Annotated in this window: 42 protein-coding genes; 13 read left to right on the plus strand and 29 right to left on the minus strand. The window is 60.3% G+C overall.

Annotated elements, in window-relative coordinates:
- From IAE77_RS23430 to IAE77_RS23445, 4 genes are all read right to left on the minus strand, one after another.
- The coding region (locus IAE77_RS23430) for a DEAD/DEAH box helicase (protein WP_294231978.1) at positions 1–894 on the minus strand (894 nt) is incomplete at its 3' end.
- Complete coding sequence (locus tag IAE77_RS23435; RefSeq protein ID WP_294231980.1) at positions 818–2518, minus strand: hypothetical protein; 1701 nt, start codon at positions 2516–2518, stop codon at positions 818–820. The genes IAE77_RS23430 and IAE77_RS23435, both read right to left, overlap by 77 nt.
- A gap of 37 nt (positions 2519–2555) precedes the next feature.
- On the minus strand, positions 2556–3113 hold the full coding sequence (locus IAE77_RS23440; RefSeq protein ID WP_294231982.1) for a hypothetical protein: 558 nt from the start codon (positions 3111–3113) through the stop codon (positions 2556–2558).
- Between the two features lie 93 nt (positions 3114–3206).
- Entirely contained in the window at positions 3207–4697 is a 1491-nt protein-coding gene (locus IAE77_RS23445; RefSeq protein WP_294231984.1) for an RtcB family protein, read from the minus strand.
- Between the two features lie 69 nt (positions 4698–4766).
- Here IAE77_RS23445 and IAE77_RS23450 point away from each other — a divergent pair, with 69 nt between their 5' ends.
- Both IAE77_RS23450 and IAE77_RS23455 read left to right on the plus strand, forming a co-directional pair.
- The gene (locus IAE77_RS23450; protein WP_294231986.1) at positions 4767–5039 is read left to right on the plus strand and encodes a hypothetical protein; all 273 of its coding nucleotides are present in this window, start codon (positions 4767–4769) and stop codon (positions 5037–5039) included.
- Positions 5040–5049: 10 nt separating this feature from the next.
- Positions 5050–5418: a type II toxin-antitoxin system VapC family toxin gene (locus IAE77_RS23455; RefSeq protein ID WP_294231988.1), complete on the plus strand. Its 369-nt coding sequence runs from the start codon at positions 5050–5052 to the stop codon at positions 5416–5418.
- Between the two features lie 7 nt (positions 5419–5425).
- Here IAE77_RS23455 and IAE77_RS23460 read toward each other — a convergent pair whose 3' ends face one another.
- A complete protein-coding gene (locus IAE77_RS23460; protein WP_294231989.1) occupies positions 5426–6268 on the minus strand; it encodes a slipin family protein in 843 nt (280 codons plus the stop codon).
- A 429-nt stretch (positions 6269–6697) separates the two neighbouring features.
- Here IAE77_RS23460 and IAE77_RS23465 point away from each other — a divergent pair, with 429 nt between their 5' ends.
- The 8 genes from IAE77_RS23465 (at position 6698) to IAE77_RS23500 (ending at position 11672) form a co-directional block, all read left to right on the plus strand.
- Complete coding sequence (locus IAE77_RS23465; protein ID WP_294231990.1) at positions 6698–6934, plus strand: hypothetical protein; 237 nt, start codon at positions 6698–6700, stop codon at positions 6932–6934.
- 4 nt (positions 6935–6938) lie between these two features.
- Positions 6939–7244 (plus strand): type II toxin-antitoxin system RelE/ParE family toxin, encoded by a 306-nt coding sequence (locus IAE77_RS23470; protein ID WP_294231992.1) that lies wholly within the window; start codon positions 6939–6941, stop codon positions 7242–7244.
- A 77-nt stretch (positions 7245–7321) separates the two neighbouring features.
- Positions 7322–8029: a hypothetical protein gene (locus IAE77_RS23475; protein ID WP_294231994.1), complete on the plus strand. Its 708-nt coding sequence runs from the start codon at positions 7322–7324 to the stop codon at positions 8027–8029.
- Positions 8026–8160: a hypothetical protein gene (locus IAE77_RS23480; RefSeq protein WP_294231995.1), complete on the plus strand. Its 135-nt coding sequence runs from the start codon at positions 8026–8028 to the stop codon at positions 8158–8160. Before IAE77_RS23475 ends, IAE77_RS23480 begins: the two co-directional genes overlap by 4 nt.
- A 10-nt stretch (positions 8161–8170) precedes the next feature.
- Positions 8171–9751: an RNA repair transcriptional activator RtcR gene (rtcR, locus tag IAE77_RS23485; protein ID WP_294231998.1), complete on the plus strand. Its 1581-nt coding sequence runs from the start codon at positions 8171–8173 to the stop codon at positions 9749–9751.
- A complete protein-coding gene (locus IAE77_RS23490; RefSeq protein ID WP_294231999.1) occupies positions 9748–10095 on the plus strand; it encodes a cupin domain-containing protein in 348 nt (115 codons plus the stop codon). The genes rtcR and IAE77_RS23490 overlap by 4 nt, the downstream gene beginning before the upstream one ends.
- Before the next feature lie 39 nt (positions 10096–10134).
- The gene (locus IAE77_RS23495) at positions 10135–10458 is read left to right on the plus strand and encodes a DUF2007 domain-containing protein (protein WP_294232001.1); all 324 of its coding nucleotides are present in this window, start codon (positions 10135–10137) and stop codon (positions 10456–10458) included.
- Positions 10459–10466: 8 nt separating this feature from the next.
- Complete coding sequence (locus tag IAE77_RS23500) at positions 10467–11672, plus strand: redoxin domain-containing protein (protein ID WP_294232003.1); 1206 nt, start codon at positions 10467–10469, stop codon at positions 11670–11672.
- A gap of 19 nt (positions 11673–11691) precedes the next feature.
- Here IAE77_RS23500 and IAE77_RS23505 read toward each other — a convergent pair whose 3' ends face one another.
- Complete coding sequence (locus IAE77_RS23505; RefSeq protein WP_294232005.1) at positions 11692–12711, minus strand: M23 family metallopeptidase; 1020 nt, start codon at positions 12709–12711, stop codon at positions 11692–11694.
- Positions 12711–13376, minus strand: coding sequence for a hypothetical protein (locus IAE77_RS23510; protein ID WP_294232007.1), 666 nt, complete (start codon positions 13374–13376; stop codon positions 12711–12713). The genes IAE77_RS23505 and IAE77_RS23510 overlap by 1 nt, the downstream gene beginning before the upstream one ends.
- 125 nt (positions 13377–13501) lie before the next feature.
- Here IAE77_RS23510 and pyrR point away from each other — a divergent pair, with 125 nt between their 5' ends.
- Both pyrR and IAE77_RS23520 read left to right on the plus strand, forming a co-directional pair.
- Positions 13502–14053 carry a bifunctional pyr operon transcriptional regulator/uracil phosphoribosyltransferase PyrR gene (gene pyrR, locus IAE77_RS23515; protein ID WP_294232008.1) on the plus strand — a complete coding sequence of 184 codons (552 nt, stop codon included), beginning with the start codon at positions 13502–13504 and terminating at the stop codon, positions 14051–14053.
- On the plus strand, positions 14050–14979 hold the full coding sequence (locus IAE77_RS23520; protein WP_294232009.1) for an aspartate carbamoyltransferase catalytic subunit: 930 nt from the start codon (positions 14050–14052) through the stop codon (positions 14977–14979). The genes pyrR and IAE77_RS23520 overlap by 4 nt, the downstream gene beginning before the upstream one ends.
- On the opposite strand, the gene IAE77_RS23525 is transcribed toward IAE77_RS23520, so the two are convergent.
- The 15 genes from IAE77_RS23525 to IAE77_RS23595 all read right to left on the minus strand — a co-directional run bounded on the left by IAE77_RS23525 (position 14980) and on the right by IAE77_RS23595 (position 38017).
- On the minus strand, positions 14980–15762 hold the full coding sequence (locus IAE77_RS23525; protein ID WP_294232011.1) for a hypothetical protein: 783 nt from the start codon (positions 15760–15762) through the stop codon (positions 14980–14982).
- A 102-nt stretch (positions 15763–15864) separates the two neighbouring features.
- Complete coding sequence (locus IAE77_RS23530) at positions 15865–17208, minus strand: right-handed parallel beta-helix repeat-containing protein (protein ID WP_294232013.1); 1344 nt, start codon at positions 17206–17208, stop codon at positions 15865–15867.
- A gap of 144 nt (positions 17209–17352) precedes the next feature.
- The gene (locus tag IAE77_RS23535) at positions 17353–18573 is read right to left on the minus strand and encodes a M14-type cytosolic carboxypeptidase (RefSeq protein WP_294232015.1); all 1221 of its coding nucleotides are present in this window, start codon (positions 18571–18573) and stop codon (positions 17353–17355) included.
- Between the two features lie 59 nt (positions 18574–18632).
- Positions 18633–19964 carry a PQQ-binding-like beta-propeller repeat protein gene (locus IAE77_RS23540; protein WP_294232017.1) on the minus strand — a complete coding sequence of 444 codons (1332 nt, stop codon included), beginning with the start codon at positions 19962–19964 and terminating at the stop codon, positions 18633–18635.
- A 56-nt stretch (positions 19965–20020) separates the two neighbouring features.
- Positions 20021–21454: a DUF1501 domain-containing protein gene (locus IAE77_RS23545; RefSeq protein ID WP_294232019.1), complete on the minus strand. Its 1434-nt coding sequence runs from the start codon at positions 21452–21454 to the stop codon at positions 20021–20023.
- Positions 21455–21516: 62 nt separating this feature from the next.
- Positions 21517–22899, minus strand: coding sequence for a sulfatase-like hydrolase/transferase (locus IAE77_RS23550; RefSeq protein ID WP_294232020.1), 1383 nt, complete (start codon positions 22897–22899; stop codon positions 21517–21519).
- Between the two features lie 12 nt (positions 22900–22911).
- Positions 22912–24177 carry a DUF1501 domain-containing protein gene (locus IAE77_RS23555; protein WP_345781011.1) on the minus strand — a complete coding sequence of 422 codons (1266 nt, stop codon included), beginning with the start codon at positions 24175–24177 and terminating at the stop codon, positions 22912–22914.
- Between the two features lie 34 nt (positions 24178–24211).
- Complete coding sequence (locus IAE77_RS23560; RefSeq protein WP_294232024.1) at positions 24212–27916, minus strand: DUF1553 domain-containing protein; 3705 nt, start codon at positions 27914–27916, stop codon at positions 24212–24214.
- 334 nt (positions 27917–28250) lie between these two features.
- The gene (locus IAE77_RS23565) at positions 28251–28988 is read right to left on the minus strand and encodes a hypothetical protein (protein ID WP_294232027.1); all 738 of its coding nucleotides are present in this window, start codon (positions 28986–28988) and stop codon (positions 28251–28253) included.
- 44 nt (positions 28989–29032) lie between these two features.
- Entirely contained in the window at positions 29033–29707 is a 675-nt protein-coding gene (locus tag IAE77_RS23570) for a tetratricopeptide repeat protein (RefSeq protein ID WP_294232030.1), read from the minus strand.
- A complete protein-coding gene (locus IAE77_RS23575) occupies positions 29694–32393 on the minus strand; it encodes a serine/threonine-protein kinase (protein ID WP_294232032.1) in 2700 nt (899 codons plus the stop codon). The genes IAE77_RS23570 and IAE77_RS23575 overlap by 14 nt, the downstream gene beginning before the upstream one ends.
- 28 nt (positions 32394–32421) lie before the next feature.
- On the minus strand, positions 32422–32598 hold the full coding sequence (locus IAE77_RS23580; RefSeq protein ID WP_294232034.1) for a hypothetical protein: 177 nt from the start codon (positions 32596–32598) through the stop codon (positions 32422–32424).
- Positions 32599–32822: 224 nt separating this feature from the next.
- A complete protein-coding gene (locus tag IAE77_RS23585; protein ID WP_294232036.1) occupies positions 32823–33548 on the minus strand; it encodes an aldolase/citrate lyase family protein in 726 nt (241 codons plus the stop codon).
- A gap of 3 nt (positions 33549–33551) precedes the next feature.
- Positions 33552–34952: a DUF1501 domain-containing protein gene (locus IAE77_RS23590; RefSeq protein WP_294232038.1), complete on the minus strand. Its 1401-nt coding sequence runs from the start codon at positions 34950–34952 to the stop codon at positions 33552–33554.
- Positions 34953–34954: 2 nt separating this feature from the next.
- A complete protein-coding gene (locus tag IAE77_RS23595; RefSeq protein WP_294232040.1) occupies positions 34955–38017 on the minus strand; it encodes a PSD1 and planctomycete cytochrome C domain-containing protein in 3063 nt (1020 codons plus the stop codon).
- A 232-nt stretch (positions 38018–38249) separates the two neighbouring features.
- Here IAE77_RS23595 and IAE77_RS23600 point away from each other — a divergent pair, with 232 nt between their 5' ends.
- Positions 38250–39674 (plus strand): neutral/alkaline non-lysosomal ceramidase N-terminal domain-containing protein, encoded by a 1425-nt coding sequence (locus tag IAE77_RS23600; RefSeq protein WP_294232042.1) that lies wholly within the window; start codon positions 38250–38252, stop codon positions 39672–39674.
- A gap of 6 nt (positions 39675–39680) precedes the next feature.
- On the opposite strand, the gene IAE77_RS23605 is transcribed toward IAE77_RS23600, so the two are convergent.
- From IAE77_RS23605 to IAE77_RS23635, 7 genes are all read right to left on the minus strand, one after another.
- Positions 39681–40517 (minus strand): alpha/beta hydrolase, encoded by an 837-nt coding sequence (locus IAE77_RS23605; RefSeq protein WP_294232044.1) that lies wholly within the window; start codon positions 40515–40517, stop codon positions 39681–39683.
- Between the two features lie 15 nt (positions 40518–40532).
- Positions 40533–41069 (minus strand): heavy-metal-associated domain-containing protein, encoded by a 537-nt coding sequence (locus IAE77_RS23610; RefSeq protein WP_294232046.1) that lies wholly within the window; start codon positions 41067–41069, stop codon positions 40533–40535.
- Positions 41066–42208 (minus strand): hypothetical protein, encoded by a 1143-nt coding sequence (locus IAE77_RS23615; protein WP_294232048.1) that lies wholly within the window; start codon positions 42206–42208, stop codon positions 41066–41068. The genes IAE77_RS23610 and IAE77_RS23615 overlap by 4 nt, the downstream gene beginning before the upstream one ends.
- Before the next feature lie 64 nt (positions 42209–42272).
- Positions 42273–43766 (minus strand): DUF1501 domain-containing protein, encoded by a 1494-nt coding sequence (locus tag IAE77_RS23620; RefSeq protein WP_294232050.1) that lies wholly within the window; start codon positions 43764–43766, stop codon positions 42273–42275.
- Positions 43767–43769: 3 nt separating this feature from the next.
- Entirely contained in the window at positions 43770–46328 is a 2559-nt protein-coding gene (locus IAE77_RS23625; RefSeq protein WP_294232052.1) for a DUF1549 and DUF1553 domain-containing protein, read from the minus strand.
- A gap of 40 nt (positions 46329–46368) precedes the next feature.
- Positions 46369–47280, minus strand: a complete 912-nt coding sequence (locus IAE77_RS23630; RefSeq protein WP_294232054.1) for an alpha/beta hydrolase-fold protein — start codon at positions 47278–47280, stop codon at positions 46369–46371.
- Positions 47281–47320: 40 nt separating this feature from the next.
- Positions 47321–48715, minus strand: coding sequence for a hypothetical protein (locus IAE77_RS23635; protein ID WP_294232056.1), 1395 nt, complete (start codon positions 48713–48715; stop codon positions 47321–47323).
- Positions 48716–48895 lie beyond the last annotated feature (180 nt).

Genomic DNA, 48895 nt, shown 5'->3' on the forward strand with positions numbered 1-48895 from the left:
GATGGCCGGCCGTCTCGACCTGCAAATCCCTTCAGCTTTTACCCACCCAGCATAGCGAAGCGCCATAATGTCTGGTAGTTTGTCTCCACCTCCGGGAATCGGCGCTCCATCTGGACGCTCCCGGCCTCGCGCCTGTTCACGGGTGCGGAAATGAAATCCGTCCCAGCTTGGCGGCAGGGAGCCATCGTGATTCTTCTTCCACTTCTCCTCGAACTTGTCATAGTCCTCAGGCGTTTCGCTAGTGAAGTGGAAGACGGAGCGGTTCTTCTGCCCTTTCAGCCAGCCAGCGAGCCTCTGAACCTGGTCATTCACCAAGGCATTCATCGGGTAAAGAATAAGGGCTGAGATGCCGCCCTGATCGCGCGGAGCGGACCAAAGATCGTTCAATAGAGGAATCAGGAAGGATTCTGTCTTGCCAGCGCCCGTGCCAGCCTTCACAAGAATCGCCGGGCGCTCTCCGGGCCGTGCATTGGGAGTGTGCCGTGCAAGACAGATGGCCTCCTCCTGATGAGTGTAGGGATGCCGATCGAGCGGAAACTCGCCGACTTTGGCGAGTTGATTGGCGAGCTCTCGTTCGAGCACCCCTGCTTCAACCAAATCTCGCAGGCTTCTCTTGGCTGGCTCGGATGGGAATGCAGCCTCTACCCAAGGCTCACTGGCGAGGCCACCCTCCTCTGCTGGCTTTTTCCAAATCTGCTCCAAGGCTTCACTCACTTCCGAATCGCAGACAAAATGATCACTCAAACAGAAATTGACGGAACGCTCTTTGAGCGACTTGGCAAGGTGTAGGGTATTGAGCTGGCTCATAGGCAGGATGTTAAACAGTAATTCTGGCGCGGCCCTGCAGGTCCGCCAGCCATTCATGAAGGACAAGCTGGCGAAAAGCCGGTTCATGGCAGAAGCGCCTAAATTCTGCCGAGAACGCCGTCGATACGATGTTTCCACTGAGGTTGAGGGAGGGAATTGCTTTCAGCATGCGGTTTGTATCGACCTTGAAGCGCTTCGCTAGTTGCTCGGCCTTGCCGCTGTCTTGAGTGATCAGTGCGTTCGCGTCTGATGCCTGAACTGCGGCCCCCAAGCCGAGAATCGGACAAATCGTTAGCAATTGATGAGCCAGGGATGCGACGCTTTCACAGCGGCATGCCTTAGCGAGTTTCACGACCTGATCTGAAGTCAGAAGCCTGGGTGAATCGAAGTGACACTCGCGAATTGCCTCAAGCCAATAGCTGTCATCTTTGAGAGAACTGACTGGCAAAGAGCTTTCGCCTCGATCCGCAACTGAGGAGCCGAGCCAAACAGGCAGTGCATCTGCTAAATGCTGCCTGAAGAACGAAGAGAATGGCCCCTGAGCATCTTTGGACAGAATCGGGGCGCGCCACCATTGCAGCCAGGCGGCCAGCTTATTCGAAGAAGGCGCTTGATCATCGCAATCCATCACAGATGTCCACTTGACAGGATGAAGCCAGGACCCCACTCGATGTCCTCGGTATGAAATAGCCAGTCCCAGGAGGTCATTCCAATTTAAATTCGGAATAATGAACGACTGCTGATCACAACTCTGGTCTCTCAAGGAGATGGCAACGACCTTTGGAAGAGAACCCCGGCACCATGCCCAGAGCTGATGCCCTTCATCAAATTCGTAAGGGCCAGCCAATGCAATCAGGCAACCACCTGAGGTAGGCTCCACTGCTTCCATGATTCCTTGATCCGTGCATTCATCTGTCACGGCCAGAAGCTCCCGATCTCCATATTTTAGAGAAACCCTGCCGCCAAGACCCGCGAATGAGCGGGGGTGTGGAAATTTAAAAGCGAGCCTGTCCTTGTACCGTTGCTTGATTGGCTTGGTTTCAACGATCATGCGATGGCTTTCAGACAGCACCCCTTTGGCATTTGGTTCCCAGCCGTTTGGAGTCTTGACCGCAATGGTGATTTCGGCGTTTTCCAGGCGGCGACTCCGGCAGGGTGATTTGCTATCAGGTGCCTCATACTTGCTATCACCTGCCAGGGACCATTCTTTGAAGATACAACCAAGCCATGCGACGGGCTCCAAAGTTGACTCGCGCCACACATTCACGCCCTTTTTTGACAACTTAGCCCCAACCGAAATCCCCTCTACCATGGCTTCCAGCGTCACGGGAATCTCAACAAAGTCAGCGGGATTTTGCCAACGACGCATTTCGGATGATTCTCCAGCTGGCACCCTCACACGAACTTCATTTGCTTTCCATTTATCTGAAGCCACCACGCCGAAAAGAGCCGACTTATCATGAGGGCTGATGCATGTCTTCCATTTCAGTTCGAAACTCTTCGGTGGCTTCGTAGCCCCGATGGGCAGTTCAGCGGGGTCTGCCAGTGTCTCAATCAATGGGCCATTCCATAATTCGCCATCACCTAGCTGCGCTGGGAGCAACACCTCCAGCAACCGTGGCCGCCAGTCAGGGCGAAGCCAAGGATTGCCATTGATCTCCTCAATCACACGCTCTCGGGTCATTTTCCCAACGATTGCAAGCCAGAGCATGTGGAAACTGCCTGACTTCCCGGTTGATGTAAGCAGGTCAGTCAATTCCGCCGGGCGTTTTTTTTGTCGTTCTCCATTCCGATATATGCCCCTTGAGATCATGCTCACAGATTCCTGCATGAGTTCGGAAGAACTTCGGCCAGTCTCGTCTTTCGAGAGCATCTCCACCAGTGCGTAGTCGAAAAGCTTCACATGTGGCCTTCATGAGCAGCCGGAAATGCGTTGTGAACTTCCCTTCATCGTCAAACATCCACCAGGGGATTTCGCTGCCAAATACGGGTGATTCTCGAATGAGCGTCTCTGGTTGAGATAGGTCTGTTCCCCGCAGCAAAATGACCTGTCTGATGAGCAAAGCCAAGCCCGGCAAGACCTGCTCGGGCTTCAATCCCTCTTGGAAACCTTTCCGCCTCAATGAGGCAGTCTCTTTGAAGAGAAGGCATAGACCATCAAGCGCTTCGGGGCTAATGGCTTCAATGATCCTGGTCGCAGCGTCTTCAAAGGAATCCAGTGGCGGATTGATCTCCCCCAAAGATGCTCGTTTGCCAGCGCCCGTTAGACGCTTTAGCTCGGAGCACAGACTGTAGAGATTCACCATTTGATACGTAAGCTGCTATAGTGGAATCCCGAAAGTCGGAAGAGTTTGGTTTCTGAGATTTGCTGCCCCCATTTTTCTGTCAGCCGGGTTCCCTCAATCATCCGCCTCCGCCGCGTCTTTGATGACGAAGCGGGCCTTCAGTTTGCAGACCTGCTGGGCGAGGCCGGCGGCTTCGACGCTGTGGAGGACTTCTTTGAAGTCTTTGTAGGCGTTCGGGGCTTCGTCGATGGGGTATTGGCGGGCGTTGTAGAGGATGTCGTGGGTTTCGAAGTCGGCGTTGACCTCCGCTTGATTCAGAGTGCGGGCGGCGGCTTTGCGGCCCATGCAGCGACCGGCTCCGTGATTGACGCTGTAGCAGCTTTTCACAGCATCGGGCTTCGCGACCATGACGACGGAGCCGTCTCGCGGATTTCCGGGGAGCAGGATGGGGTGGCCGGTTTCGGCGAAGGGCGTGTCTTTGAGCGCGTGGTGGCCGCCGGGGAAGGCACGCGTGGCGCCTTTGCGGTGAACCCACGCGAGCTGGTCATCGACGACTTCCTGACGTGCGATGTTGTGGCTGATGAAATACACGAGCTGGCCGGTCGTCCCTGGCAGCACTTCTTGGAAGGCCTCCAGCACGAGCGCATTGATGAGCAGGTGGTTCACGGTGGCGAAGTTCGCCCCGAGCGCCATGTCATCGAGATACGCGTCCGCCTCGGGTGTTCCGAGCGGGGCATAGACGAGCTGTTTGTCATCGGCCGGGAAAGGCAGGCCCCAGGTGCGGAAGAAGCCTTCCAGCGACTTGAACTGACGCTGCGCGAGGATGTTCCCGAACCCGCGCGATCCGCAGTGGCTGAGGAAGGCGACATGATTGTCCCGCAGGCCGAAGACCTCGGCGGTGCGGCGCATCGCGGGGTCATCGGCGAGCTGCACGACCTCGCACTCACCGAAGTGGTTTCCACCTCCGTAGGAGCCGAGCTGGGTCATCTTGTTTTCAAAGCCGGGGAAGGCGTTGAAGGCGCGCATTTGGTCGAGGCGCTCATGGAGGGTGGAGACGTTTCCGTCATGACCGAGGTGGGTGCTGTCTTCGCAACGCTGCGCCCACTCAGGCGGGATGCCGAGCGCGTCGCACACGCTGCGGCTCGCGCCTTCGGTGCACACCTGCACGCCGAGGTCGGCGGACACGCGGCGGGATTTTTTCGCCTCGCGCTGACCACGACCTGCGCCAGTCGGCGTGCGGGCCACGATGGCGTCGATGAGGCGACGACGGATGGTTTTATCGATGATCTCATCGGCGGGGATGTCCATCTGGAGCAGGGACATGGAGCACTTGATGTCCACGCCGACCGGCCCCGGATAAATGTGCGTCGGCGAGACCATCACGCAGCCGACCGGTGCACCGTAACCGCTATGCGCGTCGGGATTGAGCACGAGATCGGTCACGCCCGGCGCGGAACGCGAATTGAGCGCCTGCTCGATGCAGGATGGGTCAAACCCGGCACGGATCGCCTCCGTGCCGATGACGGTGATGGGTTTTCCGGCGTTGTTGCGGGCTGGTAGGATGGCTTCGGCTTCGCCGGTAATGTGGAAGGGGGAGGAGGACATGGATGGTTGGAGAAATGGAGTGTTGGATTGGCGATTGCGGAGGCGAATGAAGGTTGGTAGAATCACCGCATGACGATCACCGTGAATGAGTTTCAAAGCCTCGGCGCTTCATTGCTGGAGCGGGTGCGTCGTTTTCATGAGGAGGTGGAGATTTTGGATGCTGGTGTGGTGGTGGCTCGCTTGGTTCCCGAAGAGCAAAGTCAGCCTGCGAAACCCTGGCATATTCTGCGTGGGGCCATGGGCATTCACGGTGATCTCACGGAGCCTGTGATGACCGAAGAGGAAGTGGAAGCAGGATTGGCCGCCGAGGCGAAAAACGTGATCGGGAGCCATGCTTCTTGATACGCACATTTTGATCTGGTGGCTGAATCGCACCAGCGATCTGAGTGAATCGGCTCTGCGCTTTCTCGATGCGAAAAATCCGCGTCCGATCATTGCTGATATCAGCTTGTGGGAGGTGGCGACGCTGGTGAAAAAGGGCCGAATCACTTTGAACATTGAATTGCGGGCTTGGTTTGATGTCGTGACGCAGCATGTCGAGGTCATTCCGATCACACCGGGCATCGCGGCACGAGTTGCTGACTTACCAGAGGAATTCCATGGTGATCCTGCGGACAGGCTCATCGTGGCAACCGCTTTGGAAATGGGCGTGCCATTGGTGACACGGGACAAGAAGATTCGGGATTCAGGTTTGGTGCAGATCATGGAGCTGCCGGGTTGAGGTTGTTTCACACCTTCGTCACGGCTTTGAGCCGCTCAGAATCCGTCAGCCCCAGCACCAGCGTGTTTCCCACACCGGTTCCGACTTCCTGGAGGGTCTGCAGGTAGCGGAGTTGCAGAAGCTCAGGGTTGTCGCGCATGAGCTTGGCGGCGTTGGCGAGGGTGCGGAGCGCGGCGGTTTCAGCGCGGGCCTTTTCGAGGCCTGCCTGGGCTTCCTGACGCTGCTGGAGGGCGGACATGAAGCTGCGCTTCAGGTCGGCAGGCAGCATGACATCGCGGATGTCGATGCGGTCCACTTTGAGGCCGAGAGACTGGGCGCGGTCGGCGATGAGATCGAGGAGTTTAGTTCCGTGTCCTGCCTTCTGTTCCAGGAAGAATTCCGCGTTCTCCGCAGCCACGATCTGACGCAGAGCAAGCTGCACTTCGCTGTAGAGCACCGCTGCGGCATCTTGAGTGGCGCGATGCATCGTGAGAGCATCGGCGACACGGAAGGTGGCGAGCGCGGATACCTTCAGCACGACCTGATCGGCGGTGAGGAGTTCCTGTCCTTGCACGAGGAGCATCTGCTCGCGGTTGTCGATGCGCTTCACCTCATGGCCAGCGCTCCACAGGCGATGCTTGCCGGCCGTGAGAGCACGGATGTAGCGGCCATGCTGGAAGAGCAGCGCGGTTTCGTGGTCCTGGATCACAAAGCTGAATCCGGCGGCAGGACGAAAGGTGGAGATGAAGGTGTTCATGATGATTGGATGCTTAAAAATGTCCTTCCCGGATGGCTGGCGGCCCGCTGACGGGAGTTGAATGGCCCGCACGCGGCGGACATCGCCACGCTGCCAGACAGCTCGCAGAGTCATGAGGCCGTTGCGTCCATCTGCCGGAGCAGACTTTCACCCCGGCCATCCGGGAAGGTTTATGTCGATGGGGATTCGCACCCCGAGGTTGCCCTTTACTAGGTGTCTCCTCACCGATGGGCAGCTTCCTTGGGCGTATCGCTTCAGTCAGTGCATGGAGTCGGAGGACAGAAGGATGTATTGCCAGACGCGTGCCAAAACTTGGCACGGAGGGGTCGGATGACGCTGGAAGCCCTGTAAATACAGGGGAAGAAAATTTTTGGAGCGGTTTGGGGGGAAGGCGGCCTGCCGCATCGAACGACGAACAATGCTAGCGTATAGGCTATTGATTTATCCCAGGAGAAGGCTACGAACTCCGCGTTCTGTTCTCCCGTCATGAAACGCGACCAGAAATGATCTGGCAGGCCGATGAGGAGACATTAGAATCACGATATGATCCTCGAAACCATACCCGCTATCCGACAGCTCACGGCGGAGCAGAAAATCCGGCTCTGCTGGGAGCTTGCGGATGATGTCTCAAAAGAGATGGAGGTTCGGCCTGAAGTGCTGCGCGTGCTCGATGAGCGGCTCGACGCCTATGATGCCGATCCTGCGGCGGTAAAGTCGACCAACGAGGTCACGGCGGGCATTCTCGAACTCAAACGCCGCATCGTGGGCGCTGCTGCGTGATCGCATGAAGGAGGTCGTCTGGACTTTGGCCGCGGAGGCGGACGTGCAGGAAATTTATGAGCGGCTGGAACTGCGTGAAGAAGGATCCGGCGATGCCTTTTATGCCGATGTGCTTCATGTGACCCGGTTGTTGGCGCAGTTTCCCGAGTTGGGAACATCCTTGTACCATCGGCGGCTTCGCAGAGTCCTGCTGCACAACCGCCACTACGGCCTTTTCTATGTCTCCGAGGCTCGTGGCGTGGTTTTGCATGCTCTGTTCGATCTTCGACAGGACCCGGCCATGATCGAGAGGAGGCTGCGCGATGTTTAAGCCGCACTTAGAATGCCCCTTGCCACTTCATGCCCGAGAGGGCACTATCCAAACATCATGCCTGCCATCTCCATTCCATGTCCGCCGAGCCTGATTCCCGCACCGATCTCGAAGGTGAACGTGAAGCGCACCGTGGCGGCGCGGCCAAAGCAGGTGACGAAAAGTCGGCCCTCGCTGATGAGCGTGGAAAAACTGGAGGAGATCGCCTCTTCGCAGCCAAAAGTGTCGTCGAGCGAGTTCTGGGCCGACGTGGAGGAGAGCATTGGGCGGCCTTTGAATTTGAGCTGGAAAGAGACCGCGAAATAGCCTGTCTCGAGCATTGGGCGCGTGCTTCAGGTTGCTGGCTGGAATCGGAACTGCCTGAGAGATGGGGCAGCAGCGAAACTTTCGGCGAGCACGACATCGTGCAAAAAGAGGATCGAATCTGGAAGGCAACCAAACCGCAGAACCAGACGGGCAAGCTACGCTTTGGCGTTTATCCGAGCTGCTTGAGGCGAGGAATGGCTGATCCGGTGGATCAGCTCAAACAGCAATCGGGCACGCCCTACCAATACCTCACTCGCCTGGAGTTGCTGAACCGCTGGTGCAGCGGGCCAACTGTTACGGGCGGCATGGCGCTGACCCGTTTGGAAGGCTTCGCACGAGTGGCGGGCCGCTTTTCCATCATCACCTCACAGCCCTTTTTCAACGGGACCGCCATCTGGATGACGCCAGCTTGTCGAACTGGCTTCGTGGACTGGGCTTTCAAAGTGTCACCACAGGCATCTGGTATGATCCAGACATGAATCTGGCCTTGTTCGATGTGAAAGCGGCCAATGTGATCCTTTGCCAAGGCGTCTTCATCCCCGTGGATGTGATTCCCACCGAGCCGCAAGGCCATATGCGGGATGTTTTGAATCAAGCCGTTGCTCATTAACCACTGGCACATGAAACCCATCACCACTTTCGGCTTCCTCGGCTCCACGCTGGACCGCGCTCAGGGCGCGGATCGGTGGTCGAAATGGCGGCCGACGGTGGCGATGTGCCAGCAGGAGGACTTGCTCATTTCGCGGCTGGAACTGCTCGTGGAGCCGAAGTTTGCCGATCTGGCGAAAAGCGTGGTCGCGGACATCGCGAAGGTTTCGCCGGAGACGGAGGTGGTGGTGCATGAGTTCGCGCTGAAGGACCCGTGGGACTTTCAGGAGGTGTATGAGCGGCTTTACGACTTCGTGCGCGGCTATGACTTCCAGCCGGAGAAGGAGGACTACCTCATCCACCTGACCACCGGCACGCATGTGGCGCAGATTTGCTGGTTCCTGCTCAACGAGGCGAACTTCATCCCCGCGCGTTTGCTGCAAACCTCGCCCTCACGCGAGGGCGGACGCGATGCGAAGGCCTGCGGGCGCTACGAGATCATCGACATCGATCTCTCGAAGTATGACCGGCTCTCCACACGCTTCGCGCAGGAGCAGGAGCGCACGCTCGACTTCTTGAAAAGCGGCATCGCCACGAAGAGCAAGGGCTTCAACAAGCTCATCGAGCAGATCGAACTCGTCGCCGTGAACTCCAAAGCGCCTATCCTCATCATGGGACCGACCGGCGCGGGCAAATCCATGCTCGCAGGCCGCATCTACGACCTGCGACGCTCGCGGGTCGGATTGAGCGGTCGATTTGTCGAAGTGAACTGCGCCACGCTGCGCGGTGATCAGGCGATGTCGGCATTGTTTGGCCACAAACGCGGTTCCTTCACCGGGGCGCAGTCGGATCGGCCGGGATTGCTCAAAGAAGCCGACAAAGGCCTCATCTTTCTCGATGAGATCGGCGAACTCGGTCTCGACGAGCAGGCGATGCTGTTGCGGGCACTCGAAGACAAAACCTTCCTGCCGCTCGGCAGCGACAAAGCCGTGCAGAGCGACTTTCAGCTCATCGCCGGCACGAATCGCGATCTGCGGGCGCAAGTCGCCGCGGGCAAATTCCGCGATGATTTGCTCGCCCGCATCAATCTGTGGACCTTCACGCTGCCGAGCCTCGCCGAGCGTCGCGAAGACATCGCCGCGAACCTCGATTTCGAGCTGGAACGCTTCGCGAAGACACATCGCCGCCAGGTGCGCATGAACAAAGAAGCCCGCGAGGCCTTCCTCAAATTCGCCAAAGGCCCGGAAGCGAAATGGAGCGCGAATTTCCGCGACTTGAATGCCGCCGTGACCCGCATGGCCACGCTGGCTCCGAAAGGGCGAATCACGGTGGAGTGCGTGGAGAATGAGATCGGGCGGTTGAGGGAAGGATGGCGGTCAGAGGTGAGAAGTGAGATGTCAGAGGTGGTGTCGGAGGAGCTTGATCCGTTTGACCGTGTGCAGTTGGAGTTTGTGATCAAGACCTGCCGAGAGTCGAAGACGCTGTCGGATGCGGGACGGAGGCTTTTTGCCGTCTCGCGGGCCAAGCGGTCGAAGATCAATGATGCGGACCGGCTGAAGAAGTATCTGAAACGCTTTGATCTGACGTGGGAGAAGCTGCAAAAGGCGGAATGAGCACTCCCCGCTTCGCCGTTGCCCAACTGGATGAGATCACGCCGACGCCTTGCCCTTGCGGGCAGGCACGAAGGGCTTTCAAGGAGCCTTGGAACACGCTGGCGACGGTGCATCTGACGGACATTCATGCGGACTCGAAGGCGCACTGGCATGAGAAGATGACGGAGATCTACATCGTGCTGGAGGGCGAGGGCCATCTGGAGGCGGACGGGCAGATCATTCCGCTGAAGCCGATGACGACGGTGATGATCCGGCCGGGCTGCGTGCATCGCGCCGTGGGCAAACTCAAAATCATCAATGTGCCGATGCCGCCGTTTGATCCGGCGGATGAGTTTGAGGTTTGAGACTGGTCAAAAACGCCGCAGGGTGCTTCAATGGCCGGCATGACGACGGTGTTCACAGACCAGGATTGCACGCGGGTGGGCTATGCCAGGAGCATTCTCGAATCCGCCGGGATCGCCTGCTTCATCCAGAACGAGAACACGCAGACGCTCGGAGTGAGCCTGCTGGGCTACTCCCACACGCCCATTCTCGATCCTGCGCTGTGTGTGGTCGATGAAACTCGCGTCGAGGAGGCACGCACGCTCCTGCAGCAGCATTTCGGCATCGAAGCCGGAAACACCGAGTGGGTCTGTCCCTCCTGCAAAGAATCCAATCCGGCCTCGTTTGAGCTGTGCTGGAACTGTCAGGCTGCGAAACCCCAATGATCACCTTCATGAACAAACTGGCCGCGTTGCTGGCGCTTGTGGCGCCGGCGCTTCTCGTGGCGGAGCCCCCTGCGAAGCCAAAGAAATCCGCCTCCTCACAGCCCGCGGGCTTTCATGAGTTGAAGATCGGCGATCCAGCACCGGATTTCGAGCTGATCGGCATTGATGAGGAGATGCACACGCTGAAGGATTACGCCGAAGCCGGTCTGCTGATGGTCGCCTTCCTCAGCAATCACTGCCCGACGTCACAGGCCGTGGAAGGGCGCATCAAACGGCTGGTGAAGGAGTTCAAAGGCAAAGGATTCAAGCTGGTGGCGATCAATCCGAATGATCCGGCGGCGTTGCGGCCGGATGAGCTGGGATATTCGAAGTACAACGACAGTTTTCCGGAGATGAAGCGCCATGCGAAGGAGCAGGACTTCAATTTTGACTACCTTTACGACGGCGACACGCAGAGGACGGCGCTCGCCTACGGCTGTCTGGCCACGCCGCATGTGTTCCTCTTCGATAAGGAGCGGAAGCTTCGCTACCAGGGCCGCCTCGACGACTCACGCTACGCCGATGAGGCCACGGTGACCGCTGCAGACGCCCGCAATGCGATCGTGGCGCTGCTGGATGGCAAACCGGCGCCGGTGGAAGTCACCCAGCCGCACGGCTGCTCCACCAAGTGGATCGACAAGCGCCAGCAGGTGGCCAGCGACCACGAGAAGTGGGAAAAGGGCGAGGTGGAGGTGGAGCTAATCGATGCGAAGGGCATTGCGGCGCTGCGGAAGAACGACACGAAGAAAGTGCGCCTCTTCAATGTGTGGGCCACGTGGTGCGGGCCCTGCGTGAAGGAGTTCCCCGAGCTGGTGGCCACCTCGCGCAAATTCGGCCTGCGTGATTTTGAACTGATCACCATCAGCATGGATGATCCGAAGGAGATGCCTGCGGTGAAGGCCTTCCTCGAAAAGAACAATGCGATCGTGCCGGACAAGCTGAAGCCGTCACTCCAGGCCGAAGGGCGCAAGGGCAACGCCTACATCTTCAACGAGGCCAGCAGCGAGGCGCTGATGCAGGCGCTGGACACGGAGTGGCCGGGGCCGATCCCGCACACGCTCGTCGTGGCTCCAGGAGGCGAGGTCATTTTCCGCCACACGGGCGAAGTCGATGGCGACGAGCTGCGGGCGAAAATCCTGGATCACATGGGCCGCTTTTACGTGCCGGAGCCGTGACGTCATCCTCGCATGCGAGTCAAAACCAGCCGCACACCAGCTTGACGAAGCGCAGACCTTCAGTGGTCAGTTTTCCGGTGCTGCCGCTGCCGGTCACGCAACCGCGTGTGTGCGTGTAGTGGGGGATGCCGGCATCCTTCACCCAGGTCACCACGGGCTGTGAAACGGGTGTGTTCGACGTCTTCACGGCCAGCGGCAGGCCCCAGCGGCTGAAGGTGACCTCCCAGCTCACCGGTTTGCCGGTCGGCCGGGCACCATCGAGCAGCCAGGGATAATTTTTTACGATCTCCATCTCCGCATCGCCAGGAACGGCGACGCGATAGCCGCTCTCCGTGGCCCGCACGGCTCCGGCAGCGGTGACGGCGGGGTTCTTCTTCTGGGCGAGGTAAAGCGCCTGCAAATCGAGCCCGATCAGGTTGAGCCCGTTGAAGACGCCATGATGATTCGGTGTGGCAAAGCTGGCCGCATGCCAGGCTTCGAACCGGCGGGAGAGAAACAGGTTCAGCTCCACATGCACGTGCGCACGACGCTGGTCGATGCCGCTGCCTGTGTAGCCAAGAACACCCAACATGGTGCCTGCTTTGACTTTCTGGCCCACGGCCACACGTGGCTCCGCCAGGTGGGCGTAGAGCGAGTAAAACGAGCCTTCATTCCAGTCGTGCTTCACCACGATGTAGCGGCCGTAGTTGCTCAAGCCGGGGGAGACGGTGGAGTAGGCCACGATGCCGTCGGCGATCGCACGCACCTCGTCCAGCGGGTTGCCTTTGGCATCCCGTTGCAGCGGCTTGATGTCGAGACCCTCGTGAAATCGGGCATACGCGATGCGGCTGCCGAAACGGCGAGGATCACGAACAAAGCCAAACTGCCCGCCCTCCCATGGCGTGGTTTTCGCCCCTTCGAAATCGCGATCGACAAACTGGAAGAAGCTCGAAGGCTGATCAAACAGGGCGCGGTTGTCCGTGGGCAGCAGAAGCTGCTGCGCATGCGCCGTGGAGGCCAGCAGACAGAACCCAGACAGCGCCAGAAGCAGCGATTTCATCAGGTGCCGGGAGTTTTGAAGCCTTCCAGCGGGATCTCATTCGTCTTCGGCGCCTTCGGCAGGATGCCGCGTTCCCGGTCCTCCTGCGCTTTTTTCTCCGCAGCTTCGAGCTTCTTCGCATCCTCACGGGCACGCAGCTTCATGAGGAAGGTGGAAGGCATCATCTCCATCGCCTTGGACTGCGATTTCATGTATTTGATGTGCGGGTAGAACTTGTCCAGGTCATCCACGGCCTCCTGCGAAACGCCGCGCCAGATGGTGAAACGGCCGTCCGTGATCGGCTGGTCGAGTTCCACCATGTCCACGGGCACGCCGTTCACAAAAGTGATCAATTTGCTCCCCTGATTGAGGCGTGAGGCCGCCTCCAGGGCGTTTTTGCCTTTCATGTCGAGCTGGAGGAGCAATCCAAAGCCCTGGCCGTCGTCGGACGGAAAGGATTCGAAACCGGCGATCGCGCGATGGCTGAACTCAGGGATCTTTTTGAAGGTCATCGTCCGGCCGTCGATCGGCAGGTTCATGATCGCCATGGGATGATCCGGTCCGGAGGTTTCCAGGTGGGTGGAGATCTTCGTCTTGCTGTCTCCCAGCAACTGACGGAACACCGAACAATTCGTCAACAGCCCGCAGGCCGACACCAGTGCCACGACTCGAAAGAGGTTTGTCATGCGCGCATCAAACCAAAGCCGCGTCCGCTTTGCAACCCTGGAGGCGAAATCAGGCCCGGAAACGAGCGCGGCGGCTGATTTGACAAGGCGGCGAATCACCGGACTGTCCGCGCACGATTTTCACCATGCCCGCAGACGAACGCCCCCTCCTCACAAAGGCCCAGATGGCTGACGGGGTGAAGGCGTTGGCCCGAAGGATCCGGGAGGCGAATCCAGACGCGGAAAGCATCGCGCTTGTCGGCATTTTCACGCGTGGCGTGCCGCTGGCAAAACGCATCGCCGCCGAGATGGAAAAAGACGGCGGATTGAAAGTCTTTGTGGGCACGATCGACATCACGCAGTATCGCGACGACCTGAACACCTTCCAGATGGTGCCCAAGCTCGAAGGGTCGGACATCTCCTTCGACATCGACGGCCTCACAGTCGTGCTCTGCGACGAAGTCGTTTACACCGGCCGCAGCGTGCGTGCCGCGCTGGATGAACTGCTGAATTTTGGCCGCCCCAAACGCGTGCAGCTCGCCGCGCTGGTGGACCGCTGCGGCCGCGAACTGCCCGTGCAGCCGGATTTTTCCGCCCTCAAGGTCACGCTGGCCCCTGGTGAACGCGTGGCCGTGCGTTTTGAGGAGGTGGACGGCCACGACTCCTGCACCGTGCAAACCCAGGCTTCCAACCGATGACCCCGCGCAAAGACCTTCTCGACATCGCATCGCTCACGGACGAGGAAATCGCGTTCGTGCTCGACAACGCCGTGCCGTTCAAGGACCTCTTCAAGCGCAGTGTGAAGAAGGTGCCCACGCTTAAGGGCCAGACCATGCTCACGCTCTTCTACGAGCCGTCCACCCGCACGCGCTCCAGCTTTGAAGTCGCGGCCAGCCGCCTCAGCGCCGACGTCACGCATTTCGACATCGAATCCAGCAGCGTGGTGAAAGGAGAGTCCGTTCTGGACACCGTCGAAACGCTGGAGGCCATGCGTGTGGACTACATCGTCGTGCGGCACAAACAGGCCGGCATTCCGAATCTGATCGCCAAAAACACCCGCGCCAGCGTCATCAATGCCGGTGACGGCTGGCACGCCCACCCCACCCAGGCCTTGCTGGATGCCTTCACGCTGCGGGAGATTCACAAGGACCTGCGCGGGTGCCGGGCGCTCATCGTGGGCGATATTCAGCACTCCCGCGTCGCCCGCAGCACCAGCCTGATTTTTCGCCGTCTCGGCATGAACGTGGCCTATCTGGCTCCGGGATCGATGATGCCGCGTGAGGTGCCGAAGGAGATCCCGCAGTTTGGCAACTGGCGCGATGCCTTCGACTGGCGGCCCGATGTCATCTACCTCCTCCGCGTGCAGGGCGAGCGTATCGACGAGCCCTTCGTGCCCAGCTCCGCCGAGTATCACAAAAACTACGGCCTCACCGACCAGCGTGTCGAAATCGTCCGCGAACGCGGTCTGCACATCATGCATCCCGGCCCGGTGAATCGCGGCGTGGAGATCACTGATGCCGGCATGAACTACGAGAAGTGCCTCATCAACCAGCAGGTGGAAAATGGCATCGCCGTCCGCATGAGCGTGCTCTACTGGCTGCGACCAGGCGCCGCTCTTTCGTGATCACGGCTTTTCGATGACAAAGCCGGCCTTTTCGTCAGGCCTCATCACGACCACTTTCGCTTGGTTGCCCTTCGTTTGGCCATCCACGCCCTTCACGGCGGTGTTTTGTGCGATGAGAAAACGTCCACCGCTGATCGGTGCGATGCCGACAGAAGCATTGAACTCCCATTTGCCGGTGAATCGGAGCTTTTCACCGCCCCGCAGCAGCACGGCGGGCTTGCCGTAGCAACCGAACCACCACACGCCATCGGCCTGCGCGACAGTTTGGATGCCCATGAGCGTGTAGCTACTCGCGATGACGTGGCGACGCTGAAATTTGAAGCTCTCGTCATACTCATAGGCGTAGTTTTCGTTCACACCAGGCGGCAAACCGCCCACCACGATGAATTTGCCGTCGTGCCAGGCCATGCCGCCCGCGCCATGCACCAACTCTGGCACACGATGCTTCGCGAGCTCGGCGAGTGTATCGCCATCATAGACATAGACCCATGAATCGGCTTCGCCGGCGGGCCGATTGAACTTGCCGAGATTGGTGGCGACATAAACGCGTCCGGCGTGAAAGCAGAGGTCGCCGTGATGATTCGCCACCGGCACTTTTTGGAGCACTCGGCCCTCGGTGTCGGTTTTGACGAGGAAATCGGTCCAGCACCAGTAAATGGCGTCTTTGTCGTTGGTGCAGATGCCTTGGAGATGACGCGGATAGATGCCTTCGCACGTCGTGGCATGAAAATCGGCCGCGTGGAGGGATTGAAGCGCGAGAAAAGCGAGGGTGAGCAGGCGCATGGAAAGGTGAGGTTGGAGTCTAGGCTTTAGCCGACGGTTTGGGAAGGTTGAGAGGTCAAAGATCGGCTAAAGCCTGGACTCCAACTTCTCGATTCGAGAGCGCTACTTTTCTTCGCCGTGGGCAAGTTTGTTGTTGGCGAAGGTATTGTCCTCGCCGCCTTCGATGCGCAGCGACGGCGCAGGTTGGCGGTCTTTGCGACGGTCGGCGATGAGACAGCCGGTGACGAGGCTGTGGCTCGTTTTTTGCATCAAGAGACCCGCGCCATCGCTGTCGAGGATGGTGCAGGCAGAGATGTTGAACGTGTCTCCATTGACGATCTGCACGGCGGCGGGATGCGAGCGCACGCCGTCGATGTGCAGGCCGGTGAGCGTGATGTCGCGGCAGTCGCGGAAGACGAGGCCGCCTTTCACGGCGGCGGCCTTGCCGCGGTAGTAGGGCGGATTGCGGTCAAAGGTGTTCGGGCCGATGGCGAGATTGCTGCAACCCACCGCGAGCAAGTCGTGCTCGAAGCCGACGCCGAAGGTGTTGCCGGTGATGACGGCTCCGCGCACTTCCTGGAGGTCGATGTTCACCGAGACATCGCTCAAAACATTGTCGCAGATGCTCAGGTGCCCCCAGCGGGCGGTTTCGTCGTTGCCGTAGGGCTTGCCTTTGCCGATGAAGCGCACATTGGCCGAGCCGGGCGAGACGCTGTTGTGCTGAATGGTGCAGCCGGTGATGCTGACCTCCGCGGTGGAGCCGTCGGTGCAGTCAATGAGCACGTTGGCGGTCGGCGGGGACTCGGGAGCCATGTTGCTCTCGATGTCGCAGGTGCCGATGTGGAGATTCCGCACCGCTCCGCCGCGTGTCACGACGCCTCCACCCGCGTTGTAGCTGATGTGGCTGCCGATGATGTTCGACTGGTGGAGATCGACGTGATCGTAAAACACGCCCGCGCCGCTGTTGTGATACAAATGGCAGTCGCTGATGATCACATTGCGGTTTTTCACGCTCAGCCGCACCGCGTGACGAGCCTCATGCACCGAAACGCGTGTGATCGTGAGCTGCATCGTGCCCGTGGCCTCGATACCATCCGCTTCGGCATGTGCGCCGACGATTTCGATGCCATCCACCATCGGCGTGCGCTGGCGGGCAAAGATTTCCGGCTTCAGGCTCGTGGGGTCGGCCGTGCCGCCGTGCGTGCCTTTGAAATGAAACGCCGGTCCGGCGCTCTCCATCACAAATCGCGCCACGCCATCGCCGCTGAGCGAAATGAAGCCCGTTTTGTCGAGATCGACAGCGATCGTCTTTGTCAGCCGGTAAGTGCCGCGCCCAAATCGCAACGCACCTCCGGCATCGAGCAGCGTTTGCACGGCCGCAGTGTCGTCCGCTTTGCCATCGCCGACGGGTTGGGCTGTTAGCGAAAGCGATGTCAGTGAGAGCAGGAGAAAAAGCCGTGAGAACATGAGGCGGTTTCATACGCTGCTGAAGCCCTCGATTGCGCGAAGCAAAAGACCCTTCAATGGCAGAAGTTGGAGTCTAGGCTTTAGCCGATACTTCGGACTCCCCAAACCATCGGCTGAAGCCTGCACTCCAACCTCCGAGAATGACTATTTGGCCGCGAAGTAGGCCTCAAACGTCTTTGCCAGGCCTTCGCCGAAGGTGATCCAGTGTTTGCCCATCGCAGGTTCCCTCAGCTTCTCGATGTAGTTGCAGTTGAACTCGAGGATGACGGCATCAATGCCGAAACGCGAGAACCAGCCCTCGCCGAGGGTGCCGGGATTGTGAAACGAGGGCTTGGTGGAGCCGACGGTGAACCACGTGTGCTCGCGCAGGCTTTTCTCGAACAGTTCCATGCGCGCGAGATACGCGTCGATGTCGGGAATGTCCGGCCGGCTGATGTGCAGCATGCCGTTGCCATCGTTGTGGAGGTCCATGGCGAAGGTGGGCCGACGTCCGGCTTTGATTTCGCCTTCGAGCCAGCGCTCCAGCGCGGCATTTTCCGGCGCGAGCTTCGGATCGGCGGGCTTGTCCCACTTTCGGTTCAAATCCCAGCCACCGAGGTTGAAACGCGTGCCTCCACGCTCGACGCCATCTTTGTTCGCCATCGGCAAAATGCACACGTTGTAGAGCGCGAGGCACTTCTGGGCCTCGGCATCGCCTTTGAGCAAGCGGCGAACGAGTCCTTCGACGACCCAGTTGCCCACCGGTTCCCACGGATGCGCGCGAGCGCGGATGAAAACGTGATTCGGCCCGTCGTCGTTGCCCACGCGGATGATCTCCAGATCACGCCCCTGCACTGTTTTGCCAATGGTCTCGACTTTCACGAGCGGGCTCGCTTGGATCTCGGCGAGGAAACGATTCAAATCGGAGACGCGATACGGCTCCGCGCGTGCGACGAATAGCGATGTGCCGGGCATCTCCAACGTCACACGCACGCGGCCGATCTCGGGCGATTCCGTCGGCACTGCATTCCAATTTTTGCCGTCTTGCGAGATGACCACCTGCTTCACCTCTTTCGCCACGGAGCCCGGCTTGCCATTCCAGACGTTTTCAAGGTTCTTAAAATCCAGGGTGAGTTTGCGGCCTTTTTCCGCCTGAATTCGGAAGTGAAAATGACCTGCCGCACGATTCGGTGAAAGCCGCTCCTGATCGTAGATGAGATTGATCGCCACCGTGCCATCTGCCGCGAATTCATACCAAAGCGGCGAGGCATTCTCGAAGCTGGTGTCGATGAAATCGAGCGGTGGCGCAGGTGGTGTCTCAGCGGCAGCTGCGCCTATCGCGGTCATCAGCAAGGCGGCAGGGACGAGGAAGGCAAAGCGATTCATAAATGAGGGATGAGGGTGCAGGAAGGAGCTCGGGCTTTTCACATTCTCCATCGACAGGATTACTTCTCCGCCGCCAGCGACACGCAGACGATCTCCTGGTCGTTTCGCGCGAAGACGCAGCGGTTCGCATACGCGGGATGGCACCAGACGATGGAGCGGCCGAGGGCTTTGCCGACAGGATCGAGCAGATGGGCGCGGCTGAGTTCGACATATTTCTCGGGGGTGAGCTGCGCGATGATGAGGTCGCCGTTTTCGCCGAAGATGAAGAAGCGATCCTCGTGCTTGGTGACGAAGGTGCCGCCTTCCACCGCACGGCGCGGGTCGTTTTCCTTGCCGGTGACAGGCTTGGATGTCTCCCAAAGCCTCTCGCCAGTGGTGATACGCACGGCGCGGAAGAGACCGTCGCCGTCGATGCCGTAGGCGACGCCGTTTTCGACGAAGGGCGTGCCATTCACCGGCGCGAGGCCCAGCGTGCGAGAGCCCTGCCACACGCGGGTCACCGCGGGCTTTGTGGCATCGAGTTTCAATCCGATGGATTTGTTGCTGTGGCCGCCGGCGAACAAATAATCCTCCCAGCGACGCGGCGACATGATGGACATCGCATACGCGGTGCCGAGCGGCTCGGACCAGTGGAGCTGGCCGTTGTCGGGGTTCAGGCTGTTCAAAGCGGTGCCGTGGAAGATGAGCAACTGCGTGGTGCCACCGGCCTGAATGAGCGTGGGCGGGCTGTAGCCGAGCTGCGCGGCAGTGAGCGACTTCCAGACCTCTTTGCCGTTCGTTTTGTCCAAAGCGATCACTGCACTGCCTTCGCCTCCGGCCATGCAAATGAGCAGGTTTTTGTAAATCAACGGATGCCCGGCGTAGCCCCAGATCGGCACTGAGGCGCTGTAGTCACGCGGCAGGTTCTTCGACCAGATCACGCGTCCGCTCGCGACATCGAGGCAGAGCAGATCACCCATCGCGCCGAGGGTGTAAACCTTGTCGCCATCCACCGTCGGCGTGCAGCGCGGCCCGGCGGGATAGCTGATGTCGTAATTGCACGCATACTCATGCTTCCAAAGCTCCTCGCCGGTGTCAGCATGGAGGCAAAGCACGCGTTCCTTGCCTTCGAGCGTGCTGCGCTTCGTCGGGTGCGGTTTTGCATCGCCAGCCATCAGCACGTAATCGGTGACAAACACACGCCCGTTTGCCACCGCAGGTCCCGCGAAGCCTCCGTGGATCGATTTGCGCCAGCGCGGCTTCAAACCCTCGGCGGGAAATTTTTGGACGATGCCGGTCTCGCTCCAGACATCATCGCGATTCGGCCCCATCCACTGCGGCCAGTCTGCCGCGAGCGAAAGCGAGGACGTGGGGCAGAGAGCGGCTGCAATGGAGAGGAGAGGCTTCATCATGGTTGGGAAGCCAAAACGCGGGAAACAGCGAGAGCTTCCACAAACAGCCATGCATCTCACGCGACCCGCGACGCCAGCTCCGGAATCGGCCGGCCATTGGTCACGATATGCACCGGGCGGCCGTTGAAGTCGTTGATCGTGGTTTTGGCGGAGTCGATGCCGAGATGGTGGTAGATGGTGGCGAGGAAATCATGCGCGCTGCACGGGCGCTCGATGACGTCTTCGCCGCGTTTGTCGGTGGCACCGATGACGCCGCCCGTCTGGATGCCGCCACCGGCCCAGAGATTGGAAAAGGCACGCGGCCAGTGATCGCGGCCTGGCTGCAAGGTGCCCGCAGGGCCGCTCGCATCGCCGGCACCGGTGCTGCGATCAAAGGTGATGCGCGGGGTTCGGCCAAACTCGCCGGTAACGACGACGAGCACGCGTTTGTCGAGCCCTCGCGCGTAGATGTCCTCGATCAGTGCTGACACGGCCTGGTCGTAGTAGCCCATGCGAAAGCGCAGCGCCTCGAAGATGTGATGATCGACGGCGTGATCGTCCCACACCTGCGTGCGACCACACAATGGGCCGTGCAGACTGCTGGTGATGAGCTCCACGCCGGACTCGACAAGACGGCGTGCGAGAAGGAGCTGCTGGCCCCAGCGATTGCGGCCATAGCGGTCGCGGGTTTTGGCGTCTTCCTTGCCGAGGTCGAAGGCATCGCGGGCCTCGGGCGCGGTGAGCAGCGAGGCGGCCTGCGCCTCAAACTCGTCGAGCGCTTCAAGTTCGTGCTGGCGGTCAAACGCACGCTCCATGCGGTCGAGACTTTTGCGCAACGCGATGCGGTCGCTGAGGCGACGCGTCTCCGCTTCGTCGGCGAGACCGATGTTGGGCACTTCAAACTGCGGGCGATTTGGGTCCTCGGTCACGGAAAAGGCCGCAAAGGCATCGCCGAGATAGGCGGGACCGCAGTAGCTGCTGTTGATCGGATTGACACTCGTGTAGTTCGGCAACGCGTTGGTGCGCCGGCCGTCTTGGGAGCGCAGGTAATGCGCCACCGACATCCAGTCCGGCAGACGCGGTGCCGGTTTGTCACGCGTGTCGGGATCGCCGGAGAGCATCTGCATCGTGCCTGCGGGATGTCCGCCTGCGGCTTGATACATCGAGCGCAGCACGGTGAACTTGTCCGCGATCTTCGCCTGCAAAGGCATCAGCTCGGTGAAATGCAGCCCTGGAACCTTCGTGGGGATCGTCTTGAATGGGCCGCGATACTCGCTGCTCGCGTCCGGCTTTGGATCGTAGGTGTCGAGGTGCGACTGACCGCCGGGCAGGAAGACAAAAATGACCGCCGTGCGCTCTGACTTCGACTTGAGCGCATTCGCAGCCCGCAACCGCATCAACCCAGGCCAGCTCAGCGAGGCCATGCCGCTGAGGCCGATCTGCATGAAGCTCCTGCGCGGGGTCAGCGGACCTGTGCAACGAAGGCGTGATGGCTGGTGATTCGAACTCATGACGGGAGCTTTCTACGCTCCCCAGATCCATGATTATGCGGGTTCACAGGCTGCGGCAGGGATCACTTCGCCTTCTTCAACGCCTTGTATTTCACCGGCTCACTGGCGTCGTTTTTCATGTCGATCTGCCATTCTGTGATCGCATCCGCCAGGCGTTGCACGTCCTGCGGACGTTCGGCGGCGAGATTGTGCTTCTCGGAGGGATCGGTATCGAGGTCGTAGAGTTCCCAACCGGCTTTTGCATTCGGGCGCATGAGTTTCAGCGAGCCTTCGCGGATGGCGACGGCCTCGCCGAGGCGGAAGAAGAGACGTTCGTGAGGTGTGTCGGCATGATGGGTGAGAGTGGGCAGGCAATCGCGACCATCGAGGATGCGCTCCTTTAGCGCCGCGGCTCCGGCGGCAGTCACAAACGCGGGCAGGAGGTCGAGGTGGCTCAGCATGGCTTTCGACACGCTGCCGGGAGGGATCTTGCCGGGCCAGCGGAAGAGGGCGGGCACGCGGATGCCGCCTTCATACAAAGACGGAGCGCCATCACGATAGATGCCCGCGCTGGCGACACCGAGACCGTGCGTGGGCCGCAAAATAGGGCCCATGTCGGAGATGAAGGCCACGAGCGTGTTTTCACGCTGACCGGCGGCATCCAGCGCCTGAAGCACACGACCGACATTGTCATCCAGCGCGGTGATGACCGCTAGGTAGCGGCGTTTTTCGTCCGTTTCAGCCGGATTCCAGCCGTAGGCGGCAAAAGCACGATCCGGTGCCTGCCACTGCGGTTTTTCGCCTTTCGGCATGTTGATGCTGCTGACGTAGTGCGGCGAGTTGAATGGCAGATAGACAAAAAAAGGCCGTTTCGCGGCACTTTGACGTGAAATGAACTCCGCCGCGGCTTCGGCGAAGAGGTCGCCGCTGTAGCCCTCCATGCGATGCAGCTCCGTGCCGCGAAACAGATCGTATTCGCCGTGATAGGTGTGGGTGAAGTAGTTGATGTTTCCGCTTCGGCAGCCGAGGAACTCATCAAAGCCGCGCTCCGTGGGCCTGCTGCCGGGTGCGAAGCCGATGTTCCACTTCCCAAAGCAGGCCGTGGCATAGCCCGCGTCCTTCAAAGACTGCGGTATGATGCGCTCACGATGCGGCAGGCCGATGCCGTGCCAGTTCTCCTCGACCACGAGCTGGTGCAGCAACCCGTTTCGCAGTGGATGCCGTCCTGTGAGCACCGCGCCGCGTGAAACCGTGCAGGTGGAGGTCACGACATAAAAATCCGTGCAGCGAACGCCCTCCGCCGCGAGCCGGTCGAGATGCGGCGTCTTCACCTCCGTGTTCCCATAGCAGCCGAGATCGCCGTAGCCGAGGTTGTCGGCATAGATGAAGAGGATGTTCGGCTGCGCCGATAATGACAAGTGCCAAGCGGCGAAGGACGCAAACAGCGTGAGGAGGACGCTTTTCATGATCGGGGCTGGCTACGCAAAGAGCGCCGCTATGGGGGTTCCTTGATCGGTGATCGGCACGGGGCGGTCGCCGTCGTAGAGGTTCTTGCGGTAGTCCACGCCCACGGCGGCGCAGACGGTGGCGAAGAAGTCGGGGACGCTGACGGGATTGGCGGTGATCTTTTTGCCGAGGTCATCGGTTTCGCCCCAGGCACCGCAGTGCTTCAAGCCACCTCCAGCGAGCACGCAGGTGAAGGCGCTGCCCTGATGCCCACGTCCGCCGCCGCTGTCGAACTCCGGCGGCCTGCCGAACTCGGTGGTGACGATGATGAGGGTTTTATCGAGCAGCTTCTTGGCTTCCAGATCGCGGATCAAAGCAGCCATGGCGGTGTCGAGTTCCTGGATCAGCACATGCTGCTGAAGAATGGCCTCTTTGTGAGCATCCCAGCCGGCTCCGTTGATGAAGTTCAGATTGTGCGAGACTTCGATGAAGCGCACACCGCGTTCGACTAAGCGGCGGCTGAGCAGGCAGCGCTGTCCAAACTCACCCCCGTATTCATTGCGCAAGGCTACTGGCTCGGAGTCGAGCTGGAACGCGCGATTGAAGGCCGGCCCGCTGAGTTTCAAACTCTGCGCGATGGCAGCGTCGTAGCTTTGCAATTGGCGGTCGTTGGTCTCGCCAGCGCTTGCTTGGAGGGCGGTGAGATAGCGTTCGCGTCGTGCCTGACGCTTCATCTCGATGCCCGGAGGCAGGGAAAGTCCCGCCGGTCCGCGAGCGGTGTCGGTCAGGTAAAGGTAGCTGGATTGAGCGCCGAGGAATCCGGGGCCACGCGTGACATTCGGATAGCCGATCAGCACATAAGGCGGAGCATCTTCGGCAGCCGCTCCGCGCTCGTGAGCGATGATGGAGCCGATGGAAGGATAGCCAATTGTGCCGCTGATGGGCCGCCCCGTGTGCATGCGATTGGTGGCAGCGGCGTGCTCGTCGATGACGTCATGATTCACGGTGCGCACCGCCGTGACACTATCCATGAGCGGAGCCAGTTTGGACAAATGCTCGCACACCCGCACGCCGGGGACTGCCGTTTCGATGGATGGGTAGAAGGAGCCAGGTTTGTTGGTTTTCGGATCGCCCAAGCGTTTGGGGTCAAACGTATCCCCCTGTGCCATGCCGCCGCCAAGCCAGATGGAGATGACGTGCTCGGCTTTTCCGCGAATCTGTTCCGCGAAAAGAGAGTGAGGCAAGGCTAGGCCACCAGCCAAGGAGGTGCTGGCTTTGAGAAAGTCTCTGCGGTTCATGAAAGCGGTGTAGGTGGATTGGCAGGCATTGTGTTCAAGGCACCCAGACGAAGTCACGATGGGTGATGAGGCTCCAGACGATGTCCTCGTAAATTTCCCGCCATTCAGGTCGCAGTCGCGTGTCGGGCGCGGGACCTTTTTGCACTCGGTTTTCGATCTCTTGCTGGATCGTGTTGGCGTCGGGAATGACGTGGTTGATCCAAGTGACGAGGCGGAGAGGTTTGGGTGCGGTGGGTTCCACGATTTCATTCTGCGGCGTGAGTCGGTTTTCAAAGCCTGAGCGCAGATCCGGCAGGAATGAGTCCCATTCCGAGGGTTGCGGCTTGCGGCTTAGAAAGCGCAAAAACAACTGCTCCAGCAAGGTTTCCGGCGATTTCGCCTCCACGGCCAGATTGGCCAATTTTGACCTCCAGGAGGCTCGGGACAGGGATTGGGTCAGTGTGCCGTTTTCGAGGATGCCGGGCTGGAGGACGTTGGCTTCGCTTTCGCGGACAAAGACGGGTTTTTGGCGGGCGCCGTTCCATCCGAAGGCCTCCAGCACGTTCACGACGGCCTGCGCACGCGGCAGGGCGAGGCTGGGGCGGTCGCGTTCGTTGTTGAGGCTGGCGAACATCCATGCTCGACGCGGAGGACCGAGGTCCTGGCGGTTTTGCAGCGTCTTCGAGCCGTCGTGAACAAACGTCATGGACTCGGAATCAATGACGGCTCCGGCGGCGGCGTGCAGCGAGTCCACGATCTGCTCGGCGGTGAGTCGGCGACGTGCTGGCGCATGGAAAAAGCGCTCTTCAGGACCAGCGGAGGCCAGATTTTCGATGCCTGCCTCACGTTGATAAGCCTGTGAGGTGACAATGAGACGGATGACGTGCCTGACATCGTAGTTTGCAGCCAGCAGTTCGTTGGCGAGCCAATCGAGCAGGTCTGGGTGACTCGCATCGTGACCTTCCCAATCCTGCACCGGCTCCACAAAACCCGCTCCCATGAGCCGCTTCCAAATGCGGTTCACGATGACGCGAGGGAATCGACGATTCTCCGGCGAAGTGATCAGGGCGGCGATGCGCTCGCGAGTATCCTTCGGATCTTCGAGCAGCGCATCGAGACCTGCGTTTTCCGCCGCGCCGGTCACTTCGGCAAAGGGCCAGACGGGCGTCACGGGCTCGTCGGGTTTCAACGTCACCCGGATCAGAGACTCGCGGACCTTCTTTTCAAAGAACGCGGCAGGCACGCGGCTGGTCTTCGGCACCGTCACGGTCTTGCGCTCCAGCATCGCGGCCAGGGAGTAGAGATCGCGCTGCTTGGTGCTGTGATAGGGCGAGTCATGACAGCGGGCGCATTGCAACTCCGCGCCGAGGAACGCGGAGGCGATGATGTGGCCCTTCGTCGCGAAAGGCGCATCGTTTTCTCCTGCCTGCGCAAACCCGGCGCTGCCTCCGTGAGAGGCATCGCCACGCATCATCAGCAGCTCCGTGACCATGCGGTCGAGCGGTTTGTGATCGCGCAGAGAATCGAGCAGAAACCAGCGAAACGGGCCGGTGCTGTTGAGTGAGGCATTGATCAGCGTGGGGTTCTCCGCCAGCGCATCCAGCCATTCGCTCATCGCATGATCCGCGCCGCGTTCGTCGGCCAGGAGGCGATCAATTAGCATCGTGCGTTTGTCGGGAGACGAGTCGGCGAGAAAGGCGGTGGCTTCATCTGCGGCAGGCGGCAGGCCGATGATGTCGAGGTAAACGCGGCGCAGAAAGGCCGCATCGGAGGTGAGGGGCGTTTTGGCGAGTTTGGATGCATCCACGGGTGGTGAAGGCCACGCGGCGCCTTCGCGAATCCACGTTTCCAGCCGCGCGATCTGCTCTTTGGTTAAATGATCGCCCGTGGGCGGCATGACGTTGTCTTCGTTATCGGAGCGAACGCGCTTCAGCAACTCGCTCGCGGCCGGATCATGGGGAACGATGGCGGCCAGCTCCGAATCTCCCGAACGCAGCGCAGCCTCGCGAGTGTTCAATTTCAGCCCGCCCTTGTCCTTCTCACCGTGGCAGCGGAAGCATTGCTCGCGCAGGATCGGCAGCACCTCGCCGTGGAAGGTTTTCGCCGCTGCCGAGGTGGTCGCGCTCGTCGCGACTGCCTTCTCGATCTTCGCATCAATGAAGGCATCGACTGGATGGCCTTGGCGCGGCGGTTGAGGCGCTGAATGGTCCTTCACCCATGCGTTGGCAATGGCATGTCGTTTCTGCCAGAACGAGTCGCGTGACTTTGCGGCTTCACGTCGATTGGCATCATCAAGACGCGCCAGCGAGGTTTCGATGTCAGCGAGCGCAGGCTCAACTTGAGCATCGGTCAAAGGAAGCTCCGGCTTGCCTGCGGCACGCAGGACGGAGAACCAATCCTGTTTTGCCGATTCGATGGCGACACAAACCTCGCCGGTGTCCGTGCGCATGTTTTTCCCTCCGACGATCAACTCCAGCACGACGCGGCTCGTCTTCTGTGGCGAGGCCGTCACCATGCCGAAGACCTCCTGCTGCTTGTAGCCCTTCACCCGCACACCGGGATGCGGTGGCTCGGCCAACGGCGTGAGCGGGTCAAACCCATTCTCGCCGTTGCCAACAGCGGGTTGGGTCTCAGCGATCAATTTGCCATCCACCCACAAGCGAGCGAGTCCACGAGTCCGCAGCAGCAGGCGATGCGATCCTGACGGCAGTTTCACATCGCCCGCCATGCGCAGCAGCACAGGGGCCGCCCATGCCGAGCGAATGCCCCAGTCATCGTATCGCAACGGTATGCGCGGCAGCAAAAAGGCATCGCCCGACCAGCGCAGCATCTCCTTGGGCATCTCCAGCGAGTTCGGCCAGCGATTGGAGGCGCTATGGCCTTCATTCACCTGCACCAGCACCTTGCCCTCTTCGATTTTTCCCATGTCCGGCATCTTCGCGACCTCGGGCTGCACCACCTGCGGACCATCTTTACGCCGACAATGTTTCGCGATCTCCGCATCGCTCAGCGCACGACGATGAATCGCCACGCCATCCAGAAATCCCGTCAGACTATTGCCAGAGCTGCCACCTAGCGACGAACCGATCCACACATCGTCATCATCCACCACCGGCGCCTTCGTGGTGGCTCCGTCCACACTCCAGTCGCCATCGGTGGGCACGCCATCGATCCAGCCGCGCATCGTCTCCGGTTTGCCAAACTCATAAGCCACCGCCACATGATGCCAGCCCGTCTTGATCTGAAAAGACGCCGTCGAGTTCCACAGATGCCAGGTGTTTCCCCCACCGGGCGCTGGAGCGCTGGCAAAGAGGAAACTCAGATGCGCCAAGCCCTCGCTGCCGCCGATGACACGCAGCGACCAGTTCTGATTGTTGCGGGCAAAGTGCGGCGAGTTCGTGCGGCCCTTGCCGATCAAATACACCGGCTGTCCAGGGCCGATCTTGTCCACCTTCACCCACGCCTCCAGCGTGATGGCATCGCCATTCGTGAAATCGAACGGACTCTGCGCTCCCGAGTCCTTGATCTCGTAACGCGAGCCTTTGCCCTGCAACTGAATCGCCGTGTTGTTCGCCTCAAAGTCCGGAAACTCCGGCGGCCTCGGCCCCGCCTGATCGCGCACCACATTGCCAACCGCAATCAGTGGCGCGGACTCCTCCTGGCCAAAATCCAGTTGCAGCACCGGCTTGGAATCATCGGCATGAAGCACGATGCCCGAGGCAAAAAACAGTGTAGATAGGAGGAAGGGATGGACGGACATGAGCTGCATTCGAGCAAAGCGGACCGAAGACATACGTTTGGCGCTCCTGAATCACTCAGCGCCCAGCGGCCTGCATCTTCCATGGGCCGTGATCCTCGATGACCAACTCAAACCCGGCCCGCACACCGCGAGAGTCCGCCTTGTCGCCTCGAAGACCTCATCCAAGACCGCGCTGCGGGTGTTTCATTTGCTGATGAATTGAAACTGCCGTGGTCAATGGCGAGGCCTTTGAGCAGCGTCAAACCCGGCTCATGAGAGTGGCATCAGCCGGGAATCCATCGGCAGGATCAAAGGTGGATCTAACCCATACTGGCTCCGGTGCGCTTCGTCGGCTTCAAGCGATACTGATGGACTGGCCGGCGGTCCAACTTGAGTCAAATGCCTGTTTCAATGCGTCGCAGTTCGTCGCGTCCTCCATTTCGCTAATCATGAACGTTTTCCCTCCAGCGTCCTTGATTGAGGCTCCGATGTGCCAGCAACGGCTATCATCGACGATGATAAAGCGGTCGTGGAAGCTGGAAGTCTTGCGGGCGTCGATGGTGAATCGAGGAAACTGTTTTCGGAACTTCCCACCTTCCAAAGCAAAATCAGGGGGCACCTTCGCAGTCAGGAGTTTCACCGACAAAGTCGGCGATGACGACGTGGCGAGCATCGCGAAGATGGTTCCGTCGAGGTATGGGTCCACGACCGCGACGCACTGCTTCGCCTCTTGGATGACCCGCCTGATGGCGCGGTAAGAATCGTATTCTGTGCCTTGCATGAACAGAAGTTCACGAATCGGACTCGAGCTGGGAACTAGGGTCACCACGTCGATTCGCCAGCCGATTTCAGCCAACTTGGAGCGAACCTGTTCTTCATACTCCGGATGCCGCTGCAGCAGTTCGCGGGTAAGTATCCACGCGGCTCTTAACTGCGCTGAGTCGTCGAGCGAACGGAAGGCAGCATCTAGGCGGGGGCGATAGGCGCGTTTTCGTGTCTTGTTTGAGTGGTCGTCATTTCCCGAGAGTGCCCATTCAACCACAAGCCCGGTGCTGTCGATGAGCGAGACAACTTCCGTGCTGTCGAGATCCATGACGAGCGCAAGCAACGGCGGCCAAGGATGCAACTCAGCAGCGATCATTGCTCCTGCTTCCCTCCGCGCAAGCGAATCGCCTCAGAGAGGCAAGCAAAGCCGTCTTCGCGCTTGCCCAAGGACATGAGGGCAATGCCTTTGTTGTTCCACGCGCCGGAATCGCGAGGATCTAGCTTGATCGCCCGTTCAAAACAGGCCACCGCCTCCGATGCGCACTTCAGAGCCAGCAATGCAGCGCCCTTGTTAACCCAGATCACCGTCTTGCTTGGGTCAAGTGCAAGGCCCTTCTCGTAACAAGCGTTTGCCTCGGTATTATTGCCCTCTTGTTGATACCGGGAACCGAGCCTGAAATACCATTCGGCTTGTGCCAAGCGACAACGTGCCATGTGACCGCCTGCGCTCGTGTCGCCAAGTTTCTCTGACTCTTGAAAGCAAGCCATCGCTTCATGGAACTGCTCCATGGACAGGAACCCAAGTCCCTTCAAAATCCAGAGCGGGCTGGAGGTCGGATGGATTTTCAACGCACTTTCGCAACATTTAACGACATCCTGATGACGACCCAGATTGCCGATGGAGAGGGCCAAGTTGAACCAAATATGAGAGTTGTGTGGATTGATTTTGAGGACAGTTTCGTAGCATGCCACGGCTTCCTCGTGCCTTCCCGAAGCTGCTAAGTTCGCAGCTTTCTCATATAATTCCTGCGCATCATTCATGTTCATTTGGATGTAAAAGTTTTTGGCATTGCTCGACGTATTTGCCAGCGGTCGGGTCGCCCAACCTCTGCGCTTCCTGAAAGCAAACGAGAGCGTCTTGATAACACTCCAAAATCCCAAGCGCGCTACCTTTGTTGAGCCACGTTTTCACGTCCCTCGGTTCGATTTGAAGCGCTCTGTCGTAGCAGGTAACCGCCTCTGACAATCTCCCCAGTGCCTTTAGTGCAACCCCTCGGTTGCACCATGATTTAATGTCGCTTGAATCGAGGCCGACAGCCTTGTCGAAGCACTCCAATGCGTCTGCGTAGCGTCCCGCCGCGTGAAGGGCGTTGCCTTTATTGCACCAAATATCCGGTCTTTGCGAGACCATCTTTAGCGCCTTGTCGTAGCAAAGGAGCGCATCGTCGAGTTTGCCAAGCTGTTTCAGGATTAAGCCTTCATTGTTCAAACGATCCACCGTTTCTTCGTTTGTCTGCGTTATGCGTTGGCTCAAATCGGCGAGGTGCCTTTTGGCGGCCGCGATCTCATCAGCATACGACGGCCCTGCCGTATCAATGAACGCGCGGAGTGTGCTCATCGCCTCACTCAATCGCCCTTCCATCTCTTCGGAAATCGCTTTTCCAAAGAGCGCCGACGCGTCTTTTGGTTCCAAGGCGAGAGCGCGTTCAAAGCAAACGAGCGCCTGCGAGTGCTGGCCGGAGGAAGCTAGCGAGCTACCCTTGCCGCACCACGCAATGACGTTCTTCGCATCAATCGCTAAAGCCTTGTCATAACAGACACCAGCGTCAGCGGCCTTGCCTGCCGCTGCTAGCACGGCACCCTTTACGGCCCATGCGCCAGCGTGACGTGAATCCACCTTGAGCGCCCGGTCGCACGAAATAAGCGCATCTTCGCTTCTGCCCATCGAGGCGAGCGACGTTGCCCTGCTGCTGTGCGTTACAGCATTTGTGGAGTTGATCGTAATCGCCTGATCGAAGCACTGCACAGCATCTTCGTGCCGACCGCTGGTTGAGAGCAGGTTGCCCATGTTGATCCAAGCCATTTCAAACCGCGGATCGATCGCCAACACTTGGTCGAAGCATGTCGAAGCCTCCGCGTCTCTGCCGAGACTTATCAGAGACAAGCCCTTGTTGTAGAGCGAGTCCAGATTTCTCGGCATTAGAGCCAGCGCTCGGTCGTAACAGGCAAGTGCGTCTGGATGTTTCCCCATAGCGGCAAGCACGGAGCCCTTCTTTTGCCACGCTCCCGCATCCCGCGAATCAAGCGACAAGGTTTTGTCGTAGCACCGCAATGCCTCCTCAAGTCGGCCCAGAATCTGAAGCTCTCGGCCCCTGTTCTCGTAGGCCATCGCGAAGCGCGGATCAATCGCGAGCGCCTTGTCGAAGCATTCAAGTGCCTCTGCTCTTCGAGCTAGGGCGCTGAGCGCACTGCCCTTGTTATTCCAGACCTTCGGAGATCTGGGCTCCAGTTCTAATGCTGTGTCGTAGCAGCGAATCGCCTCCGCGTGCCGCCCCAACGCTGCTAGTGAACCTCCTTTGTTGTTCCAGAACGCTACGGACTTCCCGGTGGGCTGAGGTATCTCGAACTTCCGTCCTGTCTTGCGCTCAAGTATCGGCTCTAACGCCGCCCGCAGTTCCTGAAAACTGCCATATCGCTCTAAAGGTCGAGGTCGGAGGCAACGCTCGATTGCTGCCCCCAGCGGTCCATCCAATCGTGGAATGCGGCCGGACATTTGTTGTTCGTAAACGCCGCGCATATAGTCCGCGATGTCGCCGGTCCACGGAACACGAAACGGCGGGATCGGGCTCCCTGCCGCCATCTGCCATAGCACCAAGCCAAAGCTGTAAATGTCGCTTCGGACGCTCGCACCCTCAGACCGACACACCTCAGGCGCAATGTAACCCGGCGTTCCGCATACCACTTTATCTTCGGTTTGTATCACGCTGAGTCCAAAGTGGCCGTCCTCTCCCATCACCGACGAACCGACCCGTCCGGCGGTTTTCCGCCAAGCAGACTCAGTCGCGATGGACAGGCCGAAGTCGCTGACTTTCAGGGTGCCATCCTGTGTGATCATGATGTTGGCCGGTTTGATATCCCGGTGACATTCGACACCCTGCGCTCTTGCGTGCTCCATGCCGAGGCAAAACTGGATTCCCCACTTGAGCACTTGGTTTTCGTCCAGCGGACCAGCAGCCAGATAGTCGCCCAAGGTAGCGCGTCCCAGTGCATCGGCTTCCACACAATCCATGAGAACGAGCAAACGCCCGGACACTTCTTCGGGCGTTTGCGCTTCCAAAACGAGTTTTTTGCGTTCGTCTAATGTTGCGATGCGCCCGTGAAGTATTTCTTCGACCCAGATTGCTGGCAAAATGAACGGGTGCCGTTCCAGATTAACCCACACGAGCGCTTCCCTCTTGAATGCCTCCAGAGCAGAGGGATCGGCTGTCAGCTCGTCCTTGAATGTTTTCAACGCAAAGTCCTCGCCCGTCTCCCGAAAGCGCACTTGGTAAACGATACCGAATCCGCCCTTACCAAGGACTCGAAGCACCTCATACTTTCCAGCAATCACGTCACCGCATTGGTATGGCTGAAACGATTCCGTCGGCAATATCGACCCATTTGAGGCGGGGCGCTTAGCTCCATCTTCTGCCGCTGCTTTCTTGCCGAATAGATTTTCGAAGATGTTTTTCATGATGAGCAATGAGGTCTTGGATGTTCGCTCAATTCAGGTTTCCCGCTAGACGCTTCCGCGTTTGAGGCGTGCCGCAGAAGAGCTCGCAGGGAAGGGCCGAGGGAATGACGAAGTTCGAATGGTGAATGCCGAATGGTTGGAACCCACCCTTGAAGTCGAGGTTGGCAGCGGAGTTGGCGGTCTTGCTGGATGCTTGGCGTGCCATGGTTTCAAATCAGGAACTGGATCGTCGCAACGTGAAGCACGTCTTCGCCGCTGTCACAATTTTTTGCCTCCGTGGGCCGTGCTTCCACCCGAAAAAATGTCCTTGCCTGAACCAACCCAAGTCCCGCACAATCCGCCCTGATTGCTGCGGCATTTTCTCTTGAGGTCCAGGTGGGTCTCACGAGGCGAGGAATGGCGGGACTCCAGCTCAGGAGACGCTGCTGCTTATGCTGACCAACCCGCGCGAAGAGGTTGGACGACATGTCGGTAGCTCTCGCGCAGGAGCGTGATGTCCGTCTCGATGGCGAGGTGGGTGTAACCGAGGGCTTGCAGCTCGGCAAAGTCATCCGTTTGGCGACAAAATATCCCGCAAGCCTTGCCAGCTTGCTTGGCCGCATCTGCGACCTCCTTGATGCAAGCCGCAAAGTCGAGATGCGTGCGTTCGGGGTAGGATTGAAGCTGGAGTTTCAAATCCATCTGCCCGACGAAAAGCACATCCACCCCATCCACCGCCGCGATGGCACGGGCGTTCTGCACGCCTTCGATGGTTTCGATCTGGGCATAGAAAATAGGAGTCGGCATCTCGCGCCGCAGCCCATATTGAAAGCCCCGCACCATCCCCGCCAAGCCACGATCACCACGCGGCGGATAGCGCATGGCACGCACGCAGGCGTCGGCTTTCTCGGCGGTGGAGACCATCGGCACCATGATGCCAGCCGCACCCCAATCGAGGCAACGTGCGATCTGCTCTGGATTCGGTGCTCCGACACGCACGATGGCCGCCGCATGGCGAATCACTTGGATTTGCGACAGCACATTCGCTTCGGTGCCGCAGCCGTGTTCGAGGTCGACGAGCAGCCAGTCTAAGCCGCTGGCATCGGCAAGTTCGGCGATGACGGGAGAGCCTGTTTGCAGCCAGGAGCCGAGTTGGAGGGGGGATTCGGAGGTCATGAATCAGACAAGTTTGGTGTAAGGCCGGCCTTCGTTTTGGTCGATGCGCTCGGGGCGGCCCATGTGGGGATAGATCAGCCGCGTGTGATCAATGCCCAGCAGATGCAGGATCGTCGCGTGGAGGTCGTGGACGTGGAGGCGGTCTTGCACGGCGTAGAGGCCGAGTTCGTCGGTGGTGCCGTGAGTGCGGCCACCTTGCACGCCGCCGCCAGCCATCCACATGGTGAAGCCCGTGGGGTTGTGATCGCGGCCATCGCCTTTTTCACTCATGGGCGTGCGGCCAAACTCGCCGCCCCAGATGACGAGTGTTTCCTCCAGCAGGCCGCGAGCCTTCAAATCAGTCAGCAGTCCAGCGATGGGTTTGTCCACGGAATGGCAGAGCTGCGAGTGCTTGGCCTCGATCCCGGCGTGGCTGTCCCACTTGCTGCCAGCGCCGCTGTAAAGCTGAACGAAGCGCACACCATTCTCGACAAGACGGCGGGCGAGCAGGCAGTTGCGACCGAAGGTGGCGGTGGCTGCGTCATCCATGCCATACAGTTTTTTCGTGGCCGCCGTTTCCTTGCTCAAATCGACTGCGCCGGGTGCCTCGGCCTGCATTTGATAGGCGAGTTCAAAGCCTCGGATACGAGCCTCCAGTTCGGTGTTGCTGGCGCGGCTGGCATTGAAGTCGTGATCCAGCTTGCCGAGCAAATCAAGCTTCTCGCGTTGCTCGCGGCGATCCACGCCTTTGGGATTATCCAAGTATTTGATCGGTGTGCCGTCGGAGTGAAACTCGACTCCCTGATACACGGCAGGCATGAAGCCCGCGCCCCAGTTGCGCACGCCGTTCACGACCGAGGACTCGCTGTCTTTGATGACGACAAACGCTGGCAGGTTCTTGTTCTCCGTGCCGAGTCCGTAAGACGCCCAAGCGCCGAGTGATGGGCGACCACCAAAGAGCGAGCCGGTATTCATGGAGCACACACCGCCCGCGTGATTGATGCCGCTGGAGGCACAGGAATGGATCACCGCGAGGTCATCGGCATGACGTGCGACATGGGTGAACCAATCCGAGATCCACAAGCCGCCCTGTCCATGCTGCTTCCAAGTGCGTTTGCATTCCAGCAGCGGCGACTTGCCCTCGCCCGCTGCCGTGAGTGGAGTCTTGAAGCTCGCAGGCAGAGATTGCCCGGCCAACTCATTCAGCAGCGGCTTGCGATCAAAGGTGTCGAGGTGACTCGGGCCGCCTTCCATGAAGAGAAAGATGACGCTCTTCGCCCTCGCCATGCGTTGCGGGAGTTGCAGCGGCGCGGCTTGAGCCTTGTCGTCCATCAGCGCCGCAAGCGCGACCGCGCCAAAGCCGCAACCCGCCGTTTGCAGGAAGTCTCGGCGCGAGGTGGGGAGATCGTAGCGATGGCAGTGCATGATTAGTGAAGATAGAAAAACTGGTTCGTGGTCAGCAGCACCTGGCAGAGACTGGTCATGGCTTTGAGCAAAGGAGTGTCTTCAGAGTCGGCAGTGGAATCCGCGCCGCTCCAGGTGAACTGTGAGGGTAGCGGATCAGCGGCTCGCCAGATGAAGAGGCCGGCGTTCCACTTTTCGGGATCGGTGCTGAGCATGCTGGCTGCGGATGTGCCCGACACGATGCGCAGGGCTTCGATCTGGCCATCCCATTGCCGCGTTGGATTGCGTTTGCCCAGACCGCCGAGGTAGATGGGTGAAGCGCCTTGGCTGAGCTTCGAGAGACGATCCATCGGGACCACGGCGGATTGTGCGGCGGCACCGGGCGTATCGAGATCGCGAACGGTGAAGGTCACGCTGTGTCGGGCGCTGGAAACCTGCACCACGAGGTGATAGCGGCGGCCCACCTCAATGTGGATGTCGGAGGCCACGACTTGATAGCCAATGTTCGCGTTTTCATCCTCGCCCACGAGTTGCATGAGGATGTTGCGCGGCTTGTAGCGCGACTTTTGACCCGTGACATCAATGCTCCAGCCAAAGGACTCCAGGCTGGCTTTTCCGCCATCCCAATGCGAGATCAGCGTGCGCAACTCGGCGTTCTTATCCACGCTATCGAGCTTCACGATGGACTCGACGGTGAACTCATCACCCTCCTTGTCATTCACGCTCACAAGCAGGCGCTCATGCTGGGTGTTGACTTTGAATCCTTGGTCATTGGCGGCGATTTCGTTCTTGGGTGGGGCTTGTTTGACCCGAGTCATTTGCGTTTCGAGAAAAGTTTCCGCTGTGGCTCGCTCTTGGTCGGTGGGCTGACGGCCCAGCACTGCCAGCCAAGCGTCTTCGATGCTTTTGGTTCGTGAAGCGAGATGATGCGCACGAGCACGCAACCAGTCGCCATTGAGCAATTGCAGCGCTTGGGTGGGCGTCGTCGTGCTCTGTCGCTCGGCAATGCTGGTGAAGCCAGCGGGCATGTCGAGAGCAAGCAGCAGGTCGTTCGGGCTGTTGCGCTTCTTCCGGGTGTAGATCGAGCGGCGCGTGCCATTGCCATCGCTGGCCGGACCTCCGGCGGTGAGATCGAGTTCGCCGCTGACGGCCAGCATGGCATCGCGCACCTGCTCCGCATCCAGCCGACGCGGATGGAAGCGCCAGAGATAGCGGTTGGCGGGGTCAATCTTCGCCACCGCCTCATCAGGCTCGCGGCGAGCTGTCTGACGATAGGTCGCGGAGAGCATGATCTCGCGATGCAGCGCTTTGAAATGCCAGCCTCCCGCGACAAACTTTGCCGTGAGATGATCAAGCAGCGCGGGATGCGTCGGTAGCTCGCCCAGCGTGCCAAACTCACTCGCGGAGCCGACGATGCCGCGCCCGAAGTGATACTGCCACACACGATTCACGATGACGCGAGTGGAGAGCGGGTTGTCCGCACGCGTGATCCAATCCGCGAGCGCTGTGCGGCGTCCGGTGGAGGTTTGCGTCGGCGTGATCTTCGGCGGAGCCGAGTCCACGATCGCCGGAAAGCCGGGCTCGATCTCCAGATCGCCTTTTCGCGTCTGCAGTTTATTAGCAGGCGCTTTCGGCCCTGCATCCGTGACCACGAAGGCTTCAGGCAGTGGCTTTGGCTTGAGGTGATCGAACTTGTTCAGATCTTCTCGGAGCGCCTTGTATTCCGCCTTGGCTTTTTCATCCTTGATGTCCTTCATCGGGTCAAACGACGCACGTGCGAAGTCCAATTGGCGCTCACAGAGCCCGGCGAGTTGCTTCTCCAATGAGTCGCGCTGATCTGCGGGCTTGTTCGTCATCGCCTGCAAGTCCTCGGGGAAACTCACCAGCCAGGTCTTCACTCGCTTATCAATCTCTGGCCTCGTGAGCGCGTCCATTTTGGCGCGAAGTTCAGCCGTGGCGGTCATCCACTTGGCTTCTTGTTCATCGAATGCCTTTTTCTCTCCCGGGGGCACGAGTTTCAAGTCATCGCGCCAATGCACGGGCGTGAAGAAGGCACGCAGGCGGTAGTAGTCCTTTTGGAGAATGGGATCGAACTTGTGATTGTGGCAGCGAGCGCAGCCCATGCTCAAGCCGAGGAAAAGCTCGCCCGCCGTGTCGGTCATGTCGGTGACAATGAGGTCCCACTGACCGCGAATATCGCGCAGATTGTATTCATACACCGGATGGCGCATGAAGGCGGTGGCGATGAACACATTCGGATCATCCGGGGCGATTTCGTCGCCCGCGAGCTGCTCGCGCACGAACTGATCGTAAGGCTTGTCGTCGTTGAACGACTTGATGACGTAGTCGCGATACGGCCAGGCATGAGGGCGATAGGCGTCCTGGTTGTAGCCATCGCTCTCCGCATAGCGCACAAGGTCCAGCCAATGCTGCGCCCAGCGTTCACCATAGCGTGGACTCGCGAGCAACTCATCGATCAGCTTTTCATAAGCACGCGAGTCCTTGTTATTCACAAATGCATCCACTTGAGCCTTCGTCGGCGGCAGGCCGTGGAGGTCAAAATACACCCGGCGCACCTGTTCATGCCGATCCGCTTCCGACGCAGGCTTCAGCTTCATCTCCGCCTGCTTCTCCGCGATGAAACGATCGACGTCATTGCGCACCCACGAGCCTCCGGCATCCGGCGGCGACACTTTCTGCACCGGTTGGAAGGCCCAAAACTTCCGCTGCTGCTCCGTGAGGCCGCCCTCCGTCACCACGACCTTCTTCGCCGCATCCTCCGGCCACGGAGCGCCCATCTTGATCCACTTCTCCAGGATCGCGATCTCCGAGGCTGGCAGCTTTTCCTTCGGTGGCATCTGGAAGTCCGCGTTCCCATACGTCACCGCCTCAATGAGTGCCGATTTCTCCGGCTTTCCAGGAACCAAAGCCGGTCCCGTGTCTCCGCCGGATTTTAGATACCCGATGTGATCCACACGCAGCCCGCCCTTCTGCTTCGTATCGCTGTGGCACTCATAGCAACGCTTCACCAGCAGCGGTCGCACTTCGTTCTCGAAGAAGGTCAGAGCCTCATCTGCCGTCGCCACGGTGGTCGTGGTAGCGAGGCAGAACAGTAGATGAGTCAAACGTGCTGGGTTCACTTTAAGAATGCGTTGAGAGAGTGAGGTGCTGGGTTTTGCATGAAGGGTTAGTTTGCAGGCAAGCAAGGTCGTGCGGTTGCCATGGACTGTTATGGATACGCAGTCGCATATCGTTTTTTGATGCGGATGTTAGTCTGCAATGAAGGAAGAGACGAGCGGGCCGTATGTGTCTCACCACATGAAACTCATTCACCTTGCCACCTGCCTCCTCGCACTTGTTTGCTCAACTTCTGCCAATGCGCAGGAAAAAGTCTTCAAAGCCGGCGCGGCCACGAGCAACATCACTCCGCCGCTGGGGATGGAGATCGTGGGGAACTTCGCGCCAAGGCCCATTGCGGCGCATGTGCATGACGAGCTGCATGCACGCTGTCTGGTGCTGGATGATGGTGAAACGAAGCTCGCCTTCGTCGTGGCGGACACGATTTCGCTCGGGCGCGATGTGTGGGACGAGGCGAAGGAGAAGATCGAGGCCGCCACGGGCATCCCGCGGTCGAACATGATGTTCTCCGGCACGCACACGCACTCCAGCGTGTCCGCGATTACGAACAAAGATCCCTCGCTCGACTACCGCCGCCTCATCATCTCACGCGTGGTGGATGGCGTGCGCCGAGCGGTGAACAACCTGGAGCCCGCGAAGATCGCCTGGGGGGCAGGAAAAGTGCCGCAGCATGTCTTCAACCGCCGCTGGAAGCTCAAGGAGGGCATGACGAACGCGAATCCCTTTGGCGGACTCGACCGCGCGGTGATGAACCCCGGCGGCACGGTGCGCATGAAGCTCGCCGGACCGGCGGGACCGACCAATCCCGAGGTCTTCTGCCTCTCCGTGCAGGCGACGGATGGCCGCCAGATCGCGCTGATGGCCAATTATTGGCTGCACTACGTCGGCGGTGTCACACGCGATCATTTGTCCGCGGATTACTTCGGCGAGTTTTGCCGGATGATTGAGATGAAGCTGGCCGCAGGTCCCGAGCATCCGCCAGTGGTCGGATTGCTCGCGAACGGGCCCTGCGGCGACGTGAACAACAACGACTACAGCGGCAAGACGCCCGCTGTGAAGCGCGAGCCGTATGAGAAGATCAAGATCGTGGCCGGTGATCTCGCCGCCGAGGTGCTACGCGTGCGTGAGACGCTGAAACATGCGGACTGGGTGCCGCTGAAGGCCGCCGTTGCTGATTTGGAGCTGGGAGTGCGCCGACCCACGCCCGAAATGATCGAGTGGGCCAAGGCAGTACTCGCCAAGCCGAAGAATGCCGCCGAGGTGCATCGCCTGGAGCAGCCTTACGCCGAGCGCACGCTGGCCGCCCGTGATGCCAAACCGGACACCGTGAGCTGTGTGATGCAGGCCTTCCGCATCGGTGACCTCGGCATCGCCTCGATCCCCTTCGAGGTCTTCACGGAGATCGGTTTGGAAATCAAAGCCAAGAGCCCCTTCGCCAACACCTTCACCATCGAGCTCGCCAACGGCAGCAACGGCTACCTGCCCACACCGCCGCAGCACGACCTCGGCGGCTATGAGACATGGCTCGGCACGAACCGCGTCGAGCGCGAGGCCTCGGTGAAGATCACCGCGAAGATTCTGGAGCTGCTGGCGAAGGTGAAGTGAGGTCTCTCACCTGGCCTTGGGCTTCAAATGCTTGTCGAAAAAGCCAAGCACCAGCGGTCGCAGATCGCGCTGCTTCGGCTGGAGGTGAAAGGTGTGCGGCGCATCGGGGATGATTTCGAGCTTATAAGCGGCGCCGGCGGCCTTCATCGCCACCGCGAGCGCCTCGGAATCGGCCACGGCGACGGTTTTGTCCGCGGTGCCATGCAGGATGAGCAGCGGCGGGTCATTCTTGTCGATGTGCGAACGTGGATCAGCCTGCTTGTAGAGTTCAGGAGCCTCCACGTGCGCTTTGCGGAACATGGCGAGGTCCCGCTGCTCAAACCACAGCACCGGGCCATACAGATCCACGGCGCACTGCACGCGCGTGTCACCCTCGCCGGGAGGATCGAGCTCGCCGCCGCAGAGCCCGACCATCGCGGCGAGATGTCCGCCCGCGCTGCCGCCGATCACGCCGATGTGCGCGGGATCAATATGGAGGCGTTCCGCATTCGCCCGCAGCCAGCGCACGGCCGTTTTGCAGTCGTGCAGGTTCTGCGGCCAGGTCGGGCCTGGGTGCTCGCTATTCGCTAAAACGTAGTCGATGCTCATGCCGACATAGCCATTCAGCGCCAGCGTGGTGCCGATGTTGATCTCACGCGCTGCACGCTTCTCACCACCCGACCAGCCGCCGCCATGGATGATGACCACCGCGGGAAACCTCTGCCCAGGCTGCGGATTCGCCGGCAGATACAGATCCGCCTTTTCCTTTCGCCCTCCGCCGAGGTAATCGACATCGTGCTCGGTGCGGATGGTGTCAGCGGCGAAGGCGCTGGTGGCGAAAAGGAGGGCGAGGAGGCGTTTCATACCAGCGACGAAAGTTCAAAGCGTGTCAGGAGACAGAATCTCATACTTCAGGCCGAGGCCTTTCAGCCCCTCCGCGAGCTGCGAGAGGCTCCAGCCGCGTGGCAGCACGAGTTTGGCGTCTCTTTCGAGCTCGGCAAAGTTCACGATCAACTCGCCCTCGTGCTCGTTCCAGACCACCAGCTCGACCGTTGGCTTCCATTTCTCAAAAAGCGCCTTCACCTGAGTGGAATGCTGGGAGAAGCCTGGCACACGCAATTTCATCGACGCGATGTAAGGCATGCCGTGAAGTCCGGGAGCCTCGCGCACGGCTTGCGCGATCTGGTGCTCGCTGACCAGCTTGGGATCGTAGCTGACGCTGGCGTAGCCTTCGAGACCTTGCAGCACCTCGACCTCGGCAATGCCGGGTGTTTGCGAAAGCTGGTGCTGCACCATGTAAACGCAGCTCCCGCATTCGAGGCCGGAGACGACGAAGACCGTTTTCGCGGGCGCAGGCTTGTCCGCGGCGTGGAGCGAGAAAGGCAGAAGAATCGCCCAGACAGCCAGAAGCCTCATTTCGCCCGCTTGGTGAAGGTTTTGCTGTCGAGCACGCGGCCGTCATCGAGGGCTTTGAGCTCGGATTTCAACGTCCCGACCTCGCGGTCGAGGGTGAGGAGCTGGTAGCTCGCGGACTTGTCGGAGAAGGCCGCCTGCGCGTCGTGGCCAAAGGTGCCGTTGCCGCGCACGGAGCTGTTGTAGTAGGTCACGCCGTCCACCTCGGTGCGCTCGGCGTGGTAGCACTCGCCGGAGATGGCGAGCGTGCCTTTGCCGATCACGCGCTTCCATCCACCCTCGGCGTGGCGACGCACGGTGCCGCCGGTTTCACCAAACAGCGTCACCACGAAGCCCGCCTTCGTGCCGTTCATCGTCTCCTCGAACCATTTGAACTGCTCGGAGTCCTTGTCGAAGGCGTGGCAGGCTTGGTTCGGCTTCCCGAAGTCGCCCGTGTGGCTCATGTCCACGCTGATGAGCCTCAAATCGAAGTCCGGGATGTCCCAGGCCCAGATCCACTCCTTGCCCGGCAGCGCGAAGAACTTCCGGTAGCCCGTGGCCTCGATGTCATAGCCCGGTTCCTCCATGCTGAGTCCATTGGGACGGATTTTGCGGTCCAAGTTGCCGAGTGAAACCATCAGCGGCGTGCTCTTGAAAATCTCCGCCTGGGTGTCGATCGCCGTGCTGTGCGACTTCGTGGCCTCCTTGTCCGCCTGCGTGGCAAATTGATACTGCATGGCCGTGTCACCCGCGGAGATGAGCAGATGCGGATCGTCCTTCCGGATCGCAGCAAAGTTCAGCTTCGCATCGGCGCGGATGTTTGCCACGACAGCGATGCGCAGCAGCTTCGATGGATAGCCTTTGAAGGTGTTGATCTCTGAGACCTGGCCCCCACTCTTTACGCGGTAGTGATAGACGACATCCTTCTGCGGGATGGGGATCTCCACCTGATGCAGCGTGCGGTTGCCATCCACCTTCACGCTCTCGCCGAGCTGCGGTGACGTGCCAAACTCAACAACGGAGTCACCCGCAGTGGTCGTTTCCCACGAGATGACGAGTTTGCTGTTGTCCGGTGACTGGTGCGTCATCCAGATGCGTTCCACTTTGGCGAAAGCGGCGGTGCTCCAAAGAGCCAGTGTGAGGGAGAGGAGGGTGGTTTTCATGGTTGAGCCGAAAAATACGACTCGGGACCACCTGCTTTTCACCCAAAGGCAGGGAAGTGATCATTCACACCAGCACTTCTTTGATCACATTCCCAAAGTCCTGTTCCAGGCGCTGGCGGCCGGGGTGCATCATGCGGTGGTTGAGGCCGAGCTGGTGCAGCACGGTGGCATGCAGGTCGGTGACGTATTGTCGGCCTTCGACGGCGTGGAAACCGAGTTCGTCGGTGGCTCCATGCACAAACCCGCCTTTGGTGCCGCCACCGGCCATGAGGCAGGTGAAGCCGTGCGGATGGTGGTCACGGCCGGAGCCGCTGACGTTGGTGTCACGGAACTCCGCACCAGGCGTGCGGCCGAACTCGGTGCCCCAGACGACGAGCGTCTCGTCGAGCATGCCGCGCTGCTTGAGATCGTGGATGAGGCCGGCGATGGGCTGGTCAATCTCCGCGCACATCGGCGGCATCAGTTTGGCGATGTCCTTGTGATGATCCCAGCGTCCGGCGTTGCCGCTGTAGCCGTGGAAGAGCTGAACGAAGCGCACGCCCTGCTCGACGAGGCGACGTGCGGCGAGGCATTGCGAACCGAAGGCGAGGCACTCCTTGCGGTCGAGGCCATAGAGGCGCTTCACATGCTCCGGCTCCTTGGAGAAATCCATGATGCCCGGCACGGCCATCTGCATCTGGAAGGCGAGCTCGTAGGCCTTGATGCGTGCGTTAAGCTCGGCGTCGGTCGGGTAGTCGATGCCGGAGAGCTGGTTCAGCTCACCGATGAGGCTGAAGGCCTCACGCTGCTCCTCAAAGGTGAGTTTGGGATCGGCGGGATGGACGAAGGACAGCGGGTTTTTCGGGTCGACCTTCAGCCGCACGCCGCCGTATTCCGGCCCGAGGTAGGCGCTGCCAAAAGTGAAGGAGCGACCGCAGCAGTCGGCGCTGGGCTCGCCAAGGACGACGAACTCCGGCAGGTTCGCGTTCAGCGTGCCGAGACCATAGCTGGCCCAGGCGCCGACGGTAGGATGGCCGGTGTCGCCGATCTTGCGCCCGGTGTGGAAGGTGAGCTGCGCGCCGTGGTTGTTGTCGATCGTCCACATGCCGCGCAGGAAGGAGATGTCATCCGCCACGCCGCCGATATGCGGGAAGAGGTCGCTCACCTCAATGCCGCTCCGGCCATATTTCTTGTGTCCGGCGATGAGCGGCAGGATCTTCTTGAAGACCTCGCGCTTTTCCTTGCCCGGCTCGGCCAGGATCTTGTTGATCTTGGTCTGGTCGGCCGCGTCGCGGTAAGGCGTTTCATCAATCGACTTGCCCGCGTATTTGGTCAGCTCAGGCTTGGGATCAAAGCTCTCCATGTGGCTGGTGCCGCCGATCATGAACATCCAGATCACCGACTTTGCTTTGGCCTGGCCGGTCTGCCAGGCGGTGAGCACGTCCTGCGTGGAGGGCGCGGCCTGTGCCACGCCGTCTTTGAACATCATCGCGTTCAGCGCGAGGCCGGTGAAGCCCATGCCCGTGTCGAGCAGGAACTGGCGGCGGGTGCCGGTGCAGCCGGGGCGTTTCATTTTCATGGTTCAGCGCAGGGTGATGAAGTCGTTGTGGTTGAAAAGCGCGCCGAGGAAGTGCTGGCGCAGCCGCGTGCTGTCCCGGCCCTCCTTTTGCAAGAAGGCGGTGCTCAGTCGCAATTCGTCGGCCTTGGGAGCACGGTTCAGAATGTGCCCGAAGGCGGCGGTGACGAAAGCATTGTAATCCGCGCCGGTTTCACGGGTGAGGCGTTTCTCGAGCGCCACGGAGGCGTCGAGCGTGACCTGGCTGTTGGCCAGCGCCAGCGCCTGATGCGGCTTGATGCTGCGCTCGCGCTGGTAGCATTCGTTGGGGCGTGCGCCGTCAAAGATCTGCACCATTTCGGCCTGTGTCTCCTGCGCATGGCGGTGATACACGCTGCGTCGGCGGCTCGTCTCGGCGGTGGCGCTGTCGATGTCCGGGCCGCCGAAAGTGGGGTCGAGCAGGCCGGCCACATGCAGCAGGTTGTCGCGCACGGCCTCGCCCTCCATGCGACGCAGGGGGGCGCGCCAATACCACACGTTGTCGGGATCGACGGCATCGTTCGCCGTGGCCGGGCCGCTGGCGCTGGCGCGGCGATACACCGCGCTGCTGAGGATGAGGCGATGCATGTGCTTCAGGTCGTGGCCGCTGCGGATGAACTCAGCCGCCAGCCAGTCGAGCAGCGCGGGATGCGTGGGCTTTTTGCCATTGGCACCGAAATCATCCGGCGTGGCGACGATGCCCACGCCGAAGTGGCGGATCCACAGGTGGTTCACCGCGACACGGGCGAACAACGTGTTCTGCGGCGAGGTGAGCCAGCGCGCAAAGGCCAAGCGGCGGCCGCTGCTGGTCGCCGGATAGGTGGCGACGGTGCGCGGCTTGTAATCCGTGGCCTTGGCAGGCGCCTTCATCGCCGTCTCGGCAGCGGCGAGCTTCTTGGCGGCCGCCGCGGCATTCGTCTTCGCTGTGGCGATGGTCTTTTTCACCGAGGTGGTCAGCGGTTTCGTGGCGATGGCCTTCTTCAGGGCCTCATCCGCCTTTTCCTTCTCGTCGCGCGCCTCGATGAGGGCCGTCTGCTTTTGCAGCTCCGCCACCTGCAAGGCCATGGCTTTCCAGGCCTCGGACTTTTTGCTCATGCCCTTGTCCTCCAGCGTCTCCAGCTCGAGCTGCTGCCCCAGCATTTTGCGCTTCATCTCACGCAGCTCCTGGTCGGCCAGCGATTCCACGGCGGCGAGCATCGCGGCCTTGTAGTGATCGCTTTTCTCCGGCTGCTGCGCCACCAGCGGCAGGCTCACGGGCTTCACCTCCAGCCTGCCGTTGAAAATCGCGGGCACGCCGGGCGCGACGGGCTTGTCCTTGATCGGGAAACGTTCGTCGCCGCGCTGGAACATGTAGGTCACGGCGGTCAGCGTCTTGTCATAGGCGCGGGGCAGGCCGTCCTTGGCCACGTCGATCTGGCCGGGCACCGGGTCGGTGCGCACCTGGTAGGGCTCAAAGACGGCCCGGATGGCATAGTAGTCGGCCTGCGGAATGGGGTCGTATTTGTGGTCGTGGCACTTCACGCAGTTCATCGTCAGGCCCATGAAGGCCTTGCTGGTGTGCTCCACGATGTTGTCCATCCATTGCAGGCGGTCGCTCTGGAAGTTGCGCGCGAGGTAGCCGGTGGCGCGCACAGCGTTTTCATCTGTCGGCGACAGTTCATCGCCTGCCAGCATCTCCTGCACCATGCGGTCGTAGGGCTTGTTGGCGTTCAGGGACTCAATGATCCAGTCGCGCCAGCGCCAGATGTGCGGCTGGCTCAAGCGCACCGCGCCCTTGTAGCCCTCCCAGTCGGAGTAGCGCCAGATGTCCATGAAATGCCGGCCCCAGCGCTCGCCATGACGCGGATCGTCCATCAGGCGGTCGGTGAGCTGGCGGACGGCCAGCTCAGGCTGCGCCGCGTGCGCCTTTTCAAACTCCGCCACCTGCTGCGGCGAAGGCAGCAGGCCGATGAGATCCATGTAGATGCGTCGCGCGAGCTGAGCAGGCGTGGCCTCGCCAAGAGGCTTCAGGCTGTGCGCCGCGAGCTGCTCGTTGATGAAGGCATCAATCGGATTCGGCACCCCTGGCAGCGGCAGCGCCGGACGTTTCACCGGCTTGAACGGCTCCCACGGATATCGCTTCAGGAAGGCGGCCAGCGCCGTCTCCTTCTCGGGCAGCCCGGTCAGGGCGGCTGGCTTTACCTTGGCATCGCCCGGATGCCCGCCGAGCAGGATCTCAGCCAGATTCGGCACGCCATCGGCATCGCTGTCGGCTTTCGCAACCTTCTGCAGCCGCTCCGGCAGCGGCGATTTCTTCCCGAGCGCGGCCAGTTCCTTGCCAAAGGCATTGTGCGGGAACTCCTCCAGGCTCTCCGGCGTATGATTCGCCGAAGGCAGATGGCAAAGCGTGCAGTCCGTGAGCTTCGCGGGCAGGAAATGCTCAAAATGGTTCGCCGCCGACTTTTTGTTTGCCGGGGTGGCCCACGCCACGCCATGCGCGAGCACCAGAGTCAGGGCGATCTGGGAAAAGGGCTTGGAGGGTGGATGAAACAGTCTTGGCACATCCATCACTACGAAGATCGCTCCCTGCTTATTGCCCACCGGCCCTCTACTCAGGCTGGGCGGAGCGCATGCCGACCAGCGCCTGCTTGTAAAAACCCCAGTTGTCCTCACCAAGAGCATCGAGCACGAGATTCGGATTGTGCGGTATCCCCGGGAGCTGGCGGTAGGTGTGAGGGATCTTCAGCGCGTCGAGATGCCGCTTGAACTCGCGATTGAAACCGAGCGTCTCATCGCGATCTCCTATGATCTGGCGGATGAGGAGGCCGGAGCGGAGTTTTTCGACGTTTTGCTCGGCGATGAGCCACGGGCTTTGCGCGCGGTAGTAGGCCATGTCGCCGCCATACACGGTGCCGAGGACTTGATCGCGACCGCGTGGGCCTGCGCGAGGCGCTTCATTGAAATCTGGCTGCAATGGACCCGCACCGAGCAGCGACACAGCAGCGAAAAGCTGCGGGTATTTGAAGCCCAATCGTGCCGCGCCGTAGCCGCCCATGCTGAAGCCTTCGATGATGCGGCCTTCACGCTTCGCCTGGGTGCGGAAACGCTGGTCGATGTGCGGGATGAGTTCCTCAATGAACATCGTCTCGAGCTTCACCGAGCCGTCTTTCCAATCGCACCACATGCCCATCGGCAGTCCGTTGGGGAAGACCATGATCATCGGCGGGATTTTGCCGGCCCGCATGGCCTCGCCATAACGCTGCGCCACTTGCGCGGCAGAGCCAGGTGAGCTGCCGCCGCTGCCGTGAAGCCAGTAGAGCACGGGGAAGCGCTGTTCCTTCTGCGTGTCGTAGCTTTCAGGCGTGAAGACATAACAGCTCACCGGTTCACCGGCGGCTTTGCTGTCGAAAAGCATGCGCTGCATGCGCGGCGCATTGATCTCCGGCAGCACCCAGACGTGTTTTTGCTGGGCACACAGGCAGGTGACGGGGGCGAGCAGGCTGAGCAGGACGGCTTTCATGCAGCTCGGTGAAACGCGGCATGCTTCAAAAGGTCGCGGCTCACTTCAGCTTCGCGAACAGCTCCTCGAGTCCCGCGACGATCTTGGTGGAGGCATCGACTTCGAGGCAGCTTGAGCGCGCACGCCAGGTTTCATAGCCGCCGAGGGCGTGATGCTCCGGTGTGGGCAGGTAGCCGTGGTAGGCGTTGGCCAAGGAGACGGTGAAAGTGGGCGAATGACGCTTTTTGAGCTCCAGGCCGATTTCGACGAAGACCTCGGCGGGAATCGCGGAGACGTGCAGATTGCCGATTTTCATGATTTGCAGCGGTGCGGACACTTTGGCGGGAAAATCGGCCAGGAGCACGGTTTCACGCGCATAGACCTGCTCCATCGTTTCCATGCGTGGGAAGAGTTTGGAGCCGTTCATCACTTCGCGGGCCTTTTCGACCTCGTCCTTGCTCGGAATGCGCAAACCGAGCTCGATTTCCTTCTGCGCGACACGCAGCGGCACCGAGTCGGCATGCTTCACGGTCTTCACCGCGGCCGCGACGGCCTGCGCGACATCGTTCGCGACGATCTGGATGCGGCCATACGGTGCTTCCTTGGCCTGACCGCCACGGAAGTCGATGTTGTTGATGTCGCCACTGGTGCCGTTCGACATGATGCCGACGAACTCAGGGCCTGCGCCGAGCAACTGGCCGATCTTCACCGCGAACGCGCCAAAGTAGTCCGCCGAGATGTGCCCAGGACCGACACCGCCGACGTAATGAAGCGAGTAGTTTGCCAGCAGGGCGATGGGTTTTCCATCCACGCCTTGCACGCTGATGAAGCTCACTTCGGGATCGGTGGGGCCGGCGGGCTCCACAAGACCTGGGTTGTTGATGCCGGGATTGGTCTTCACCTGATCGGTGGTGATGCCGAGTGGAGTCGGCGGGATGGTGCCGGGCTTCATCTTCCAGCGTCGGTTGAAGACCTGATGTGGCACCGTAGCGCTGCCGTGGCCGATTTTCGCCGGCGCGAGGTTGTTCAAGGCACGCCGCACACCATCGGCGATGCGCCGCACCACAAAACGCTGATACATCGGGTTTGGCTCGCTCTGCCCAACCGCCTGCAGCGTGCCGCAGGAGTGCGAGTGCGTGGCGGACATCATCATGTTCTCCACCGGCAGGCCGGTGGCTTCGTTCACCATCTTCTTCGCCTCGTCAAAGATGCCGCGGCCGATCACGCAACTGTCCGCGACGACGAATACGAGCTTCGTCTGGCCATCATCGAGCGCGAGGCACCTCGCATGCAGCTCATCGTGGATGAAAGCGGCTTTTCCATCCTGAAAGCCGCCGTTGATCGAGCTGCCGAGCTCCGGCGTGATGTTGCTGGTGGCGGCACCGGCACGGAATTCGGCGGCGTGAAGGGAGACGGAGAACAACAGGACGGCGCAGGCGAATCGGAGCAAGTTCATGCGTTTCATACGAACGCCGCGCCGCGAATCCTCGCAGCGATCAACGACTGGCGGACAGATGTCAGCGCGAGTCGGTTTCAAAGGCGAGGGTCATTTCCTGGCGCTGCCGTACTAGGCAGTGTTTTAGAACCTCAGAATGGGTCGAAAATGCAGTTGTACCTGCGGTGAGCGTGGGGCATA

The sequence above is a fragment of the Prosthecobacter sp. genome, from assembly GCF_014879935.1.
GTDB lineage: Bacteria > Verrucomicrobiota > Verrucomicrobiia > Verrucomicrobiales > Verrucomicrobiaceae > Prosthecobacter.

Coding starts and splice junctions, on each gene's coding strand:
- IAE77_RS23525 (WP_294232011.1), bottom strand. CDS start 15,762: ATGCGCCTGCTCACCCTCGCTTTTCTCGCGCTTCAATCCCTCCACGCG.
- IAE77_RS23575 (WP_294232032.1), bottom strand. CDS start 32,393: ATGAAAAACATCTTCGAAAATCTATTCGGCAAGAAAGCAGCGGCAGAA.
- IAE77_RS23500 (WP_294232003.1), top strand. CDS start 10,467: ATGAACAAACTGGCCGCGTTGCTGGCGCTTGTGGCGCCGGCGCTTCTC.
- IAE77_RS23465 (WP_294231990.1), top strand. CDS start 6,698: ATGATCCTCGAAACCATACCCGCTATCCGACAGCTCACGGCGGAGCAG.
- IAE77_RS23480 (WP_294231995.1), top strand. CDS start 8,026: ATGAATCTGGCCTTGTTCGATGTGAAAGCGGCCAATGTGATCCTTTGC.
- IAE77_RS23610 (WP_294232046.1), bottom strand. CDS start 41,069: ATGAGGCTTCTGGCTGTCTGGGCGATTCTTCTGCCTTTCTCGCTCCAC.
- IAE77_RS23475 (WP_294231994.1), top strand. CDS start 7,322: ATGTCCGCCGAGCCTGATTCCCGCACCGATCTCGAAGGTGAACGTGAA.
- IAE77_RS23560 (WP_294232024.1), bottom strand. CDS start 27,916: ATGTCCGTCCATCCCTTCCTCCTATCTACACTGTTTTTTGCCTCGGGC.
- IAE77_RS23490 (WP_294231999.1), top strand. CDS start 9,748: ATGAGCACTCCCCGCTTCGCCGTTGCCCAACTGGATGAGATCACGCCG.
- IAE77_RS23540 (WP_294232017.1), bottom strand. CDS start 19,964: ATGATGAAGCCTCTCCTCTCCATTGCAGCCGCTCTCTGCCCCACGTCC.
- IAE77_RS23450 (WP_294231986.1), top strand. CDS start 4,767: ATGACGATCACCGTGAATGAGTTTCAAAGCCTCGGCGCTTCATTGCTG.
- IAE77_RS23570 (WP_294232030.1), bottom strand. CDS start 29,707: ATGAACATGAATGATGCGCAGGAATTATATGAGAAAGCTGCGAACTTA.
- pyrR (WP_294232008.1), top strand. CDS start 13,502: ATGCCCGCAGACGAACGCCCCCTCCTCACAAAGGCCCAGATGGCTGAC.
- IAE77_RS23605 (WP_294232044.1), bottom strand. CDS start 40,517: ATGAAACGCCTCCTCGCCCTCCTTTTCGCCACCAGCGCCTTCGCCGCT.
- IAE77_RS23495 (WP_294232001.1), top strand. CDS start 10,135: ATGACGACGGTGTTCACAGACCAGGATTGCACGCGGGTGGGCTATGCC.
- IAE77_RS23470 (WP_294231992.1), top strand. CDS start 6,939: ATGAAGGAGGTCGTCTGGACTTTGGCCGCGGAGGCGGACGTGCAGGAA.
- IAE77_RS23460 (WP_294231989.1), bottom strand. CDS start 6,268: ATGACTCTGCGAGCTGTCTGGCAGCGTGGCGATGTCCGCCGCGTGCGG.
- IAE77_RS23615 (WP_294232048.1), bottom strand. CDS start 42,208: ATGAAAACCACCCTCCTCTCCCTCACACTGGCTCTTTGGAGCACCGCC.
- IAE77_RS23510 (WP_294232007.1), bottom strand. CDS start 13,376: ATGACAAACCTCTTTCGAGTCGTGGCACTGGTGTCGGCCTGCGGGCTG.
- IAE77_RS23590 (WP_294232038.1), bottom strand. CDS start 34,952: ATGCACTGCCATCGCTACGATCTCCCCACCTCGCGCCGAGACTTCCTG.
- IAE77_RS23600 (WP_294232042.1), top strand. CDS start 38,250: ATGAAACTCATTCACCTTGCCACCTGCCTCCTCGCACTTGTTTGCTCA.
- rtcR (WP_294231998.1), top strand. CDS start 8,171: ATGAAACCCATCACCACTTTCGGCTTCCTCGGCTCCACGCTGGACCGC.
- IAE77_RS23535 (WP_294232015.1), bottom strand. CDS start 18,573: ATGAATCGCTTTGCCTTCCTCGTCCCTGCCGCCTTGCTGATGACCGCG.
- IAE77_RS23555 (WP_345781011.1), bottom strand. CDS start 24,177: ATGAACCGCAGAGACTTTCTCAAAGCCAGCACCTCCTTGGCTGGTGGC.
- IAE77_RS23435 (WP_294231980.1), bottom strand. CDS start 2,518: ATGCTCTGGCTTGCAATCGTTGGGAAAATGACCCGAGAGCGTGTGATT.
- IAE77_RS23565 (WP_294232027.1), bottom strand. CDS start 28,988: ATGGATCTCGACAGCACGGAAGTTGTCTCGCTCATCGACAGCACCGGG.
- IAE77_RS23545 (WP_294232019.1), bottom strand. CDS start 21,454: ATGAGTTCGAATCACCAGCCATCACGCCTTCGTTGCACAGGTCCGCTG.
- IAE77_RS23440 (WP_294231982.1), bottom strand. CDS start 3,113: ATGGTGAATCTCTACAGTCTGTGCTCCGAGCTAAAGCGTCTAACGGGC.
- IAE77_RS23620 (WP_294232050.1), bottom strand. CDS start 43,766: ATGAAAATGAAACGCCCCGGCTGCACCGGCACCCGCCGCCAGTTCCTG.
- IAE77_RS23550 (WP_294232020.1), bottom strand. CDS start 22,899: ATGAAAAGCGTCCTCCTCACGCTGTTTGCGTCCTTCGCCGCTTGGCAC.
- IAE77_RS23630 (WP_294232054.1), bottom strand. CDS start 47,280: ATGAAAGCCGTCCTGCTCAGCCTGCTCGCCCCCGTCACCTGCCTGTGT.
- IAE77_RS23625 (WP_294232052.1), bottom strand. CDS start 46,328: ATGGATGTGCCAAGACTGTTTCATCCACCCTCCAAGCCCTTTTCCCAG.
- IAE77_RS23635 (WP_294232056.1), bottom strand. CDS start 48,715: ATGAACTTGCTCCGATTCGCCTGCGCCGTCCTGTTGTTCTCCGTCTCC.
- IAE77_RS23505 (WP_294232005.1), bottom strand. CDS start 12,711: ATGAAATCGCTGCTTCTGGCGCTGTCTGGGTTCTGTCTGCTGGCCTCC.
- IAE77_RS23585 (WP_294232036.1), bottom strand. CDS start 33,548: ATGACCTCCGAATCCCCCCTCCAACTCGGCTCCTGGCTGCAAACAGGC.
- IAE77_RS23445 (WP_294231984.1), bottom strand. CDS start 4,697: ATGTCCTCCTCCCCCTTCCACATTACCGGCGAAGCCGAAGCCATCCTA.
- IAE77_RS23580 (WP_294232034.1), bottom strand. CDS start 32,598: ATGGCACGCCAAGCATCCAGCAAGACCGCCAACTCCGCTGCCAACCTC.
- IAE77_RS23520 (WP_294232009.1), top strand. CDS start 14,050: ATGACCCCGCGCAAAGACCTTCTCGACATCGCATCGCTCACGGACGAG.
- IAE77_RS23530 (WP_294232013.1), bottom strand. CDS start 17,208: ATGTTCTCACGGCTTTTTCTCCTGCTCTCACTGACATCGCTTTCGCTA.